Annotated in this window: 44 protein-coding genes and 3 pseudogenes (2 of these 47 running past the window's edge); 27 read left to right on the plus strand and 20 right to left on the minus strand. The window is 71.7% G+C overall.

Annotation, left to right across the window (positions count from 1 at the left end; all coding sequences use genetic code 11):
- The 3 genes from MQP27_RS51835 to MQP27_RS45315 form a co-directional block, all read left to right on the plus strand.
- A protein-coding gene (locus MQP27_RS51835; protein ID WP_372511448.1) for a glycosyltransferase crosses the window boundary here: on the plus strand, positions 1-3,218 show its 3' portion. The gene continues 70 nt to the left of window position 1, outside the view; 3,218 of the gene's 3,288 nt are visible here — the last part of the coding sequence; the start codon falls outside the window, past its left edge; the stop codon is at positions 3,216-3,218.
- Positions 3,219-3,384: 166 nt separating this feature from the next.
- Entirely contained in the window at positions 3,385-6,267 is a 2,883-nt protein-coding gene (locus tag MQP27_RS45310) for an ATP-binding protein (protein WP_242776821.1), read from the plus strand.
- Between the two features lie 93 nt (positions 6,268-6,360).
- Positions 6,361-6,858, plus strand: a complete 498-nt coding sequence (locus MQP27_RS45315; RefSeq protein WP_142149023.1) for a hypothetical protein — start codon at positions 6,361-6,363, stop codon at positions 6,856-6,858.
- Positions 6,859-6,879: 21 nt separating this feature from the next.
- Here the strand turns inward: MQP27_RS45315 and MQP27_RS45320 are convergent, their stop codons facing one another.
- Together MQP27_RS45320 and MQP27_RS45325 are read right to left on the minus strand one after the other, a co-directional pair.
- The gene (locus MQP27_RS45320) at positions 6,880-8,856 is read right to left on the minus strand and encodes an N-acetylmuramoyl-L-alanine amidase (protein ID WP_242776824.1); all 1,977 of its coding nucleotides are present in this window, start codon (positions 8,854-8,856) and stop codon (positions 6,880-6,882) included.
- 249 nt (positions 8,857-9,105) lie between these two features.
- Positions 9,106-10,248 (minus strand): aminoglycoside phosphotransferase family protein, encoded by a 1,143-nt coding sequence (locus MQP27_RS45325; protein WP_242776826.1) that lies wholly within the window; start codon positions 10,246-10,248, stop codon positions 9,106-9,108.
- 247 nt (positions 10,249-10,495) lie between these two features.
- Between MQP27_RS45325 and MQP27_RS45330 the strand changes: the two genes are divergently transcribed.
- Complete coding sequence (locus MQP27_RS45330) at positions 10,496-11,992, plus strand: DNA-binding protein NsdB (protein WP_242776828.1); 1,497 nt, start codon at positions 10,496-10,498, stop codon at positions 11,990-11,992.
- A gap of 54 nt (positions 11,993-12,046) precedes the next feature.
- On the opposite strand, the gene MQP27_RS45335 is transcribed toward MQP27_RS45330, so the two are convergent.
- A complete protein-coding gene (locus tag MQP27_RS45335) occupies positions 12,047-13,474 on the minus strand; it encodes a PP2C family protein-serine/threonine phosphatase (protein ID WP_242776830.1) in 1,428 nt (475 codons plus the stop codon).
- Between the two features lie 392 nt (positions 13,475-13,866).
- Between MQP27_RS45335 and MQP27_RS45340 the strand changes: the two genes are divergently transcribed.
- Positions 13,867-14,280, plus strand: a complete 414-nt coding sequence (locus tag MQP27_RS45340) for an SsgA family sporulation/cell division regulator (RefSeq protein ID WP_242776832.1) — start codon at positions 13,867-13,869, stop codon at positions 14,278-14,280.
- Positions 14,281-14,419: 139 nt separating this feature from the next.
- On the plus strand, positions 14,420-16,444 hold the full coding sequence (locus MQP27_RS45345) for a phosphocholine-specific phospholipase C (protein WP_242776834.1): 2,025 nt from the start codon (positions 14,420-14,422) through the stop codon (positions 16,442-16,444).
- An 18-nt stretch (positions 16,445-16,462) separates the two neighbouring features.
- Here MQP27_RS45345 and MQP27_RS45350 read toward each other — a convergent pair whose 3' ends face one another.
- On the minus strand, positions 16,463-17,560 hold the full coding sequence (locus MQP27_RS45350; RefSeq protein WP_242776836.1) for a baeRF3 domain-containing protein: 1,098 nt from the start codon (positions 17,558-17,560) through the stop codon (positions 16,463-16,465).
- An 87-nt stretch (positions 17,561-17,647) separates the two neighbouring features.
- Between MQP27_RS45350 and MQP27_RS45355 the strand changes: the two genes are divergently transcribed.
- Positions 17,648-19,066: a basic amino acid/polyamine antiporter gene (locus MQP27_RS45355; RefSeq protein WP_242776838.1), complete on the plus strand. Its 1,419-nt coding sequence runs from the start codon at positions 17,648-17,650 to the stop codon at positions 19,064-19,066.
- 27 nt (positions 19,067-19,093) lie between these two features.
- Positions 19,094-20,350, plus strand: a complete 1,257-nt coding sequence (locus MQP27_RS45360) for an arginine deiminase (protein WP_242776840.1) — start codon at positions 19,094-19,096, stop codon at positions 20,348-20,350.
- On the opposite strand, the gene MQP27_RS45365 is transcribed toward MQP27_RS45360, so the two are convergent.
- Positions 20,347-20,769, minus strand: coding sequence for a PaaI family thioesterase (locus MQP27_RS45365; protein ID WP_242776914.1), 423 nt, complete (start codon positions 20,767-20,769; stop codon positions 20,347-20,349). The genes MQP27_RS45360 and MQP27_RS45365 overlap by 4 nt on opposite strands.
- A gap of 79 nt (positions 20,770-20,848) precedes the next feature.
- Here MQP27_RS45365 and MQP27_RS45370 point away from each other — a divergent pair, with 79 nt between their 5' ends.
- Positions 20,849-21,274, plus strand: a complete 426-nt coding sequence (locus tag MQP27_RS45370) for a MarR family winged helix-turn-helix transcriptional regulator (protein WP_242776842.1) — start codon at positions 20,849-20,851, stop codon at positions 21,272-21,274.
- Positions 21,275-21,294: 20 nt separating this feature from the next.
- On the opposite strand, the gene MQP27_RS45375 is transcribed toward MQP27_RS45370, so the two are convergent.
- Complete coding sequence (locus MQP27_RS45375; protein WP_242776844.1) at positions 21,295-22,869, minus strand: alpha/beta hydrolase; 1,575 nt, start codon at positions 22,867-22,869, stop codon at positions 21,295-21,297.
- Positions 22,870-23,145: 276 nt separating this feature from the next.
- Here MQP27_RS45375 and MQP27_RS45380 point away from each other — a divergent pair, with 276 nt between their 5' ends.
- Positions 23,146-23,802 carry a chaplin gene (locus tag MQP27_RS45380; RefSeq protein ID WP_242776846.1) on the plus strand — a complete coding sequence of 219 codons (657 nt, stop codon included), beginning with the start codon at positions 23,146-23,148 and terminating at the stop codon, positions 23,800-23,802.
- Between the two features lie 256 nt (positions 23,803-24,058).
- Here MQP27_RS45380 and MQP27_RS45385 read toward each other — a convergent pair whose 3' ends face one another.
- The 4 genes from MQP27_RS45385 to MQP27_RS45400 all read right to left on the minus strand — a co-directional run bounded on the left by MQP27_RS45385 (position 24,059) and on the right by MQP27_RS45400 (position 30,969).
- On the minus strand, positions 24,059-24,787 hold the full coding sequence (locus MQP27_RS45385) for an NNMT/PNMT/TEMT family class I SAM-dependent methyltransferase (protein WP_242776848.1): 729 nt from the start codon (positions 24,785-24,787) through the stop codon (positions 24,059-24,061).
- 7 nt (positions 24,788-24,794) lie between these two features.
- Entirely contained in the window at positions 24,795-29,084 is a 4,290-nt protein-coding gene (locus MQP27_RS45390; RefSeq protein WP_242776850.1) for an aminotransferase class I/II-fold pyridoxal phosphate-dependent enzyme, read from the minus strand.
- 153 nt (positions 29,085-29,237) lie between these two features.
- Positions 29,238-29,723 (minus strand): nucleoside deaminase, encoded by a 486-nt coding sequence (locus MQP27_RS45395; RefSeq protein ID WP_242776852.1) that lies wholly within the window; start codon positions 29,721-29,723, stop codon positions 29,238-29,240.
- A 46-nt stretch (positions 29,724-29,769) separates the two neighbouring features.
- Complete coding sequence (locus tag MQP27_RS45400; protein ID WP_242776854.1) at positions 29,770-30,969, minus strand: MFS transporter; 1,200 nt, start codon at positions 30,967-30,969, stop codon at positions 29,770-29,772.
- Between the two features lie 59 nt (positions 30,970-31,028).
- Between MQP27_RS45400 and MQP27_RS45405 the strand changes: the two genes are divergently transcribed.
- Genes MQP27_RS45405 through MQP27_RS45415 form a run of 3 tightly spaced genes read left to right on the plus strand, consistent with a single transcriptional unit; the run spans position 31,029 to position 33,198 of the window.
- Positions 31,029-31,403: a MerR family transcriptional regulator gene (locus MQP27_RS45405; protein WP_242776856.1), complete on the plus strand. Its 375-nt coding sequence runs from the start codon at positions 31,029-31,031 to the stop codon at positions 31,401-31,403.
- 41 nt (positions 31,404-31,444) lie between these two features.
- Positions 31,445-32,221, plus strand: coding sequence for a GNAT family N-acetyltransferase (locus MQP27_RS45410; protein ID WP_242776858.1), 777 nt, complete (start codon positions 31,445-31,447; stop codon positions 32,219-32,221).
- A gap of 53 nt (positions 32,222-32,274) precedes the next feature.
- Positions 32,275-33,198, plus strand: a complete 924-nt coding sequence (locus MQP27_RS45415; protein ID WP_242776860.1) for an NAD-dependent epimerase/dehydratase family protein — start codon at positions 32,275-32,277, stop codon at positions 33,196-33,198.
- A gap of 375 nt (positions 33,199-33,573) precedes the next feature.
- On the opposite strand, the gene MQP27_RS45420 is transcribed toward MQP27_RS45415, so the two are convergent.
- A complete protein-coding gene (locus tag MQP27_RS45420) occupies positions 33,574-33,837 on the minus strand; it encodes a GlsB/YeaQ/YmgE family stress response membrane protein (RefSeq protein WP_242776862.1) in 264 nt (87 codons plus the stop codon).
- Between the two features lie 285 nt (positions 33,838-34,122).
- Here MQP27_RS45420 and MQP27_RS45425 point away from each other — a divergent pair, with 285 nt between their 5' ends.
- The gene (locus MQP27_RS45425; RefSeq protein ID WP_242776864.1) at positions 34,123-35,553 is read left to right on the plus strand and encodes a hydrolase; all 1,431 of its coding nucleotides are present in this window, start codon (positions 34,123-34,125) and stop codon (positions 35,551-35,553) included.
- Here MQP27_RS45425 and MQP27_RS45430 read toward each other — a convergent pair.
- Together MQP27_RS45430 and MQP27_RS45435 are read right to left on the minus strand one after the other, a co-directional pair.
- Complete coding sequence (locus tag MQP27_RS45430) at positions 35,540-38,275, minus strand: glycoside hydrolase family 2 protein (protein ID WP_242776866.1); 2,736 nt, start codon at positions 38,273-38,275, stop codon at positions 35,540-35,542. The two genes, MQP27_RS45425 and MQP27_RS45430, sit on opposite strands and share 14 nt — an antisense overlap.
- 104 nt (positions 38,276-38,379) lie before the next feature.
- On the minus strand, positions 38,380-39,564 hold the full coding sequence (locus MQP27_RS45435; protein ID WP_242776916.1) for an ROK family protein: 1,185 nt from the start codon (positions 39,562-39,564) through the stop codon (positions 38,380-38,382).
- Positions 39,565-39,717: 153 nt separating this feature from the next.
- On the opposite strand from MQP27_RS45435, the gene MQP27_RS45440 reads away from it, so the two are divergent.
- From MQP27_RS45440 to MQP27_RS45450, 3 genes and pseudogenes are all read left to right on the plus strand, one after another.
- Entirely contained in the window at positions 39,718-41,172 is a 1,455-nt protein-coding gene (locus MQP27_RS45440) for an APC family permease (RefSeq protein WP_242776868.1), read from the plus strand.
- 131 nt (positions 41,173-41,303) lie between these two features.
- A pseudogene (locus tag MQP27_RS45445) lies at positions 41,304-41,792 on the plus strand (GNAT family N-acetyltransferase); the annotation flags it as partial.
- A gap of 198 nt (positions 41,793-41,990) precedes the next feature.
- A pseudogene (locus tag MQP27_RS45450) lies at positions 41,991-42,539 on the plus strand (phosphotransferase family protein); the annotation flags it as partial.
- A 57-nt stretch (positions 42,540-42,596) separates the two neighbouring features.
- Here MQP27_RS45450 and MQP27_RS45455 read toward each other — a convergent pair.
- Positions 42,597-43,271, minus strand: coding sequence for a hypothetical protein (locus MQP27_RS45455; protein WP_242776870.1), 675 nt, complete (start codon positions 43,269-43,271; stop codon positions 42,597-42,599).
- A gap of 180 nt (positions 43,272-43,451) precedes the next feature.
- Between MQP27_RS45455 and MQP27_RS45460 the strand changes: the two genes are divergently transcribed.
- Entirely contained in the window at positions 43,452-44,219 is a 768-nt protein-coding gene (locus MQP27_RS45460) for an ArsR/SmtB family transcription factor (protein WP_242776920.1), read from the plus strand.
- Positions 44,220-44,291: 72 nt separating this feature from the next.
- Here the strand turns inward: MQP27_RS45460 and MQP27_RS45465 are convergent, their stop codons facing one another.
- Together MQP27_RS45465 and MQP27_RS45470 are read right to left on the minus strand one after the other, a co-directional pair.
- Positions 44,292-44,732, minus strand: coding sequence for an SPW repeat protein (locus MQP27_RS45465; RefSeq protein ID WP_242776872.1), 441 nt, complete (start codon positions 44,730-44,732; stop codon positions 44,292-44,294).
- Between the two features lie 88 nt (positions 44,733-44,820).
- Positions 44,821-45,396 (minus strand): RNA polymerase sigma factor, encoded by a 576-nt coding sequence (locus MQP27_RS45470; protein WP_242776874.1) that lies wholly within the window; start codon positions 45,394-45,396, stop codon positions 44,821-44,823.
- 69 nt (positions 45,397-45,465) lie between these two features.
- Between MQP27_RS45470 and MQP27_RS45475 the strand changes: the two genes are divergently transcribed.
- Entirely contained in the window at positions 45,466-46,404 is a 939-nt protein-coding gene (locus MQP27_RS45475; protein WP_242776876.1) for a MerR family transcriptional regulator, read from the plus strand.
- Positions 46,405-46,410: 6 nt separating this feature from the next.
- On the opposite strand, the gene MQP27_RS45480 is transcribed toward MQP27_RS45475, so the two are convergent.
- Positions 46,411-47,784, minus strand: a complete 1,374-nt coding sequence (locus MQP27_RS45480) for a cryptochrome/photolyase family protein (protein ID WP_242776878.1) — start codon at positions 47,782-47,784, stop codon at positions 46,411-46,413.
- A gap of 156 nt (positions 47,785-47,940) precedes the next feature.
- On the opposite strand from MQP27_RS45480, the gene MQP27_RS45485 reads away from it, so the two are divergent.
- The gene (locus MQP27_RS45485; protein ID WP_242776880.1) at positions 47,941-48,105 is read left to right on the plus strand and encodes a DUF8839 family protein; all 165 of its coding nucleotides are present in this window, start codon (positions 47,941-47,943) and stop codon (positions 48,103-48,105) included.
- 4 nt (positions 48,106-48,109) lie between these two features.
- Here MQP27_RS45485 and MQP27_RS45490 read toward each other — a convergent pair whose 3' ends face one another.
- Positions 48,110-49,027, minus strand: coding sequence for a LysR family transcriptional regulator (locus MQP27_RS45490; RefSeq protein ID WP_242776882.1), 918 nt, complete (start codon positions 49,025-49,027; stop codon positions 48,110-48,112).
- Positions 49,028-49,170: 143 nt separating this feature from the next.
- Between MQP27_RS45490 and MQP27_RS51840 the strand changes: the two genes are divergently transcribed.
- The 7 genes and pseudogenes from MQP27_RS51840 (at position 49,171) to MQP27_RS45520 (ending at position 55,699) form a co-directional block, all read left to right on the plus strand.
- On the plus strand, positions 49,171-49,248 hold the full coding sequence (locus MQP27_RS51840) for a putative leader peptide (protein WP_353962852.1): 78 nt from the start codon (positions 49,171-49,173) through the stop codon (positions 49,246-49,248).
- Positions 49,249-49,377: 129 nt separating this feature from the next.
- Positions 49,378-50,498 (plus strand): annotated as a pseudogene (sfnG, locus tag MQP27_RS45495) (dimethylsulfone monooxygenase SfnG).
- 32 nt (positions 50,499-50,530) lie between these two features.
- Positions 50,531-51,802, plus strand: coding sequence for an acyl-CoA dehydrogenase family protein (locus MQP27_RS45500; protein WP_242776884.1), 1,272 nt, complete (start codon positions 50,531-50,533; stop codon positions 51,800-51,802).
- Between the two features lie 64 nt (positions 51,803-51,866).
- Positions 51,867-52,430, plus strand: a complete 564-nt coding sequence (ssuE, locus tag MQP27_RS45505) for an NADPH-dependent FMN reductase (RefSeq protein WP_242776886.1) — start codon at positions 51,867-51,869, stop codon at positions 52,428-52,430.
- Positions 52,427-53,611, plus strand: coding sequence for an SfnB family sulfur acquisition oxidoreductase (locus MQP27_RS45510; RefSeq protein WP_242776888.1), 1,185 nt, complete (start codon positions 52,427-52,429; stop codon positions 53,609-53,611). Before ssuE ends, MQP27_RS45510 begins: the two co-directional genes overlap by 4 nt.
- 34 nt (positions 53,612-53,645) lie before the next feature.
- A complete protein-coding gene (locus MQP27_RS45515; RefSeq protein WP_242776890.1) occupies positions 53,646-54,791 on the plus strand; it encodes an LLM class flavin-dependent oxidoreductase in 1,146 nt (381 codons plus the stop codon).
- A 77-nt stretch (positions 54,792-54,868) separates the two neighbouring features.
- Positions 54,869-55,699, plus strand: a complete 831-nt coding sequence (locus MQP27_RS45520; protein ID WP_242776892.1) for an alpha/beta fold hydrolase — start codon at positions 54,869-54,871, stop codon at positions 55,697-55,699.
- A 7-nt stretch (positions 55,700-55,706) separates the two neighbouring features.
- Here MQP27_RS45520 and MQP27_RS45525 read toward each other — a convergent pair whose 3' ends face one another.
- On the minus strand, positions 55,707-56,621 hold the full coding sequence (locus MQP27_RS45525; protein WP_242776894.1) for a class I SAM-dependent methyltransferase: 915 nt from the start codon (positions 56,619-56,621) through the stop codon (positions 55,707-55,709).
- A 73-nt stretch (positions 56,622-56,694) separates the two neighbouring features.
- Positions 56,695-57,671, minus strand: the 3' portion of a protein-coding gene (locus MQP27_RS45530; RefSeq protein WP_242776896.1) for an acyl-CoA dehydrogenase family protein. It continues 67 nt past the right edge of the window; only the last 977 of its 1,044 coding nucleotides appear in the window; its start codon lies beyond the right edge, outside the window; it ends in the stop codon at positions 56,695-56,697.

The raw sequence follows: 57,671 nt of genomic DNA on the forward strand, positions 1-57,671 counted from the left end.
GGATCTTCTCCCTGCTGCTCGTCCTCGCCCTGACCGCGGGGATTCTGCTGCTCCACGGCTACACGCACGGGGAGTTCGCCGCCGACCGCCGGGTACACCCACCCGTGGCATCCGACCGGGTACCGCGGGCGGTGCTGCACGGCGGCCCGGTGATCGAGACCGACGGAACCCGCACGCGCGGCCACCGACTGCCGGACCGTACCGTCGCCCTGACCTTCGACGACGGCCCGGATCCCGTCTGGACCCCGCGGATCCTCGACGCCCTCGACCGGCACCACGCCAAGGGCACGTTCTTCGTGACCGGCGCGGCGGCGGCCCGGCAGCCGGGTCTGGTACGGCGGACCGTCGACGCCGGGCACGAGATCGGCGTGCACACCTTCACCCATCCCGACCTGGTGTATCAGTCGGCGTCCCGGACGGACCGCGAACTGGCCCAGACCCAGCTCGCGTTGGCCGGTGCGGCAGGCATCCACAGTTCGCTGGTGCGGCCGCCGTACTCCTCGCACGCCGCCGATCTGGACGACCTGTCCTGGCCGGTGATCCAGCGGCTCGGGCGGAAGGGGTACATCACCGCGCTCGTCGACATCGACACCGAGGACTGGCGGCGACCGGGCGCGTCCGCCATCGCGGCGCGGGTGACCGGACGACTGACCGGTCAGGGAGCCGTGGTGCTGCTCCACGACTCCGGCGGTGACCGCTCCCAGACCGTGCGGGCGCTGAACCTCCTCATCCCCGAACTCCAGGCCCGCGGCTACCGCTTCACCACGGTCACCGCGGCGTTCGGCGCCGGCGGCGCCCATCATCCGGTCGCCGGGGCGGAGTTGTGGAGCGGACGCGTCTTCGTGGCCGCGGTGACCGTGGGCGATCGGCTCGTACCCGCCCTCGCCGTGCTGATGACCGCGGTCGGCGGGCTGATGCTGCTCCGCTTCGCGGCCGTGGTCCCGCTGGCCCGCCACCACGCCCGGCGCCGCCGGGCCCCGGGCTTCTCCTGGGGAGCGGAGATCACCGAACCGGTCAGCGTGGTGATCCCGGCCTACAACGAGCGCAAGTGCATCGCCCAGACCGTGCTCTCCGTGGTCAGGAGCGAGCACCCGGTCGAGATCCTCGTGGTGGACGACGGATCCACCGACGGCACGGCCGGGGTCGTGGAGTCGCTCGCCCTGCCGGGCGTCACCGTCCTGCGGCAGCCCAACCGGGGCAAGGCCGCCGCCCTGGACAACGGTGTCGCGCACGCCTCGCACCGACTGGTCGTGACGATGGACGGCGACACCGTCTTCGAGCCGGGCACCGTGCACCACCTGGTGCAGCCGTTCGCCGACCGACGCGTCGGAGCGGTGGCCGGCAACACCAAGGTGGGCAACCGCGGCCGTCTGCTGGGCACCTGGCAGCATCTCGAGTACGTGATGGGCCTCAATCTCGACCGCCGTATGTACGACGTCCTCGGCTGCATACCCACCGTGCCCGGAGCCGTCGGCGCCTACCGTCGCACCGCGCTCCGGCACGTCGGCGGTCTCAGCGACGACACCCTCGCCGAGGACACCGACCTCACCATGGCGCTGCACCGAGCGGGCTGGCAGGTGGTGTACGAGGAACGCGCGCGTGCCTGGACCGAGGCGCCCGCCACCGTCGGACAGCTGTGGCGGCAGCGCTACCGCTGGAGTTACGGCACCCTGCAGGCGATGTGGAAGCACCGCCACGCCGTCGTGGAACGAGGTCACGCGGGCCACTTCGGCCGCTACGGCCTGGCCCTGGTGGTGCTGTTCACCGTGCTCACCCCGCTGCTGGCCCCGCTCATCGACCTCTTCCTGCTGTACGGGCTGCTGTTCCAGGACCCCGCGCGCACCGCGCTCGCCTGGGGCGCCCTGATCGTCGTACAACTGCTGTGCGCCTCCTACGCGTTGTGGCTGGACGGCGAGAAGCAGCGTGCTCTGTGGGCGCTGCCGCTGCAGCAGCTGTTCTACCGTCAGCTCCTGTACGCAGTGCTGCTCCAGTCCTGCACCACAGCGCTCACCGGCTCCCGGCTGCGCTGGCACAAACTGCGCCGCACGGGCCGGGTGAGCGCGCCCGCGTCGCCCGTTCCGCAGCCGGTGCCGGTGCCGGTGCCGGTGGCCGGGCAGCCCCCGGCGCCGACGTCCGCCAGGGGCCGACGCAACCTCTACCTGGACTTCCTGCGCGCCGTGGCGCTGGTGCGTGTGGTCACGTACCACACCTTCGACTGGGCCTGGCTCACCCTCGCGTTTCCCGCGATGGGCGTGATGTTCGCGCTGGCCGGCTCGCTCATGGCGGGCTCGCTCGACCGGGGCGACCGCTCCGCCGCCGCGGTGGTGCGTGCCCGCATGCGGCGGCTGCTGCCACCGGTGTGGCTGTTCGGTCTGGCCGTCGTCATCGCGATGCTCATGACCGGCTGGCGCCCGGACGAGAACGGCGGTTCGAAGGCGGCCGCGTGGGCGCGGATGGCGCTGTGGGTCGTGCCGGTCGGCGAGCCGCCGTACGCCGACACCGACTGGGCCTGGCAGATCGTCGCACCGCTCTGGTACATCCGCGCGTATCTGCTGTTCGTGATCCTTTCGCCGCTGCTGCTGCGTGCGTTCCGCCGGGCGCCGTGGCCCGCGGTGGCTTCCTTCCTCCTCCTGGCCGCTGTGGCGCAGAGCGAACTGCTGCCGCTGCCAGGCCGCGTGGCGGAGCCCTTCACCGACCTCGCCACCTTCGGAGCCTGCTGGCTGCTGGGGTTCGCGCACCGCGACGGGCTCGTACGGCGCCTGCCGACGGCCCGGGTGGCGACGGCGGCACTGACCCTCATGGTCATGGGCGGGGCATTCGCCCTCACACACCGGACCGAGGAGGGGTACGACCTCGGGGCGATCCCGCTCGGCCAGGCACTGTGGTCGTTCGGCTTCGTCCTTCTGCTGCTGCGACTCGGGCCGACCGGTGACCGTTGGGTGAGGCGCTACCGGCCCGTGCACGCCACCGTGGTCCTGCTCAACTCCCGTGCCGTGACCGTGTATCTCTGGCACGAGGTGGCGCTGGTACTCGGCGTGTTGCTCATCGATCAGATGTGGCGGGTGCCCGCACTGGAGAACACCTTGCCACTGGGCGCCACCTGGTTCCTGTACCTGCTGGTCTGGCCGCTCATCGCGCTCGCGGTGGTCATGGCCGGCTGGTGCGAGGACCGGGCGGCCCGGCGCCCGGTACGGCTGTGGCCGGGGCCCGGTCCGTAGCGGACCGTCGCGCGGCCGGCCGCGACCCTGTGAGTGCTGGGCGTGGGAGTGCCGCAACCGGCGGAACCGGGTCGCGAGGCCCCCGCGAGGCGTACGCTGAGGTGCCTGTAGGTCACGGTGCGCGCTCGCTCCCCGCGCGGGTGTACCACCGCGGCAGGGGGTACACATGGTGCAGCGCATCGTACGGAGCAGAAGGACTCTCTTCGAGCGCGAGAGCGAACTCGCCGCCGTCGACGAGGCGTTGGGGGAGCTCACCGGTCTGCGCATGGACGGGGCCGAGCCGTCCGACCGCCCTCGTGGCGCCCTGCTCGCCTTCGCGGGACGCGCCGGCATCGGCAAGACCACCCTCCTCGCCGAGGTCCGCCGCCGCGCCGCGGCCAGGGGCTGCACCGTGCTGTCCGCCCGCGGCGGCGACCAGGAACAGCGCGTCGCCTTCCACGTCGCCCGCCAACTGCTGCAACCCCAGTTCGCCGGTGCCGCCGAAACGGATCTGCGTGCCTCGCTGGGCAGTTGGTACGACATCGTCGGCCCCGCCCTCGGCCTGTGCGCGCCGACCGCGGGCGCCCCGCCCGACCAACAGGGCCTGCGCGACGGCCTGGACTGGGTGCTCACCCACCTCGCTGCGCTGCGTTCCCCGATGGTGCTGGTGCTGGACGACGCTCACTGGGCCGATCCCGAATCCCTGCGCTGGCTGGCCGCGTTCGCGCCGCGCGCCGAACAACTGCCGCTGCTGGTCGTCGTGGCCTACCGGCCCGACGAACTCCCGGACCACGCCGAGTCGTTCAGGGGCCTGCCCGGCCGGGCGGGCGGACGTCCCCTCGACCTGGAACCGCTCAGCGCCACCGCCGTCGCCCGGCTCGTGCGCGAGGCGCTCGGCGCGCAGGCCGACGACGCGTTCTGTCGCGAGTGCTGGGCCGTCACCGCCGGAAGCCCCTTCGAAACCGTCGAGTTGATCGCCAAGGTGCGCGACCGCGGGGTCACCCCGACCGAGGCGGGAGCCCATCTGCTGCGCGACCTGGCCGCCGCCGTCAAGGGCAGCGGCCTCATCGCCCGCCTCGAACGCCTCGGCACCTCCACCGTCCGCTTCGCCTGGGCCTGCGCCGTCCTCGGCACCGAGATCCACCCCCTGCTGGCCGCCGCGGTCGCCGGCCTCGGCCACGAGGAGGCCGCCGACGCGGCCGACGCCCTGCGCGGCGCCCGTATCCTCACCGGCGCCGACACCCTGGAGTTCGTCCACCCGCTGATCGCCACCGCCGTCTACCGGGCCATCCCGCCCGCCACCCGGGTCGCCCTGCACGGCCAGGCCGCCTGGTGCGTGATCAACGACGGGCAGGGCCCGGCCGCGGCTGCCCGCCACCTCCTGGAGACCCACCCCGACGGCGACAACTGGGTCGTGCAGCAACTGCGCGCCGCCGCCGAGGAGACCCTCCGCGCCGGCGCCCCCGACGCGGCCCGCCGCTACCTCGCCCGCGCCCTGCGCGAACCCCCGCCCTTCGAGGACCGCGCCGCCGTCCTCTACGAGCTCGGCTCGGCCTCCCTGCTCACCGAACCGGCGACCACGGTCAACCACCTCCGCGCCGCCCTGGAGGAACCCATCGCCGACCCCGGACTGCGCCAGCACATCGTCTACCGGCTCTCCCAGGTCCTCGCCCACAGCGACCGCCTCGCCGAGGCCTCCGACACCCTCGCCCGCGAGATCCCCGTGACCGAGGACGCCCGGGTCAGGCTGCGCATGGTCGCCGAGCAGTTCATGTGGGACGCCTTCCGCGCCGACGAACCCGACCACCCGGCCCGCTCCCGCCGCCTTGCCCGGCTCGCCGACCGCCTCAAGGGCCGCGACCTCACCGAGCGCTACATCATCGGCCTGCGCACCTGGGACGCCGTCCTGCGCGGCGAGCCCGCGCACATCGCACTCCACCACGCCGAACGCGCCCTCGCCGGCGGCCTCGGCTGGGCTGAGCCCGACCGGGGCTTCGAGGTGCCCGTCCTGGTCGCACTCGCCTTCATGTACGCCGACCGTCCTGGCCGTACCGAGGAGCTCTTCGCGGCCGGCACAGCCGACTTCGAGCGCCAGGGCTGGCGCGGCGCCCACCTCTCCTTCGCCTACACGCTCCTCGCCTACGTCCGCTACCGCCGCGGCCGCCTCGCCGAGGCCGAGGACTTCGTCCGGGCCGGACTACGGCTCGCCGAGCGCGTCGGCCCCGGCACCCCCGCCCACTGGTACGCCGTGGGCATCCTCATCGAGATCCTGCTCGCCCGCGGCCGCGTCAGCGAGGCCGCGCAGACCGCCGAGGACTACTCCTTCTGCGCGCCCTTCCCGGCCGCCGTCGTCTTCCCCGACGCCCAGACCGTGCACGGCGAGCTCCTGCTGGCCCGCGGCCTCACCAAGGAGGCGGCAGAGGAACTCTCCGCCGCGGGCCGCCGCCTCGACCCACGCGGTATCCGCAATCCCGCGTGGTGCCCCTGGCAGCTCCACCTGGCCCGCGCCGAGGCCCACGAAACCCCCGAACGCGCGGTCACCACAGCCCTCGAAGCCCTCTCCCGGGCCCGCCAGTTCGGCACCCCGTCAGCGGTGGGCCAGGCCCTGCGCACAGCAGCCGAGGTCTCCTCGGGCTCGGCCCGCACCAAGTTCCTGGAGGAGTCGGTAACCCACCTGGAACGCTCCCCGGCTGCTTATGAGCTGGCCTGCTCCCTCATCGCCCTGGGCACCGAGCTCCGCCGCATGGGCCGACCCAGGGAGGCCGCCGAACACCTGTACCGGGGCCTGGACGCGGCGGTGCAGTGCGGCGCGGACGGCTTGGTAGAGGCGGCCCGAGACGAACTGGCCGCGGCAGGCCTGCGCCCACGCCGCCTCCACAGCACGGAGACGGATACGTTGACGGCGCGCGAACGAGCGGCGGCCCACCTGGTCACTGAGGGCCTGACCGAGCCGGAGATCGCGAGGGAACTGCGCATCGAAGAGTCGGCGGTCGTACGCTTGCTCTCCGCGGTCTACCGGAAGGTGGGCACGGAGAGCACTGGTCTGGCAGCTGCTCTGAAGCCGACGTAAGGTCTGCCAACCCAAGGGGCGCGGGGAACTGCGCGACCAGCCCCCACTCACCCGCACCGGCAACACAACCCTCGGGCCCCGTACCATTGCCGCATGTCGTTCCTCCGCCGCCGCAGCGCAACCCCCGCCGGTCCAGACTTCGACGTCCTGGCCATGGACCCGGGCGACTGGCCCGGCAACCTCGGCGCCGGCCTGCTGCCCGCCCCCGACGGCTCCTGCCAGGGCGTCTTCCTGCGCTACGACCTCTTCGGCGGCCGCGGCCCCGCGATGATCATCGGCAACCTCCCCGAGGGCTCCCCGGCCCGCGAGGTCGCCGAGGGCGAGATCCCCTTCGAGGTCGCCCAGCTGCTGCTCGCGCTGGAGAACGAGGAGGAGGTGACCGTGGTCGGCGTCGAGGACATGCCCGTGATGCAGGGCGACAACCTCCTGATCGTGCGCCGCCTCAAGCTCTCCGAGAGCCGGATCTCCTGCGTCCAGTTCGACCGCAGCGACAACGTCCTGGTCACCATCGCCGCCTGGGACCGCCCCATCACCGACGACCTGTACGCCCTGCTGAAACCGCTCCCGGCGGAGCTGTTCCAGCAGGGCTGATCCGGTCGACGACACCGACGTCTACGACACCGACGACAGCACCCGCACGTCGGCGGCGCGCACGAACTCCACCCGGTGTCCGAACTGGATCTCGTAGTACAGGTCCTTGCCGACGACGACCTTGTGCGAGTCGGTGGTGAAGGTGACCGCGTAGTAGTACTCGCCGGGCACCTCGCCACCGACCACGTACCGCTGCCCCGCCGGCAGGGTGTACGGCAGCGGCGACACCGCCTGCACGGGCACTCCCGCCGGGTACGCCGAGGCCTCCGGGTAGGCGCGCCCGTACACCGGAACGCTGTCCAGACCATTCTTAGGCGTCACGACCAGGCCCTTGGCGGAGACCGCCGTCGGCGCCTTCCTCGGGTTGCGGAACCAGGCCTTCTGGCCCAGGTACCAGATCGCCGTCCAGTCCTTGTACGTGCCGGCGACCGCGTACTGCTGGCCGGTCGAGGCACGCGAGCCCACGTCGTTGACGTCGATCGTCGAGTCGGCGCCCTTGTGCAGGCCGACGTCCTTGATCAGGGCCGAGTTCTCGTCGTGGTCGGAGTACAGCCGCACCTCGCTCGAACCGTGGGCCGCGCACGGCTGACCCGCGGTGACGCAGCCCGTGTAGGCCGGCTGGTTCGTGGCGTAGTCCGGCAGGATCGTCACCAGCCCGCCCTTCTTGCCCGCGGTGCGCTCGAAGGGGTGGCCCAGCAGCTCGAAGTAGTGCCGCCAGTCCCAGTAGGGGCCGGGGTCGGTGTGCATGCCCGGGATGGTCGACGTCGTGGGGCCCGGCACGTTGTCGTGGCCCAGGATGTGCTGCCGGTCCAGCGGGATGCGGTACTTCGCGGCAAGGTAGCGCACCAGCCGCGCCGACGACCGGTACATCGCCTCCGTGTACCAGGCGTCCGGCGCCGCGAGGAAGCCCTCGTGCTCCAGGCCGATCGACTTGGCGTTGACGTACCAGTTCCCCGCGTGCCAGGCCACGTCCTTGGCCTTCACATGCTGGGCGATCAGACCGTCCGTGGAGCGCAGGGTGTAGTTCCACGACACATAGGTCGGGTCCTGGATCAGGTTCAGTACGCCGTCCCAGGCACCCTCGGTGTCATGGATGACGATGTACTTGATGCTCTGCGAGGCCGGGCGGTCGCCCAGGTCGTGGTTGCCGTAGTCGTTGTCCCCGAACTCCTCGTACGGCGCCGGGATCCACTCGCAGGACACCGACTTCGGGCACTCGGTGCCGTCGGCGGACACCGTGCGCAGACCGGTCCTCGCGAGCTGCGCGGTGTCCGGCGCCAGACCGGGCTGCGCGGCCAGTGCGACCAGCTGTCCGGCGTCGGTGGTGCGCTCCTCACCGGTGCGCAGGACGTTGTAGACATCGTTGGCATACACCGCCGCCGTGGCGGTGTCGTCCGCGCCCGAGAAGCGCGCCACCGCCCCGTACCAGTCCGCCGGGTCGTCGCTCAGCGGCTCGCCCAGCTCCTTCTGCGCGGCGGCGAGCAGCGCGGCACCGCCCGCCACATTGGCGGCTTCGTCGGTACGCAGCTGCCCCGCCGGGATCCCGGTCAGCCGGGCCGCCCTCGGTAGCGTCTTGAGGCGGGCGGGGAGCTGGGAGCTCGCCGGCACCTTCGTGTCGGGGTGCAGGGCGGCCCGGGCGCCGTCCCCGCGGGCGTCCTCCGTGCCCTCGCTGTGGTGCGAGGCGGTGGCCAGCGCGGTGCGGGCGTCGGTGAGGTGCATGGGCCCGTAGCCGCCGGTCACGCTCGGCGCCCCCGCGTGCCCGTCCCAGCGGGACTGCAGATAGGAGACGCCGAGGAGGACGCTCTGCGGCACGTGGTACTCGGCGGACGCGGCGGCGAACGCCCGCTGCAGTGAGCTCGCGGACGACCCGGCGGTGCTCGCGGCCGGGGCCGCGCCGAGCAGCGGAAGCAGCAGGGCCGCGGAGGCGAGGGCGCCGGCGGTACGGCGGGCGCGTCTGTGGCCGGGGACGGATGTGGGGTCGGTGGCGGATCCTCGCAATGCAGCCTCCAGGGACGGACGAGCGTGGCGGGGCGTGCAGGGCCGTGCGGTGGGTCAGTGGTACCGGCTGGCCGACGATCCGTCAATCATGCCCAGAGGAGGGTGATTTCCCATGTCAACACGAGGGTGGAGGAGTTTCGTGGCGGCGGCTTTCGGGCCTGCGGGGCGTCAGTGGCTTACACCAATGGCCCCTGCATACGAAGGTCCGCGGTGCGCCGCCGTTCTGGCGCACCGCGGACCTTCGCCCCCTCAGCGAGTGCCGACCGCCGCGCGTACGGCCCGGCGGGCCAGCTGGCAGTCGTCGTGCAGCCGCCGCAGCAGCAGCCGCTGTTCCTCGCCGGACGGCGCAGCACCCTGGTGGGCCACTCCCGGTGCCGCCGGGGCCGAGTCGTGCATCGAACGCTGCACGGCCGTCTCGTAGGTACGGATCTCACGGGTCAGTACGAGCATCAGGTTCACCAGGAACGCGTCCCGGGAGGCGGGCCCCGCCGACTGCGCGATCTGGCTGATCTGACGGCGGGCCACCGGGGCGTCGCCGAGGACCGACCACAGCGTCGCCAGGTCGTAGCCCGGCAGGTACCAGCCCGCGTGCTCCCAGTCCACCAGCACTGGACCGGCCGGGGACAACAGGATGTTCGAGAGCAGCGCGTCGCCGTGGCAGAACTGGCCCATGCCGTGCCGGCCCGAGGTCGCCGCGATGCCGTGCAGCAGCTTCTGCAGGTCGCCCATGTCCCGGTCGGTGAGCAGCCCGAGCTCGTGGTACCGGGAGATGCGGGCCGCGTAGTCGAGCGGGGCGTCGAACGTGCCCGCCGGCGGCCGCCAGGCGTTCAGCCGGCAGACCGCGCCCAGCGCCGCCCTGATGTCGGCGCGCGGCGGGGCCTCGGCCGGGTGCCGCTGGAGCGCCGCCACCCGTCCCGGCATCCGCTCGATGACCAGGGTGCAGTTGTCCGGATCCGCCGCGATCAGCCTCGGCACCCGCACCGGAGGGCGGTGCCGGACGAACGAGCGGTAGGCCGCTATTTCATGGCGGATCCGCTCGGACCACACCGGGGAGTGGTCCAGTAAACACTTGGCGACGGCCGTGCTGCGCCCGGTCGTTCCGACCAGGAGCACGGACCGTCCGCTGCGGCGCAGCACCTGGACCGGAGCGAACTCCGGGCAGATCCGGTGCACCGACGCGATGGCCGTACGCAGCTGGGCGCCCTGGGGGCCGGACAAGTCGAGTCTCCCGCTGAGCGGTTGGGTGCCGAGCCCCGGAACGCGCCGTGTCCTGCCCGCACCGAGCACGGGGGCGGCCGCGGGACGCGCGGGGTCGAGGTACGGGCCGCTGCCTCCCGGGCGGGGGTGCAGAGACCGGGGCGGGGCGGACACGGAGGACGATGCTGCGTACATGGGCGAAACAGATCCCTTCGTGTGCCTGCGACGTCGATGCGCTACCCGGCCCGGTCCCCTCGGGAGCACCCTGGGGAATGCACCCGCTTGTTTCCGAAAGGCGACCGGGTCGGGGTGGCGCGTTCCTACCTGACACCCGATGACCAGTGGCACACCATGTGGCGCACCCTGGCGAAGCCTGGCGAATAGTCCCGCGGCAACTCGCCCGGGGCTACTGTCAACTCAGCCGAGAACCTGGGGGCTTGACGTGAGCGGACAACCCAACACCCGCCTTTCGGACCTGTTCGGCATGGCCGGCTGGTCCAAGGGTGAACTCGCGAGGCTGGTCAACCGGCAGGCGGCGGCCATGGGCCACCCCCAGCTGTCGACCGACACCTCCCGGGTGCGGCGTTGGATCGACATGGGGGAGATCCCCCGCGATCCGGTGCCGCGGGTGCTGGCGGCTCTGTTCACCGAGCGTCTCGGCCGTGTCGTGACCATCGAGGACCTCGGTCTGGTCCGGCACGGGCGTGCGGGGAAACGGCAGGACGCCGCCGGGAGTGTGGAACATCCCGACGGTGTGCCGTGGGCGCCCGAGCGGACGGCTGCGGTCCTCACCGAATTCACGGGAATGGACCTCATGCTCAACCGACGCGGCTTGGTGGGCGCGGGTGCCGCGCTCGCCGCGGGATCCGCACTCAGCAGCGCCATGTACGACTGGCTGCACACCGACCCGACTCTCTCCGCCGACGCCCCCCAGTTCGAAGACCCCCTGCACGCCGACCCCGCTGGGTTCGACCGCTATGAGGCCGCCCCCATCGGGTCGCAGGAGATCGAGGAACTGGAGCGCTCGGTGGAGGTGTTCCGGGCCTGGGACGCGGCCCGCGGCGGCGGGCTGCAGCGCAAGGCGGTCGTAGGCCAGCTCAACGAAGTGGGCGGCATGCTCGCCTACCGACACCCCGACCATCTGCAGCGGCGCCTGTGGGGCGTCGCCGCCAACCTCGCCGTACTCGCGGGCTGGATGTCGCACGACGTCGGCCTCGAACCCACGGCCCAGAAGTACTTCGTCATCGCCGCCCACGCGGCCAGAGAAGGCGGCGACCGGCCCCGTGCGGGAGAGGCCCTCTCCCGGGCGGCCCGCCAGATGGTGCACCTCGGCCGGCCCGACGACGCACTCGACCTGATGAAGCTCGCCCAGTCCGGCTCCGGCGACGAGGTGCTGCCACGCACCCGCGCCATGCTCTACACCATCGAGGCCTGGGCACAGGCCTCGATGGGCAAGGGCCAGGCCATGCGCCGCACCCTCGGCCAGGCGGAGGACCTCTTCGTCTCCGACCGGGGCGACGTGCCGCCGCCGAGCTGGATGCAGATGTTCAAGGAGGAGGATCTGTACGGCATGCAGGCCCTGGCCTACCGCACGCTGGCCGAGCACGAGCCCGGCGCGGCCGTGCACGCCCAGCACTACGCGGAGAAGGCCCTGGCCCTGCGGGTCGACGGACGCCAGCGGTCGAAGATCTTCGACTTCCTGTCCATGGCCTCCGCCTGCTTCATCGCCGACGACCCCGAACAGGCGGACCGGTACGCCCGCCTGGCCCTGATGTCGATGGGATCCAACTCCTCCCACCGCACCTGGGACCGGCTGCGCCAGATGTACCGGCTCACCGCGGAGTACTCCAGCTACCCGAAGATCCACGAGTTGCGGGAGGAGATCAAACTGGCACTGCCCAGGCCGGCGTCGAGGGGCGGCAACAGCGCACGGGCATAGGGGGCCTGTGGGGCTGTCGCCGCAACCAGGGTTACGTCACCTGGTGTTGCCCGCTCACACCACCCTGGCGACGAGCACGCAGGCGTCGTCCTCGCGCTCGGCCTCGCCGAACTCCTCCACGACCGTCCGCACGCAGTCCTGTGCGGTGCGCGCCGCGCCGAAGCGCGGGGCCAGGTCGAGGAGCCGGTTCGCCGCCTCCGTGCGGCCACGCCTGGGCACCAGCCCGTCCGTGTGCAGCAGGAGCAGGTCGCCCGCCTCGAGGGTCTCGTGGACCTCCTCGTAGGTGGCGCCCGAGGTCGCGCCCAGCAGGACGCCGTCCGGTGCGTGCAGCCTGCGCCCCGTCCCGTCGCGGAACAGCAGCGGGGCGGGGTGTCCGGCCTGCGCCCAGGTCAGGGTGCGGGTCTCGGGCCGGTAGCGGCAGCAGACGGCGCTGCCGAGGGCCGGTTGCACGGTGGCGTCGAGTAACTGGTTGAGCAGCGACAGCAGTTGACCCGGCCGGGTGCCGGCCATCGCCATGCCGCGCAGGGCGCCGAGCAGCATCGCCATGCCCGAGGTGACGGCGACGCCGTGCCCGGTCAGGTCACCGACGCTCAACAGGGTCTGCCCGTCGGAGAGTTCGAGGGCGTCGTACCAGTCGCCGCCGATCAGCGCGCTCGTCGACGACGGCAGGTAGTGGGCGGCGAGGTCCAGGGTCTCGGGGCCCTGGTGCGGGAGCCGCAGGGAGCCACGCCACGGCGGCAGCACGGCCTCCTGCAGCTCGACCGCGAGCCGGTGCTCGGTCTGCGCGCGGTGCTGGTGGCGCTGCAGCGAGTCACGGGTCTCGCTCACCGCCCTCTGGCTGCGGCGCAGTTCGCTGACGTCCCGCAGTACGGCCCACATGGAGGCGGTGCTGCCGTCGGCGTCGAGCACGGGCTCGCCCATCATGTGCACGGTCCGCACTTCGCCGTCCGGGCGCACGATGCGGAACTCGCCGTCGATGGGCCTGGCGTCGACGAGGCAGTCCGTGACCATCGTCGTCAGCTTCGTCCGGTCCTCGTCCAGGACCAGGGACGGGAGTTCGTCGAGGGTGAGCGGGGGAGCGGCGGGGTCGCGGCCCAGTATCTGGTACAGCTCGCCGGACCAACTCGCCTCGTCCGTGAGGAGGTTCCACTCCGCGCTGCCGACCCTGCTGAGCAGTGAGCCGCGCCGGGGTGCGGGGAGCGCGCCCTGGGTGACCGGCACCGCCTCGGCGGCCTCCGGCGCGGGCGGCGGACCGTCCCGCAGCTGGGCCAAGTGGGCGTCCAGGTCGTTGAGTTGATGCAGTGCCAGGTCGCACAGCGCGCGCTGCCAGCGCTCCTGCGGGTCCGAACCGTCACCGTGCGCGTCCCGCCGTACGGCGTCCACGTCACCCTTGAGCCGCCGCGCCTGCGATATCAGCGCGTCGACCGAGCCGCGGCCCGGCGGCTGGGCGGCTGGGTGATCCGCGGAGAGGTGGGACGGCATGACGCACTCCGATGCGGGGACGGTACGACCAAGGCGGACGGAGGGACCGTTACGACTGTTGCACAGCCCGCGACGCCCTGTAAGGGATTTGGCAACACACGATCCGGTGGTGCTTCTGGCATATGCCACCGTCTTCACGGAGCGTTCCGACTGCGCGCGTCGCCTACGCGACCTGGTGGTCAAGTCGTAGGCGCCGTACGTGACTTGACGCATCGTAGCCGAGGCGAGGCGCGTGTTCACCCGTGTGTTCGACGGGCGTCTGTTCGGCTTCCTTCGTGGGTGACGCAGGTCACACAAACTTGAAAGCGCTTCCGCGTAATGCGAACGGGGTCTGCGGGGTCGTAACAGCATCGGCAATCACGCCGACGTCCGACCAAACGGGGAGAACGACCATGGACATCACCCTCGAGCAGCCCGCGCGGGGCCGCCTGATCACCGCCGACGAGCAGGAGCTGCCCGTCCCGGCCACCCTGCGCTACACCTCCGCGGACCCGCTCGCCGTGCACATCGACTTCCCGCCCGACGTCTCCCTCGACGGCACGGGCGTCACCTGGACCTTCGGCCGCGCCCTGCTCCAGGAGGGCCTGCGCGGTCCGGCCGGCGGCGGCGACGTGCACATATGGCCCTGCGGCCGCGCCCGCACGGTCCTGGAGTTCCACTCGCCCTACGGCCTGGCCCTGCTCCAGTTCGACACGCCGACCCTCCGCCGCTTCCTGCTGCGCACCCTCGCGGTGGTGGCGGCGGGGGAGGAGGAGCTGGGCGACGCCGTCGACCGCGGCCTGAGCGCCCTGTTCGGCAGCGTCTGAGCGCAAGGCGCCCCGCCGGGACCGGCTTTGACTTTTGTTCACCTCGGGGTCGTCCCGCGGGTATGGACCTTGACGATCACCCCGTGCAGCCTTGCGCGCGGTGTGCCGCTGGGGCACTCCTGTGACGAGGACGGGGCGAATGACACCGATCAGCCGAAGAGGCTTCGTGGGGCTCGGCGCCACCGTGGCGGCGGGCATGGCAGTGGGCGCCGGTACTCGAACGGCGGCCGCTGCCCAGAGCGCGGCGACCGGCACGATCTCCGACGTGAAGCACGTGGTGATCCTCATGCAGGAGAACCGCAGCTTCGACCACTACTTCGGGCGCCTCAAGGGCGTCCGGGGCTTCGACGACCGCAGCGGCATCACCCTCGGCGGCGGGTACTCGGTCTTCAACCAGCCGAACGGCTCGGGCCGGCAGTACCCGTGGAAGCTCAGCGCCACCCCGGCCGCGGGCGGCGAGGACGGCGAGACCCTCGCCCAGTGCAACGGCGACCTGCCGCACTCCTGGTCCTCGCAGCACTCCGCGTGGAACAAGGGCCGCCTGGACAACTGGGTCTCCGGCGTGGGCAATGTGCGCTCCCTCGGCTACCTGGACCGCTCCGACATCCCCTTCCACTACGCGCTCGCCGACAACTACACGATCTGCGACGCGTACTTCTGCTCCACGCTCAGCGCGACCGGCCCCAACCGCACCTACCTGTGGAGCGGAAAGGTCGACGCCGGCAGCTACGACGGCGGCGACGAATCCGGCCTGACCTGGCAGAACTACGCCGAGGCCCTGCAGAACGCCGGGGTGACCTGGAAGGTCTATCAGAACGCGGCCGACAACTACGGCGACAACGGCTGCGCCTACTTCAAGACCTTCGCCAATGCCAAGGCCGGGAATCCGCTCTACGACCGGGGCATGTCCTCCGTCCCGAAGGTGACGGGCTCGACCCCTGACGACATCGCCGCCGCCATCAAGGCCGACGTCCTGGCCGGCACCCTCCCGCAGGTCTCCTGGATCGTCCCCAACCAGGCCTTCTCCGAGCACCCCTACGCCCCGCCCGGCGACGGCGCCCACTTCGTCAGCCTCGTCTACCAGGCCCTGGCCGCCGACCCGGACGTCTTCGACTCCACCGTCCTGTTCCTCAACTACGACGAGAACGACGGCTGCTTCGACCACGTCCCGCCCCCGGCCCCGCCCGCCGGAACAGCGGGGGAGTTCCTCAACGGAGTCCCGTACGGCTTCGGCTTCCGCGTCCCGATGATCGTCATCTCGCCCTGGACACGCGGCGGTTGGGTCTCCTCGGAGGTCTTCGAGCACACCTCGGTGCTGCGCTTCCTGGAGACCTGGACGACGGCGCTCGGCAAGCCCGCGAGCTGCCCCAACATCAGTGCCTGGCGCCGCAAGGTCAGCGGCGACCTGACCGGCGTCTTCGACTTCGCCAACCCGGTCCACGGCGCGGTGTCGCTGCCCGCGACGAGCGTCATCGGCTACGCCACCTGCGGGCCGCTGCCCAACCCGGTCCCCACGAACAACGCCCTGCCCGCCCAGGAGCCCGGCACCCGGCCCGCACGCTCACTGCCGTACCAGCCCAACGGCTACCTGGACCGGCTGGAGTTCGGCGGCTCCGGCAAGATCCTCGCCTGGTTCGCCATGGCCAACCAGGGCGGGGCCGCCCAGCGCGCCGCGCACCTCTCCATCCACCCGAACGCCTACCGCGACACCACGCCGTGGCAGTACACGGTCGACCCGGGCGCCACGGCCTCCGACTACTTCAACATCGGCTCCGGGTACGGCGACGGCAAGTACGACCTCACCATGGTCGGCCCCAACCGCTTCCTGCGCCGCTTCCAGGGCGACGCCACGAAGGCCGGCAAGTCGGCCGAGGTGAGCACTCGTTACGCCGTCGAGCCGGGGACCGGCAAGCTCGCGATCTACTTCAGGATGACCAACTCGGGCTCCGCGTCGGTGAAGTTCACCATCACCTCCAACCACTACCGCGGCGACGGGCCGTGGACGTACACCGTCGCCGCGGGCGCTTCGACGGAGGACTTCTTCAACGCGGTGGCGTACCAGAGCGGTTGGTACGACTTCACGGTCACCGTCGACTCCGACGCCACCTGGTCTCGCCGCTTCACCGGGCACCTGGAGACGGGCGCGGCGAGCGTCAGCGGCTGACCTCGGCGCGGACGGCCGTCAGTACCGCAGCACCCCGGCGATCCCGCTCGCGTCGCCGAGCATGCCGTCGGGTACGAAGCGGACGTCCGCGCCGGTCTCCAGGCACTGTTCGACGATCTCGTCCACGATGTCCTGGCGGGAGTCGAGGTCGTCGCTCTCGGCCGGGATCAGATGGCCGTCGAGGACGTCACGCACCGTGACGCGGTAGTTCTCCTCGACGGCCAGCAGCCGGACCCGGCCCTCGCGGGCGCTCTGCCAGACCTCGTCGACACCGGCCGCGAAGGCCTTGCGCCCCCGGGCCGATTCGAGCTCCCGGGCGACCGCGTCGGTGCTTCTGCGGGCCTCGGCCGCGACCATCGGACGTACCGCGTGCCACACCGCCTCGGGCGTGCCGTGCGACAGGCCGCCGTGCGGTACGTGCACGGCCTCCTTGGTGACGCTGCCGACCTCGTCCAGCAGGGACAGCGCCGCCGGCTCACCGGTGACGTACAGCGGCCGCGGCTGTTCGCGCAGCACCATGCCCATCGCGGCGTCGGCGTCCCGCAGGAAGTGCCGGGTGCCCTCGTCGCGGAAGGTGCTCGGCATGTCGCCGATGCGCTCCTGCCGCTCGGCGTCGAAGTTGTCGAGGGTTCTCGTCAGCGGGAAGCCGCCGGAGCGGTCCTCGACGACCCGGTCGGTGCCGCCGCTCCACAGGGTGACCCGGTCCGGGGAGACCGAGAGCACCCAGAACGGCCGCTCGGCGGCCTGCGCGGAGACGAGGTTGCGGGTCAGGAAGGTGTCCGAGAGCACCACGCGCTCCGGCACACTGCGGGCGAGCGACCAGACCTGGTGCTCACCCGGAGCGGCGAAGATCACCAGACCGTCCTCGGCATGCGCCAGATCCACCTCTGCGAGGGCCTGGTCGAGCTGACGGACTACGTCGGAGCGCCGTTCGCGGGTGACCGCGGGATCGGACTCCAGTTGCTTCTTGGCCTCGGCCACGACATTGCGCAGCCGGACCGGATCCTGGGCGTTCTCGGGCTCTCGGCGGTGCGTCGGCGTCAGTACGGACACGGCGGGATAGGGCCGCGGGCGCCGGAGCTCGGACAGGGTTGAGGGACTCAGGTCGTGCTCCATACCAAGCACGATAGGACTGATTCGCCGATCAGGCATTCGGGGCAATCTCGCCAGGAAATCGGGACAAAACGTTGTTAATGTCGCCGCGTGACGCAGGTCGAGAAGGAAACCCGGGCGCCCGAGGCGGCCAAGCTCTCCCTGCCGACGCTCACCACCATGGTGGTCGGCTCGATGGTGGGAGCGGGCGTCTTCTCCCTGCCGCGCCGGTTCGCCGAGGAGACGGGTGTGGCAGGCGCGCTCATCGCCTGGGCCGTCGCCGGCACCGGCATGCTGATGCTGGCCTTCGTCTTCCAGACCCTCGCGGTGCGCAGACCCGACCTCGACGCCGGTGTGTACGCCTACGCCAAGGCCGGCTTCGGCGAATACCTGGGCTTCTTCGCGGCGTTCGGCTACTGGGCCAGCGCCTGCGTCGGCAACGTGACGTACTGGGTGCTCATCATGTCGACGATCGGCGCGATCGCACCCGCGCTGGGCGACGGCGACACCGTGCTCGCGGTGGTGCTCTCCTCGGTGGGCCTGTGGCTGTTCTTCGCGCTCATCAGCCGCGGCGTCAAGGAGGCGGCGGCGATCAACCGGATCGTCACGGTCGCCAAGGTCGTACCGATCCTGGTCTTCGTCGTCCTCGCGCTCTTCTACCTCAAACCCCATGTCTTCGCCGAGAACTTCGGCGGCGCCGACTACGCGGGCTCCCTGTTCAGCCAGGTCCGGGGCACGATGCTGGCCACCGTCTTCGTGTTCCTGGGCGTCGAGGGCGCCAGCGTCTACTCCCGGCACGCCAGACGCCGCGAGGACGTCGGACGGGCCACGATCCTCGGCTTCCTCAGCGTCTTCGCGGTCTTCGCCTCGGTGACGATCGTGTCGTACGGCCTGATGCCGATGGCCGAGATCGCCAAGCTGCGCCAGCCGTCCATGGCCGGCGTTTTGGAGCACGCGGTCGGCACCTGGAGCAAGGTCTTCGTCAGCGTCGGCCTGATCGTGTCCGTGCTCGGCGCCTACCTCGCCTGGACGCTGATGGCCGCCGAGGTGCTGTTCGTCGCCGCCAAGGACGACGACATGCCGCGCTTCCTGAAGCGCTCCACGGCCGCCGACGTACCCCTGCCCGCGCTGGTGATGACGACCCTGCTCAGCCAGATCGTCCTCGTCGTCACGATGTTCTCGGACGACGCCTTCAACTTCGCCCTGGACCTCACGAGCGCGCTGACCCTGATCCCCTTCTTCCTGGCGGCCGCCTTCGCCGTGCGCATCGCCCTGCGCGGCCGGCGCGGCGAGCTGGCCGTCGCCGTCCTCGCCACCGTCTACACCGCGTTCCTCGTCTACGCGGCCGGCCTCAAGTTCGTCCTCGTCTCCTTCATCGTCTACGCCCCCGCCACCGTCCTGTTCGTGATGGCCCGCCGGGAACAGGGCAGACGGCCGTTCTCCCCGCCTGAACTCGTGATCCTGGCCGTCTCGGTGGCCGGCGCCGTGCTGGGGATCCTCGCCCTGGCGCTGGGCTGGATCAGCCTCTGACCCCCTCGGCCTCCGGAAAGGTGCACCGTGACCAATCAAGACCCCCCTCCCGCGTACGGCGTCCACTCCGAGGTCGGCAGGCTGCGCAAGGTACTGGTCTGCGCGCCCGGGCTCGCCCACCGCAGGCTCACCCCGACCAACTCCGACGACCTGCTCTTCGACGACGTCATGTGGGTGGAGAACGCCCAGCGCGACCACGCCGACTTCGTCAACAAGCTGCGCGAACGCGACGTCGAGGTGGTCGAGCTGCACGACCTGCTCGCCCGGACCCTGACCGTGCCGGGCGCCCGGGACTGGCTCCTGGACCGGAAGATCGTCGCCAACGAGGTCGGCATCGGCCTCATCGACCCCACCCGCGCCTATCTGGAGTCCCTGGAGCCCGAGCGGCTCGCCAAGTACCTGATCGGCGGCCTCGCCACCGGGGACCTGCCCGAGGAGTACCGCACCGGATACCTCGCGCTGGCCCGCGAGTCGACCGGGGTGCGCGAGTACCTGATGCCGCCGCTGCCCAACACCCTCTACACCCGCGACACGACCTGCTGGCTCTATGGCGGAGTCACCCTCAACCCGCTGTACTGGCCCGCCCGGCACGACGAGACCCTCCTCATGAAGGCGATCTACAGCTTCCACCCCGACTACACCGGCTCCACCGTGTGGTGGGGGGACCCCGAACTCGACTGGGGACAGGCGACGTTCGAGGGCGGCGACATCATGCCCGTAGGGAACGGCGTCGTCCTCATGGGCATGAGCGAGCGCACCTCGCGGCAGGCCATCACCCAGGTCGCCAAGGCGCTCTTCGAGGGCGGCGCCGCCCAGCACGTCGTGGTCGCCGGCATGCCCAAGCTGCGGTCCGCGATGCACCTCGACACCGTGTTCACCTTCGCCGACCGCGACCTGGTGACGCTCTACCCGACCATCATGGACGGCGTGCACACCTTCTCCCTGCGGCCGAGCGACAAGGCGCCGGGCATCGAACTCACCGACGAGGGCTCGACCCCGTTCGTCGACGTGGTCGCCAAGGCACTCGGCCTGCCGGAGCTGCGGGTCGTGGAGACCGGCGGGGACGTGTACGCCTCCGAGCGCCAGCAGTGGGACAGCGGCAACAACGCGGTCGCCCTGGAGCCCGGGGTGGTCTTCACCTACGACCGCAACACCCAGACCAACACCCTGCTGCGCAAGGCGGGCATCGAGGTCGTCACCATCACGGGCGCCGAACTGGGCCGGGGCCGCGGCGGCGGCCACTGCATGACCTGCCCGATCGTGCGCGACCCCGTCGAGTTCTAGCCCTTCCCGGCCACCGGCTCGATCACCGCGATGTTCCCCTGCGCGACGGCGCACAGGGTCTCCGTGCCCTCCCCGTCGACCGTGACCACGTCGCAGCGGCTCACCACCCGCGTGCGGCCCGCCCGCACCACCTCGCCGTGCGCGCGCAGCAGCCGGCCCGTGGCCGGGCGCAGGTAGTCGATGGTGAAACCGGACGTGATCAGACCCGACCCCACGACGGTGCCCGCAGCCAGCGTCAGCGTGTTGTCCGCCGCGTACGAGAGCACCCCGCCGTGCACGAAGCCGTACTGCTGGAGCAGCTCCTCGCGGACGTCCAGTTCGAGGCTGGCCGTGCCCTCCCCGAACGCCGTGATCCGGGCGCCCAGCAGCCTGCTGAAGGGCTGCTCCGCCAGGATCTTCCGGGCGAGCTCCAGATCCATCGTCCCGCTCACGCCCTCACCTCACTTCACTGGTGAAGTGAGGGTGGCGCGGCCGGGTGTCCTCTGTCAAGATCGGCCCATGTCCGAGCCCGACCAGCGCCTCTACTTCCTGTTGCAGCGGGCGGCACACCGGCTGCGCACGACCCAGGACCGCCGCTGCCTGGCCGCCGCCGGAGTCACCACCGCGCAGCTCGGCGCGCTGTTCGCCGTCAAGGACCAGCCGAGCATCACCCAGCAGGAACTGGCCCGCACCCTCGGACTGCGGGAATCCGCGGTCACCGCGCTCGTCGCCCGGCTCACCGCCGCGCGGCTGCTCACGAAGGAACCGCACCCGCTCCAGCACCGGGCCGTGGTCCTGGAGCTGACGGACGCCGGAGCCGAGGCCCTGCGGGCCGCGCAGCCGGAGATCGACCGCTTCAACGCCGAACTGCGCGCCCTGCTCGGCGACGAGGGCTTCGTACGGACGGCGGGCGCCCTGCACCGCCTCGCCCACTGGGAGGCGTGAGCTCGCTGGGAGGCGTGAACTCACTCCTCGTCCGGCCCGCAGGAACTTCCCGTCGGCGGCAGCGAGCCGTACAGCAGGAAGTCGTCGACCTTGCCGTGCACGCACTTCGAGGAGGCGTAACCGGTGTGGCCCTCGCCCTTGTTGTCGAGGACCACGGCCGAGGAGCCGAGCCGCTTCGCGGTCTCCACCGTCCAGCGGTACGGCGTCGCCGGGTCGCCGCGCGTGCCGACCAGGAGCATCTTCGCGGAGTGGACGTCCCGCACCTTGTCGCGGATGAAGTCGGTGCCCTTCGGGCGGCCGTAGCACATCAGCACCTCGGTGAGCCGGTAGCGGCCGAAGACGGGGGAGGCCTGCTCGTACTCGGCGCGCAGCCGGCCGAGGCTCCTGGTGATCCGGTCGGCGGAGGGGCGGTCGGGGTCGTCCGCGCAGTTGATCGCCATCAGCGCGGCGGGGAGGTTGTCCAGCGGGACGTCGTTCGCGTCGACCAGGCCGCCGCCGTCGGCCTTCCCCCGGCCGGCCGGTGCCATCCCGCCGGTGGCGAAGCCCATGATCCCGCGGGTGTCGCCGTCCTCGACGAGTTGGGCGAGGGCGCGCTCCAGCGAGGGCCACAAGTCCTGGCTGTACAGGGCCTGTCCGATGGCGCCCACCAGGTCCTGCCCGGTGAACTGCTGCCCGAGGTCGGTCGGTACGGGGTCCTCGTCGAGCGAGTGGACCAGCTGGACGACCTGGTCCCGGCCGTCGCGCGCGTCCTGGCCGAACGGGCAGGCGATGTCCTTGGCGCACCAGTCGACGAAGTCGTCCAGCGCCGTCTGCTGCCCCTCGGCACCCGCGATGCCCTGCTCGGACATCGGCTCGGTCAGGGTGTCCACCCCGTCGAGCACCAGCCGGCCCACCTTCTTGGGGAACTGGGCGGCATACACCGCGCCGAGCCGTGTCCCGTAGGAGAAACCGAGGTAGTTGAGCTTCTTGTCGCCGAGGGCCTGCCGCATCACGTCCATGTCGCGCGAGGCGTTCACCGTGCCGATGTACGGAAGGACCGGCCCCGAATGCTTGGCGCACTGGTCGGCCGCCTGCTTCAACTGCCGCAGCACGGCCTGCGGATCGCTCACGTCGGCGTCCTCGTCGGTCGCCGCCGAGGCCTCGTCGGAGCCGTCGCCGCAGCTGACCGGCGAGGACCGGCCGACGCCGCGCGGATCGAAGGTCACCACGTCGTAGCCGTTGGTGAGGCCCATGAAGTCCTTGCCGCCGGCGGCGAGTTCGGGCACACCGGCGCCGCCCGGACCGCCGAAGTTCAGCAGCACCGAGCCCCGCTTCTTGCCGGTGGCGCGATAACGGGCGAGCGCCAGGTCGAGCGTCCCCGTCCGCGGCCTGGCGTAGTCGAGGGGCACCGTGACCTTGCCGCACTGCAGGTCCGCGGGCATGCCGTCGCCCTTGCACCTCGACCACGTGATCTTCTGCCGGTAGAAGCGTGACAGGTCGGGTCCGGTGCCGTCCGAGGCCACCGCCGGCAGTCCCGCCGCCAGCAGCGCCAGAGCGGCGGTACCGGTCACCGCGCAGCGCCGGGCGGCGGACCGCGTTGACAGCTTGGCCAGCATCGATGCCTCCAGGGACGGCGTCCTCGATCACGATAGGCGGACCCCGCGGGCCCCGCCTCCGGGCGAGCGGGACCGCGAGAGGTGCCCTATCCTGTGCGCCCTTCCGGGTGAACAGTGCGGTTTTGCTGCTAGTTCGATAACCGGGCCGCTCGATGGGGTGAAAGGCCGATAAGCCATAACTCGGATGGTTCGCCCGCGTTTTAAGCGGTGCGGGCCGATGCCCGCCTCCCCGGTGCGGGCAGCCGCCCGCGACCATGTCTGGAAGGCAGGGAACCTATGCGAAGGGTTACCCGGAACGGTGTGCTCGCCGTCGCCGCGGCCTCGGGCGCGATGGCCCTGACGGCGCCGGCCCAGGCCGACTCCTCGGCGGACGGCGCGACGGCCGGATCGCCCGGTCCGATCTCCGGCAACACCGTCCAGCTCCCGGTCCACGTGCCGGTGAACGTGTGCGGGAACACCGTGAACGTGGCGGGGCTCCTCGACCCCGCCGCGGGCAACAGCTGCGCCGACGAGGGCGGCCACAAGGCACCGGACGGGCCCGCGTCGCACGGCGGCGAGGCGTCCGGCAGCGAAGCACACGGCAGCGGAAAGGATTCGCCCGGTGTGCTCTCCGGCAACGGCGTCCAGCTCCCGGTCCACCTCCCGGTGAACGTCAGCGGCAACACGGTCAGCGTCGTCGGCGCGGGCAACGCCTCGGTCGGCAACGAGTCCGTGAACACGCCCGGTGACCACCCCACCGGGCACACGCCGGAACCGTCCACCCCGCCCAGGTCCCACCCGCGACCGGGCCCGGGCGACCGGTCCGTCCCCGAACACCCGGTGGCCTCCCTGGCCCACACCGGCACCGACGAGGCGCTGCCCACCGCGGTCACCGGCGCCGCGCTGGTGCTGGGCGGATTCGCGCTCCGCCGGCGTTTCCGCGCCGCGCGCTGACGGCTCGTACCGACCATCCGAAAGGCCCCGCCGTGCCGACGGCAGGCGGGGCCCGAGCCGTCCAGGCCCGACCGGTGGGGCCCGTCGCCCGTGAACGGACTTCGGCGTCGCCGCGGCGGAGCTCCGGCCGAGGGGTCCTGGGAAGTCGGCTGCGGTAGGGCAGTGCTGCCAATCTGCGGATCCGCCACGGGACGCGGGCAGCCACGACGGCGCCGCAGTCGACCCACGACCCCATCGCCGCCCCCGCGCGGAGCGCTCAGCGGGCCCTCGCGGTCAGCAGGACCATTCCGGAGTCGCCGTAGTCGGGCAGGGTCGGATCCGTGTCGATGCGGGTGACGGTCAGGTCGCGGGTCAGCGGGGCGAAGACCTCGGTGACCGTCCGCGGATCCACCGGGCAGCCCGGCCAGCGCGAGGCCGGGCCGATCCGGTAGGTCGGCATGTTCTCCATGAACGCGGCCACCAGCCACCCGCCCGGCACCACGCACCGCACGAACGCACGGCAGAAGTCGGCGAACTCCGCGAAGTCCTCGGTGGCGCCCTCGGCGACGAAGTGCATGGACGCCAACTCGTAGCCACCGGGGGCGAGTTCGCGGACGTCGGCATGCATGACACGGACGTGCGCGAGTGCCCCGGCGAGCGTGGCCGGCAGGTCGGGGTTGAGGCGTCGGCACAGGGCGTGGAACGGCAGCCAGCTGGACTCCGGCCCGCACACGAGCTGCCGTTCCAGATAGGCGACGTTGCCGGCGCCCGCGTCGACGGCGTCGATCCGGCGGCTCACCGCGGCCGCGAGGATGAGCGGATAGAGGTTGGGGCCCGCGCCGAACTCGACGGAACGGCCGACGGAGCCGGGTGCGAGGCGGCGGTAGAACGCCGAGTGGTGGGCGATGACCGCGGCGTCGGACGGGTGCAGGTCCCGGTAGTTCTCCGCCAGGTAGTCCACGATCGGCCAGCGGTCCCAGTCCACGTCGTCGTTGTGCGTCGTCATGGCAGGCTCAGCCCTTCGGCTTCAGCGGGAACCGCGCGGCCAGCCGGGTCAGCGTGCCGTTCAACCGGTCGATGTCCTCGTCGGAGTTGAGCGCCGTGATCTGCACCCGGAAACCGACCCGGTCGCGCGGTACGAGGGGATAGGCGGCCAGCGTCACGTAGATGCCCTCCTCCCACAGGAACGCGGCGACCGCGTCCAGGTCCTCCGGATCGGCGAGGGGGATCTCGATGATCGGCAGCCGGTCCCGGTTGAGCGTGCCGACGTCCAGCCCGTCGAGATGGTCGAGCACGGCGACCGTCCTGCGGTACAGGTCGGCACGCAGGGCGTCGCCGCGCCGCTCGTTGACGTCGAGACCGGCCAGCGTGGTGGCGAGGGACGCGGTGGGGGACGGACCCGAGTACAGATACGGTGCCGCGGCCGTCTTCAGCCGGTCCTTCAGCCCGGTCGGCAGCGCGAGGAAGGCGAGCAGCGAGGAGTACGCCTTGGAGAAGCCGGCGGCGAGCACGATCCCGTCGTACGACTCGCCGGTGTGCCGCACCACCCCGTTGCCGCGCGAACCGTACGGGCAGGGCTCGCGCGGGCCGCGCTCGCCGATCACGCCGAAGCCGTGGGCGTCGTCGACGTACAGCGTCGCGCCCGAGGCACGGCAGACCGAGGCAAGGGCGGGCAGGTCCGGGATGTTGCCGCTCATGCTGTTGACGCCGTCCAGGCACACCAGTCGGGGCAGGCCCGCGGGCACCGAGGCGAGCAGGGCCGCCAGTTCGTCGGGCCGTTCGGCGTGGAAGCGGTGCAGGGTGGCGCCCTGCCCGCGGGCCACCACGCAGCCGTCGTACACCGTGCGGTGCGCGGTCGCCTCGACGAAGACATGGCCGCCCTCGGCGAGGACCGGTATCACCGAGGAGTGGATCAGGGTGAGCGTCGGCAGCAGCAGCGTGTCCGGCGCGCCCAGCAGCGCGGCCAGCCGGGCCTCGATCTCCGGGTACAGGCGCGGGCTGCCCAGCAGACGGGACCAGCTGGGGTGGGTGCCCCAGCGCCGTACCGCGGGATCCACGGCCGCGATGATCTCCGGGTCCCAGTCGAAGCCGAGGTAGTTGCAGGACGCGAAGTCGATCAGCCAGTGGCCACGGCTGCGGATCCGGCGGCCGCGCACCTCGTCCAGGACCGCGTCGCTCATCGGGCTGGTGCGCCGCAGATGCTCCAGGTCGGTGCGGAGCGCGGCCTGCCGCTCGCGCAGCCCGGGCCGCCCGTCGGGGGAGCGGGCCGGCTTCGTGTCGGCCTCCCGGGAGAGAAGCCCCTCGCGCCGCCGTAGCACCCGCTCGCTCTGTTCCACCGTCATCGGCTTGGCGAAGAGGAAGCCCTGCCCGAACCGGCAGCCCATGCTCGCCAGCAGATCCCGCTGCGCCGTGTCCTCGATCCCCTCGGCGATCACCTGCAGCCCCAGCGTGTCGGCGATCCGCACGATGCCCTCGACCAGCGCGACCTGCTGGGTGTCCCGGGTGATGTCGTCGATGAACGTCTTGTCGATCTTCAGTACGTCGATCGGGAAGTCGCGCAGATAGCGCAGCGAGGAGAAGCCGGTCCCGAAGTCGTCGACCGCGATGTGCACGCCCAGCTCCTTCAGGGCCCGCAGCACCGCCTGGATCTGGGCGTCACGGCGCAGCAGCACCGTCTCGGTGAGCTCCAGTTGCAGGGAACCGGGCGCGAGACCGGGCGTGCGCAGCGCCGCGCCGACCTGGTCCACGAACCCGCTGTCGCGGAACTGCCGCGCCGACACGTTCACGCTCACGTACGGCGGCGCGCCCGCCCCGGGCAGCTGTTGCAGCCCGGCGATGTCGCTCACCGCGTTCTCCAGCACCCAGGCCCCGAGCGGCGCGATGTGCCCGGTCTCCTCGGCCAGCGAGATGAACTGTTCCGGCATGACCGGCTGGTGCGGCGCGTGCGGCCAGCGCACCAGCGCCTCGAAGCCGACCACCTCGCCGACCGCGATGTCGACGACCGGCTGGTAGCGCAGCGCGAACTCCTTGTCGGCGACGGCCTGGGCGAGCCGGCTCTGCAGATCGTGCCGCTCGACCATGCGGGTGTGCAGCAGCGGCTGGAAGCGGCGCCACTGCCGCTTGCCGGCCGCCTTCGCCGCGTACAGCGCGAGGTCGGCGTGGCTGAGCAGCTCGTCCGCGTCCGTGCTGTCGCGGGCGGTGGCCACGCCCACGCTGGCGGAGACGGTCACCGACTCCTCCGCGAGGTCGAAGGGCCTGGTCAGCGTCTGGATGACCTGGGCCGCCAGCAGCTCGGCGTCCAGCGGTTCGCGGGCGTCCTCCATGAGTACGGCGAACTCGTCGCCGCCGAGTCGGGCTGCGGTGTCGGTGCGCCGGAGCGTCTTGGAGAGCCGGTTGCCGACGGAGATCAGGAGGTGGTCGCCGGCCGAGTGCCCGAGGGTGTCGTTGACCTCCTTGAAGTCGTCCAGGTCGATGAAGAGGAGGCAGGTGAGCGAGGACTCGCGGCGGCCGCGCAGCAGGGCGCGTTCCAGCCGCTCCAGGAGCAGGGTCCGGTTGGGCAGGCCGGTCAGCGAGTCGTGGAAGGCCCGTTGGGTGAGCTCGTGCGCCAGCCGTCGCTGCTCGGTCACGTCGCGCAGGGTGACGACCAGGCCGGCCACGGTCCGCTCGTCCCGGAAGTCGCTGCACCGCACCTCCACCTCGACGCGGCCGGCCCGGTGCCGTATCCACCAGTGGTCGTGGGTGGCCCGCGGCCCGGTGTCGCGCACCGCGGTCAGCTCGCGTGCCGCACGGCTGCGGTCCCGCGGGTCGACGAGGTCCGGCAGCTTGGCGCCGACGAGTTCGGCGGTACCGAAGACGGCCGCCGCCGACGGGCTGGCGTACCGGATGGTGTCGTCGTCCTCCAGGATGAGGATCACGTCCGAGGCGTTGCGCACCAGGGTGCGGAAGTACGCCTCGCTCTCCCGCATGACGATCTCCTGGCGCAGGGCGATCCGTTCCAGGGCCAGGCCCGCGTGTGAGGCCAGGATCTCCATGGAGCGCCGGGTCTCGGTGAGCGGCCCGGCCGGCGCGGCGACCAGGAGCACGCCGGGGACCTCGCCGGAGGGGCGCTCGGGCGGGGTCATCAGGCACACCAGGACGGTCTCCGGTGCGCCCGGCTGGGCGGGTATGCCGGCGCCCAGGTCGCGGAAGTCCACCAACTGCCCGTGGTGGGGCGCCAGGTCCACGGCCCGCTCGGCGGGCAGCAGCAGCGTGCGATGGTCGACGACGGTGCCCAGCAGCCGGTCGACGGCCGTCTCGCACGATCTCGCGACCTCCTGCTGGCGCACCGCGGAGACCAGTGAGGCGGCGGCCCGGCGCAGCGCCAGCTCCCGGGCCACCGCCTTGCGGTGGGCCACGACCATGCCCGACAGACGCAGGATGACCAGCAGGAACAGCAGCCCGGAGAAGGCGGCGATGACGGCCGCGTCGTGGGCGGAGCGGGTCAGCCCCTCGTAGAGCAGGATGCCCGGCGCGATCAGCGTGGCCACGGCCAGCATCAGCAGCCGGCGCGGGCGCGGCAGCAGGGACTCCCGCTGCGAACCGGCGGCGGTCAGCTCCACCATCGCCGGGTGCAGGGCCGCCTGCCCCCAGGCCGTGTAGAAGACGATCCACCCGGCGTCGAGCACCGTGCCCGCCTGCCACATCGAGTTCAGCTGGAGAATCCCGTACGCGATGTCGAAGCCGAGCAGCGTGAGCGTGCCGACGACCAGGAGCTGCACCGACCGGTTGTGGCCGTCGGCCGGGCTCGGGGTGAGCAGCCGGGCGAGGAGGGCCAGCACGAGCACGTCGCCGAGCGGATAGGCGATGCTGATCGCCCGCTCCTGCCAGGTCAGCCCCTCCAGATGCGTCAGCGGCTGCACCAGGTACACCCACACGGGCAGCGCGAGACCCGCCGTGAAGATCAGCGCGTCCAGCAGGCTCGGCAGGTCGTGGCCCGTCCAGCGGTAGCGGACCAGACCGGACAGCCCCACGGCGAACAGCACGTAGTTGGCGAGGTAGAGGGCGTCCGAGGGGGAGGGGAACGGGTTGGAGGCGTGGAAGTACTGCTCCACCACGTTGTAGTACGTGTCGCCCGCGACGAACGTGACCAGGCCGGCGGCCAGCACCCACCAGGGCCAGCTGTGCGCGGGCCGGTTCACCCGGCAGCCGGCCACCACGGCCGCGGCACCGGACAGCCCGATGACCGCCCACGCGGGTGCGCGCGCACCGGGAACCGTCAGATAGACAACCGTGGCGACGACCACCAGCGTGCCGTGAGCGGCCATCAGCCGATGTGCCGGCAACAAGGACAAACGCCTCCCCCCGCTGGACCGGAGGAGACCGGGACGTCCACCGGGTCTGGTACTTCCTAGAGCCTAGGCATACGACCAAATGGGTGCATCTCGGGAGAAATGGGTGACACCTCGAATCGTCGACAGTCAGATTGACCGCAGATGGAAGCGCCGGTGCAGCGCCCGCACCTCCTCCACGAGTTCCGGCACCGGCCCCTCCACCGCCACGCCCGGCGCCACCTCGTGCACCGGCAGCGTCCGCACCGGCGGTGCCGGCACGCCGAGCTCGGTCAGCCACTGGGACAGCTGCTCCGAGGAGGCCACGTACACGATCCGTCCCAGGCCCACCCAGGCATGGGCGGCCGCGCACATCGGGCAGTGCTCGCCGGACGTGTACACCGTCGCGGCGGCCCGCTCCTCGGGCGTGAGGCGGGCGGCGGACCAGCGGGCCAGCTCGAACTCGGGATGCCGGGTGCGGTCACCGGAGGCGACCCGGTTGTGGTCCTCGGCGAGCACCGCTCCGTCCGCGCCCACGAGCACGGACCCGAACGGCTCGTCCCCCGCTTCCAGCGCCTCGGCCGCCAGCTCGACGCAGCGGCGCAGATACGGAAGTTCGGCCTCCCGCAGTGCCATGGCGTACACCGTCCTCGCTCGGGACTCGTGATCTTCGCAGCGCAGCCTACGGCTCCCGGCGCACGGCCGGAAAGGCGTGCCGTCGCGCCGCCGTCACCGTGACCAGGGCGCCCACGACGAGCGGCAGCGCGGTCCAGGGCAGTGCCCCGGCGCCCAGGCCGTCCAGCACGAGCCCGCCGGTCAGCGAACCCCCGGCGATGCCCGCGTTGTACACGGTCGTCTGCAGCGAGGTCGCCAGATCCGCGTGGGCCGGGCCGGAGGCGTCGACCAGCGCGGTCTGGATCAGCGTGGGCGCACCTCCGAAGGCCAGGCCCCACAGGGCGACCGCACCGAGCAGCACGGCGGGCGATCCGGCGTACGGACCGAGCGCGAGCATCACGGCGGCGCACAGCGCGAGCGCGGCGAGCAGCGTGGCCCGCGGATGCCGGTCGACGAGCACGCCGGTGATCCAGATCCCGGCGACCGTGGCCACCCCGAACACCAGCAGCACCACGCCGGTACGGCCGTAACCCGCGTGCGCCGTGAACGGGGCGACGTACGTGTACATCACCTGGTGGCCCAGGAGCAGGAACAGCGTGACGGACAGGATCGCCCGCACCCCCGGCAGCGCGGCCACCCGGGCGAGCGGCACGCGCGCGTGCGGCGGTTCACCGGGAAACCCTGGCACCCGCCACCGCACCCAGCCCACCAGCAGCAGCGCCAGCCCGGCCAGCACCCCGAAGGCCGGCCGCCAGCCCAGCGCCCCCGCCAGCGCGGTCCCCGCGGGCACGCCGAGCGACAGGGCCACAGTGATCCCGGCGAGCACCACGGCGATCGCCCGCCCGCGCCGCTCGGCCGGCACCATCCGGGCCGCGTAACCGGCGAGCATCGCCCACAGCAGGCCGCCCACGCAGCCCGCCAGCAGCCGCGCCGCGAAGGTGAGGGCGTACGAGGACGACACCGCGACCACCGCGTCGGCGACCGCGAATCCCAGCAGCGCCCCGATCAGCACCCGGCGCCGCGGCAGCCCGCGCAGCAGCGCGGTCAGCGGGATCGCGGCGACGAAGGAAGCGGCCGCGTACCCGCTGACCAGGAACCCGACCCGCGCCTCGGACACCCCCAGCGCCGGAGCGATCCGGGGCAGCAGCCCGGCCGGGAGGAGTTCCGTCAGTACGGCGGTGAAGGCGGCCGTGGACAGGGCCAGCAGCCCGGACCAGGGGAGGGACGCGGGCACGGCGGTGCCCTTGACCATGGATGCGGTGGACATGCGACCATGCTCGAACCTTCACATCAGTGTGAAGGCAAGAGCGCTCCCGGGAGGCGGGCATGAGGATCGGCGAACTCTCCCGCCGCACCGGCGTCCCCACCAGGCTGCTGCGCTACTACGAGGAGCAGCGGCTGCTCAGCCCGGAGCGCGCCGACAACGGCTACCGCGACTACGGCGAGGCGGCGGTCCGGGACGTCCAGCAGATCCGCGGGCTGCTCGACTCCGGGCTGACCACGGAGATGATCCGCGCGATCCTGCCGTATCTCTCCGGCCCCGACGAGATCCTGCTTCCGGCCGACCGCCTCACCGACGAGACGGCCGCCCTCCTGCAGGCCCACGTCGACCGCATCCAGTCCCGCATCGACTGCCTGGCCCGCAACCGGGACCGCCTCACGGCGTACCTGGCGGCGGTCCGGCCCGGCGGGGCGCCGTAAAGCTGTTGCCCTCCGTCGGCGCCGGATGCTGGAGTGAGCGCATGGATCATGTCGGCGTGCTCGCCCTCTTCGACCGTGACATGCGCGAAGGCGCCCAGCCGGAGGGCTCCGACGCGCGTGTCGAGCGGGTCGGTGGCGTGGTGCGGCACGTGTCGTCCGAGCGGGGCTGGAACGCCGTCCTGTGGTCGGACCTGGACGAGACGGGCGCGGACGCGGCGATCGCCGAGCAGATCGCGTACTTCTCCGGCCTCGGCCGGGAGTTCGAGTGGAAGCTGTACGGCCACGACCTCCCGGCCGACCTCGGTGAACGCCTCCGCGGCGCCGGTTTCACGGCCGAGCCCGAGGAGACGCTGATGATCGCCGAGGCCGCCGCCCTCGACCTCGACGCCGAGCCGCCCGAGGGCATCCGCCTCCGGTCCGTCACCGACGCCGCGGGCGTCGACCTCGTGGCCGACGTGCACGAGAAGGCCTTCGGCACCGACTCCTCCCGGCTGCGCCACCAACTGCTGGCCCGGCTCTCCGGTGAGCCCGACACCGTCGTCGCCGTGGTCGCCCTCGCCGGCGACGAACCGGTCAGCGCGGCCCGCATGGAACTCGTGCCCGGCACCCGTTTCGCCGGGCTGTGGGGTGGCGGCACCGTCGAGGGCTGGCGCGGCCGGGGGATCTACCGGGCCCTGGTCGCCCACCGGGCCCGCGCCGCCCAGGAGCGCGGCTACCGCTACCTCCAGGTCGACGCGTCCAGCCAGAGCCGCCCCATCCTGGAACGCCTCGGCTTCCACCCGCTGACCACGACGACCCCGTACACGTACGCCCCCTGAACAGCGTCCCGCGGCGATGTCACATCCGCGGCCGCCCGATCCGTCGCATGGTCATGACGACGAACCGGAAGAACCAGAGCATCCTCCTCGCGGGCGCCAGCGGCGTCCTCGGCGGACACATCACCCGCGCGCTCACCGAGGCCGGCCACAAGGTCACCGGACTCGGCCGCGGCAGGGCCAACGGCGTCAGCGCCGACCTCATGGACCGCGACGCGCTGCTGCGTGCCGTCGACGGACAGCACTTCGACACCGTCATCCACGCCGCGACCGCCCTGCGCAAGGCGCCCATGCGCCACAAGGACATGCACGCCACCGACGCGCTGCGCATCGACGGCACCGCCCACCTCATCGAGGCCGCACAGGCCACCGGCGCCCGCCGCTTCGTCAGCGAGTCCATGGTCTTCGGCTACGGCTACGGGGACTTCGGCGACCACGTGATCACCGAGGACGCGGACCGCTTCGGCCCGCGCGGCACCACGGCCGAACTCGAACGCCACGTCGAGGGCATGCGCGTGAAGGAGCAACTGACCCTCGGCACAAGCGGACTGGAGGGCATCGCCCTGCGCTTCGGGCTGTTCTACGGCCCCGGCGGCACCGAGGCCATCCTCCCCATGCTGCGCAAGCGCCAGTTGCCCGCCCCCGACGACCACGGCCGGGTCCTGCCCTGGATCAACCTGCTCGACGCGGCCGCCGCGGTGGTCGCCGCCGTCGAACGCGGCCGCCCCGGCCAGGCGTACAACGTCACGGACCGCACCCCGCTCGGCTTCCGCGCCCATGTCCTGTGCGTGGCAGAGGAGTTCGGGGTGCCGAAGCCGATGACCGTACCGCGCTGGCTCACCCGGCCGATGTCGTACGCGTACACGATGATGTCGACGAGCATGCGCGTGTCCTCGGCCAAGGCCGAGCGGGAGCTGGGCTGGACGCCCCGCTACGCGTCCAGCCGCGAGGGGCTCGCCGCGCTGGCGGGCCGGGGTTGAAAGGGCAACCGGGGCCGTTCGGGCCGGAGTCGAAGGCCGAACGACCCCGAGCCACGGCCCGCCGCCGCTGCCACCCTCATCAGTGGAACCGTGCCGCCCGGGAACGGCCTCCCGCAGCACCCGACTCTCCCGCTCAAGGTGCTCGGTCGAGGCGGCAGGCCCGCCGATTGCCGAGGGGAGCCGCGTCGGCGGGCCTGACTCAGGATCCTCCCGCTGCCGGACACGCTAGTGCGGCGCAGCCCCGTGCGGAACGCGGAATTCGGCTACCGCGCACAGGGCGCCGAGCAGCGGCGACCGCGCCCGGGCGAGGCACACACCGGCCTCGCCCAGGCCCGAAACGGTCGCCGGGTCGGCGTCGTCAGGACCGCCGCCGGGTCAGTGGCGCACCCTGCTGCGGTCCAGTGCCGCGATGCCGAGTGCGGCGAGACCGATCTGAATGAGCCACTCGATCCAGTCGACGCCCTTGGTGTCGGCGACGTCGAACGCGTTGGCGATGGCCGCGCCGATCAGTGCGGCCACGATGCCGACGACGATCGTCAGCAGGATCCCGATGCGCTGCCGGCCGGGCACTACCAGTCGGCCGAGCACACCGATGACGATACCGATCACGATGGCACTGATGATGCCCGTAATCTCCATCTCCGCCCCTCTTCGTCAGGACCCCCGCACTAACCGGATGCCCCCTGGAGAGGGGGACAGTCCGCTCCGTTTCAACCAAGGGTCAACGCCGGGCAATGCCGGGCCCGGTGGGCTTGGTGATGCCTGTTCAGTCATTGTTCTGCCATGTACGGTTCAACCGTTCGGTCGCACGAGTATGGTGCGACCGAATGTCTACGCGCGCAGACGTGCCGTTTGTCTACGCGCGTAGGTCTGGTTCCGCACCCGCACCGCTTCGTTCCTCAACCCCACTCGGAGGTACGCCGGATGCTCACCCGCTCCAGACCCCGTCACCGACTCACCACGGCCTTCGCCGCACTCGCCCTGCTCACCACCGGCGGTGCGCTCCAGGCCAGTGTCGGCGCCACGTCGGCCCACGCGGCCACCACCTACAACATCCTGTTCGACGACGGCCACGCCGAGGAGGCCGGCAACGCGGACTGGATCATCTCCACCAGCAAGCCCGACCCGCTCTCCGAGGACTCCTCTCCGTCCTCCGAGACGGACTGGACCGGCGCACTGTCGTCCTGGGGCGTGGCACTGCAGAAGACCGGCAACTACAGCATGAAGACCGCCACGAGCGCCCTCACCTACGGCGGCAGCTCCACCACGGACCTCTCGAAGTTCAACGCCCTCGTCCTGCCCGAGCCCAACACGCTGTTCACCACCGCCGAGAAGACGGCGATCATGAACTTCGTGAAGGCCGGCGGCGGTCTGTTCATGATCTCCGACCACACCGGCGCCGACCGCAACAACGACGGCTACGACGCGGTCGAGATCTTCAACGACCTGATGACCAACAACAGCGTCGACTCGACCGACCCGTTCGGCTTCTCCGTCGACACCCTGGACATCAGCTCCGGCTACCCCGCGGCGATCAGCGACAGCACCGATCCGGTGCTGCACGGCTCCTTCGGCACCGTCACCAAGAGCCTGATCGCCGACGGCACCACCGCCACCCTCAAGCCCGCCGACAACTCCAGCGTCAAGGGCCTGCTGTACCGCAGCGGTTACTCGGGCAACACCGGCGCCTTCTTCGCGACCTCCACCTTCGGCAGCGGGCGCGTCGCCTTCTGGGGCGACACCTCGCCCGTCGACGACGGCACCGGCCAGTCCGGCAACACGCTCTACGACGGCTGGAACGACACCGGCGCCACCAACGCTCCCCTCGCCCTGAACGCCACCGAGTGGCTGGCCGGGGCGAGCGGCAGCAGTGGCGGTGGCGGGGGTGGCGGAGGAGGCACCTGCACCGCCGCCCAGCTCCTCGGCAACCCCGGCTTCGAGTCCGGCAACACCACCTGGACCGCCAGCAGCGGCGTCATCACCAACTCCAGCAGCGAGGCCGCCCGCACCGGGTCCTACAAGGCCTGGCTCGACGGCTACGGATCGGCCCACACCGACACCCTGTCCCAGTCGGTGACCATCCCGTCCGGCTGCTCCGCGACCCTCAGCTTCTATCTGCACGTGGACACCGCGGAGACCAGCACCAGCACCGCTTACGACAAGCTGACGGTAACCGCCGGATCCACCACCCTGGCCACGTACTCGAACCTCAACGCGGCCTCCGGATACGTCCTCAAGTCCTTCGACGTCTCCTCCCTGGCCGGCACCACCGCCACCATCAAGTTCACCGGCGTCGAGGGGTCGACCCTCCAGACGTCCTTCGTCCTCGACGACACCGCGCTCAATGTGAGCTGAGCCGGCCGGACGGTTCCGGCGCACCCGCCGGGACCGTCCGCTCCGCCGTGTTCCAGCCGGAGACCCTGATGGACGGCGCGGAACCGTGCAGATCCGCCGTCCGGTAGGCGACGGTCAGCGTCACCGACTCGCCCGGCCACAGGCTCACCTCGTTGTCCGACCACCGGACCGGCAGCACCGGCCGCCCCTTCGCGTCCACGAGATGGACGTCGGTGAGCAGCGACGGCGTCTTCCCGCTCCCGGTGTTGCGCAGGGTCACGGTCGTGGTGGAGGTGCCGCCCGAGGAGGTGGTCGACGCCGTGGCCGAGACCGGCACCCGGGCCATCGAGGCCAGCCCCTTCAGATCGGCGTAGCTGGTCGTCGGCGTGTAGTACCAGTCGGTGTGGTCCCAGTCGAGGGTGTCCGGCTCGGTCGACAGCCAGTAGACGTTCCGGCTGACCTCCTTGCCGGAGTCGTCGGTCAGCGTGAGGCGCACCAGATACGTGGTCGACAGTCCGCTAACCGAGGCGGGCAGCGTGAGTGCGGTGCCGTGCGTGCCGTCGCCGTTCACCTTGAGGCCGGTGACCGTCCTGTCGTACTTCTGGGTGCCGTCGGGGTTGAACAGGGTTGCCCTGACGGTCAGTCGGGACGCCGCTGGGTGCCGGTTGTTGACGACGACCACCGAGCGGTTGTCGTAGGAGTACTGGACGTGCAGCGGCTCGTTCGCCTTCTTCGCCCCGAAGTAGGCGCCGCCCTGGTCGAGGTAACGGTCCATCAGCTGCCAGTGCAGTGAGGTCCAGCCGCTGTTGAACATCCAGTGGATGACGCCGGTCGAGGGCTTGGCGGAGTCGGTGGCGTTGCGCCCGTACGCCTCGAACTGGGCGCGGACGTTCTCGTACTGGGCGAGCTGGGCCTTGCGGACGTAGTCGGTGAGGCTCGTCGGAGCGCCGTAGCGGCCGGTCAGGGCGTTGTCGTAGAGCTTGAGGGTGCCGAAGGTCGAGGACGGGGAGCGGTGGTACTGCTTGGCGTTCGGGTCCTTCCAGAGGGTGTGGAGCTCGGCCGGGCTCATCATGCGGCGCAGGGTGTCGAGGGTGGGGATGTCCGGGCCCGCGCTGGTCTCGGAGTTGAAGCCGGTGGCGCCGCCCTCGCGCTTGGCGTACCAGTAGTTCGGCGGGATCCAGTCGTACGGGCCCGTCATCTTCATGCCCGAACTGCCGGACTGCGGCGAGGAGTTGTCGGAGGCGGCGGCTACGACGGGGGTGTTCCAGTCGGCGGCCTTCAGGGCGTCGAGGTAGTTCTTCTCGATCGTCGCGTCCGGTGCGAAGTCGCTGCCGATGAGGAAGGAGACGACGCTCGGGTGGTCGCGCAGCCGGGCGGCCTCGGCGGCCATGGAGGCCTTGGCGACGGGGTAGTCGGCGGCGGTCCACTTGTCGCCGGACTCGCCGCCGTTGACCTGGCCCTCCCACTTGTCGCAGCACTCCCAGCCGGGGAGCGTGAGGATGCCGTAGCGGTCGGCGAGGTCGAAGAACTCGTCCGGTTCCAGGTGGCCTTCGAGGCGGATGGTGTTGAGGCCCAGATCGAGGGCGTACTTCAGGCGGTCCTCGACGTAGGTCCTGTCCCAGCGCAGGAACTCGTCCGGGGACCAGCCGCCGCCCTTGATGAGCAGCTTGCGGCCGTTGATCCGGTACTGGCGGGCGCCGTCGGAGTTGAGCGGCGCCTGGACGTCACGGACGCCGAAGGTCTCGTGCGCGGTGTCCGAGGCGGTGCCGGAGACGGTGGCGGCGAGGTCCAGGCCGTAGAGGGGCTGGCCGCCCATGCCGGCGGGCCACCACACCTTCGGTGACGTGAGGTGGAGGCCGGGGGTGTCGGACGGGGTGAAGGTGACGGTCCTCGTCTCGTGCGCGGCGAGGGTGACCGGCTTCGCGAAGGCCGTCTTGCCGATGCTGCCGGAGACCGTGGCGGTGACCGGTGCGTCGGAGTCGTTGCGGGCCTGCGCCTTCACCGTCAGGTCGGCCGAGGCGAGGGAGGGCACGTCCAGTTTGGTGATCACGTGGGCGTCGCGCAGGGCGACCGGGCCGCCGCGGCGGACCACGACGTCACGGACGATGCCCATGTTCTCGTCCGGCGGGGGCTGGAGCCAGTCGATCCAGCCCATGGTGAGGTTCTTGTCCGGGTCGTTGGGCTGGATCCGGAAGGCGACGGTGTTGGTGCCGGAGCGGACCAGTGACGTGACGTCGAGTTCGTGCGCGGTGTAGGCGCCGGTGACGTCCTTGGCCGTGGCGACCTGCTTGCCGTTGACGTAGACGTCGGCCGCCGAGATCACCCCGCTGAAGTCGAGGTAGGTGCGCTCGGCGGTGTCGGCGACCGTGAAGTCCGAGCGGTACCACCAGGGGACCTGGAAGTCGGCCTTCGGGATCTTCTGCTGGTTCGTGGAGCGGAAGGGGTCGGCGTAGACGCCGTTCGCGAGCAGTGCGGCCAGCACGGTCGAGCGGGAACCGGTCGGATACCAGCCGCTTGCCGGATAGCCGGGGGCGGAGACCTCGGACGCCGGGTCGGAGACCTTGGCCGTCGACTGGACGGCGAAGCCGGTCAGGGCGGTCGCGCTGCCCGGCGCAGAGGAGACCCGGGTCGGCCGCTCGCGCGGAGCGGTCCGGTCGTCGTGGTCTCCGGCCCAGGAGCCGGCGGTCAGGGAACCCAGCAGACCGAGGACTGCCGCGGCCGTGGCGAGACGCTGTCCGTTCACGGAGACTCCAGCCCCTTCGTAAAGTTAGGAAACTTTACTAACGGCGGTCACGCTAAGGGTGCCGGTGGGACATGTCAATCACCGCGGCCCGTGCGCGAGTTGGTTCAGGACGCGGCCGACCGGCGCTCGAACACCACGTCACGGGCTGTCCCGAGCGCCGTCGCCACCGCCCCCAGCAGCACCGCGTCCTCGCCGAGCCGGCTGGGCACGACCTTCGGCCGCAGCGGCGTGAGCGCCCGGAGGTTGTCGCGCACCGGCTTCAGCAGCAGGTCCACGCTGTGGCCGACCCCGCCGCCCAGGACGACCAGATCCGGGTCGAGCACGGCGGCGGCCGCCGCGACCGTGTGCGCGATCCGCTCGCCCTCCAGCTGTACGGCCTTGACCGCGGCCTCGTTGCCCTGCCGGGCCGCGTCGAACACAGCCTTCGCGGTGAGCTGCCCGCTCATGCCGAACCGGCGCGCCGCCTCCACCACGGCCACCCCCGACACCGCGTCCTCCAGCCGCTCCGGCTTCTGCTGCCCCGGCCACGGCAGGAACCCGATCTCCCCGGCCAGGCCGTGCGCCCCGGTGAACAGCCGGCCTTCGCTGACCACGCCCATGCCCAGCCCGGTGCCGATCAGGATGTAGGCGAACAGCCGGCTGCCCGCCCCGACGCCGTACGTGTACTCGCCGAGCGCCGCCAGATTGGCGTCGTTGTGCACCTCCAGCGGAACGCCCAGCTCCTCCCGCATCCGGTCGAAGAGCCCGGCACGCCCCCAGCCCGGCAGATGCATCGCGTACCGCACCCGGCGCTGCTTCTCGTCGTACACGCCCGGCGTGCCCACCACCGCGTGCACCACCTCCCGCGGCGCCACCCCCGAACCGGCGACCACCTGCCGGGCCGTGGACACCACCAGGTCGGCCATCGCACCCGAGCTGCGCGCCCGGTTGCGCACGTCGGAGCGGGCGACGACGGCGCCGTCCAGGTCGGCAACCGCGACCCGCAGCCAGCCGCGGCCCACGTCGACGCCGAGGACGTGACCGGCCGCCGGGTCCGGTGCGTACAGGACGGCCGTGCGACCCCGCTCGGGGGCGTGCGTGCCGACCTCGTGGACCAGCCCCGCCGCCTCCAGCGCGGCGAGCGCGCTGGACACCGTCGGCTTGGACAGCCCCGTCTCGCGGGCCAGTTGGGCGCGCGAGGCGGCGCCCGCGGCCCGCAGCCGGTCGAGGAGCAGGCGCTCGTTGGTGCTGCGCAGCCGCTGACGGTTCCAGGGCCGGCCCTGCTGCTCTGCGGCGTCGGCGGCGGTCATCGCACCATTCTCACCCACGCGGGCTCCCCTCTTGACGCATCAAGTAAGGCTCCTTAACTTTATCGGCCAGTCAGCCACCGGATACCGGCCCGCACGCCGTACGTCGCCCTCTCCGCCCTCCTCGCACCACCGCACCCACCTCCAGGAGCCCCCATGTCCGGTAGCCCGCCGCCCACCGGCGGCTTCGTCCGCCGCGTCGGCCTGTTCCAGGCCACCGCCATCAACATGAGCCAGATGTGCGGCATCGGCCCGTTCGTCACGATCCCGCTGATGGTCGCCGCCTTCGGCGGTCCGCAGGCCGTGATCGGCTTCGTCGCGGGCGCGGTCCTCGCCCTCGCGGACGGCCTTGTCTGGGCCGAGCTGGGCGCGGCGATGCCCGGCTCCGGCGGCAGTTACGTCTATCTGCGCCAGGCCTTCCAGTACCGCACCGGCCGGCTGATGCCGTTCCTCTTCGTGTGGACGGCGATGCTGTTCATCCCGCTGATCATGTCGACCGGCGTGGTCGGCTTCGTCCAGTACCTGGGCTATCTGGCCCCTGACCTGACACAGACCCAGGGCGACCTGATCGGCCTGGGCATCGTCGCCCTGGTCGTCCTGCTGCTGTGGCGGGGCATCGAGAACATCGCCCGGATCACGGCCGTCATGTGGGCCGTCATGATCACCTCGGTGGTGCTGGTGATCCTGGCCTCGGCCACCGACTTCAGCGCCGACCTCGCCTTCACCTACCCGGCGCACGCCTTCGACCTCGGCTCGAACCACTTCTGGCTGGGCTTCGCCGCGGGCCTGACCATCGGCATCTACGACTACCTCGGCTACAACACCACGGCCTACATGGGCGCCGAGATCAAGGACCCCGGGCGCGTCCTGCCGCGCTCGATCATCTTCTCCATCCTCGGCATCATGACGATCTACCTGCTGCTGCAGGTCGGCACGCTGGGCGTCATCGACTGGCACCGCATGACGGACGCCAAGGACATCGCCTCCACCTCGGTCGCGTCGGCGGTCCTGGAGAAGACCTGGGGCAAGGGTGCCGCCGACACCGTCACCGTCCTCATCCTGATCACCGCCTTCGCCTCGGTCTTCACCGGCCTGCTCGGCGGCTCCCGGGTGCCCTACGACGCGGCCCGCGAGCGCGTCTTCTTCCGCCCCTACGCCAAGCTCCACCCCAGGCACCGCTTCCCGATGCTGGGCCTGGCGACCATGGGCGTGATCACGGCGATCGGCTTCCTGATCGGCCGCCACACGGACCTGGCGACCCTCATCCAGCTCCTGACGACCGTGATGGTGATCGTCCAGGCGCTGTCCCAGATCGTGGCCCTGACGGTGCTGCGGCGGCGACAGTCGACGCTGAAACGGCCGTACCGGATGTGGCTCTACCCGCTGCCGAGCATCGTCGCCTTCGTCGGCTGGTGCGTGATCTACGGCTACGCGGACAAGAACTCGCCGGGCCGCCATCCCATCGAGTGGTCGCTGGCCTGGCTGGCCCTCGGCTGTGTCGCCTACATCCTCTGGGCCCGCTTCGAAAAGGTGTGGCCGTTCGGACCGAAGGAGATCACGGAGGAGTACCTGACACCGGCCGGGGCGGACGCGGAACCCGCCGACGCGTGAACGCGGCGCCACAACTGCCGTATCTGCGCTAGAGTTTCGACATCCTTGGGCCTCCCCGGCCGGACCGCACGTCCGCCGGGGAGGCTTTTCGCGTTTCCGCAATCCGGTCGAATCTCTCGCAGGGGAGCCCGATGCCCGCCGTCTCCGTCCGCCGCGCAACCGCCGAAGACCGCCCGACCGTCGAGCGATTGTGGCTGATGTTCCGCCACGACATGTCCGGATTCATGGGCGTACTGCCCAACCCCGACGGCACGTTCCGCAGCGAGCGCGTCGACGCGGCCTTCACGGACCCCGGCTGGGCGCCGTATCTCTTCGTCCGGGAGGGACGGCCGGTGGGCTTCGCCTTCGTCCGCGGACTCGACGGTCCGACACGCGTACTGAACAGCTTCTTCGTGGTGAGCGGCGCGCGCCGGCAGGGCATCGGGCTCGACGCGGTCCACGAGGTAGTGGTCCGCCACCCGGGCCCCTGGGAGGTCGCCTTCCAGTACGCCAACGAGCCGGCGGTCCGCTTCTGGCGCCGGGTCGCCGCCGAACTCGCCCCCGGCGCCTGGTCGGAAGAGCCCCGACCGGTACCGGACCGGCCCGACCTGCCGCCGGACGTGTGGATCTCCTTCCACGTCGGCTCCGTCCCGGGGGAGCAGGTCCTGTACGGCGGTGCCATGAGCGATGTCGTGCGGGTGCGCGGGACCGTGCGGCGGGTGCCGCCGCGGCGGGCGGCGTTCGTTCGCGAACTGCTCGGGCTGTTCGAGCGGAGCGGGTGGAAGGGGGCGCCGTGCCACCTCGGGACCGACGAACAGGGCCGGGACGTCCTCGACTTCATCGAGGGACAGGCCGCGGCGACGGCCGGGGAACGGGCCGCCGCGTGCACCGACGAGAGTCTCGTCCGGGTCGCCCAACTGGTCCGTGAGTTCCACGACCTGACCCACGGCACACCCCTGGCCGGCGGTCAGGACGTTGTGTGCCACAACGACCTCGCGCCGAAGAACACCGTGTACACGGTGGCGGGTGGTGCCTGGCTGCCGCAGGCCTTCATCGACTGGGACCTCGCCGCCCCGGGGGAACGCATCCACGACGTCGCCCATGTGTGCTGGCAGTACCTGGACCTGGGGCCGGGACTGACGGACATCCCGGAGGCGGCCCGCCGGATCCGGCTCGTCTGCGACGCCTACGGCCTCGGGGAACGGGGAGCACTCATCGACACGATCCTGTGGTGGCAGGACCGTTGCCGGCGCGGCATCCAGGCCGGCGCGCAGCGAGGCGAGCCCGCGATGGTCGGGCTGCGTGAGCGTGGGGTCGTCGAGGAAGTGTCGGCCGCCTGGGAGTTCGTCGGCCGCAACCGGCGCGAACTGGGCGCGTTCCTGGGCTGAGCCGGGAGGGTCGGACCGGTGCGCGCCGCAGAGCGTCTGCGGCGCGCACGGCAGGCGTCATCCGACGGGGGCGACGGCCGGCGTGTCGGGCGTGACGGGGTCGATCGGCTCCGGCTGGTCGGTGTCGTCGGGCTGCGGGGTCGGGTCCGGGGACGGGACGTCCTCGGTCCAGGAGGTGATCCGGCCGTCCGGCCGCAGGGCGATGTGCAGGCCGTTGTTCTCGCCGTACGCCGCGCGGCCGTCGGCGACGAGGGTGCCGATCTTCACGCCGTTCGCGTAGATGTCGGCCTCGTGGTGGTTCGCCGTCAGCTTGTAGATCTTCGCCGTCGACGTGCCGTCCGCCAGCGTCGCCGAGGCGATCAGGACCCGCTTGACGACCGGCTTCGGCCTGGGCTTCGCCCGCTCCACCCAGGACGTGACCTTGCCGTTCGGGTGCAGGGCGACATGCAGGCCGTTGAGGTTCGCGTACGCCGTCCTGCCCTTGGTGCTCAAGGTGCCGTACTTGACGCCCTTGGCCCGGATCTCCGCCTGGTAGCGGTGCTTGCCGGTCGTGAAGACCTTCGCCCTGGAGACCTTGTCCGCGAGCTTCACCGTCCTGACGTGCACGCGCTTGGTCTGGTGCTGCGCCACCGCGACGGCCGGCTCGGCGAACGCGGCGGTGGCCGAGAGACCCACCGCGGCGGTGAGTCCGGCGGCGACGAGGGCGGTACGGAGGGCGTGGGGAGCACGCATCGGGGAGCTGTCCTTCGGTCGGTGGTTCGTTTCGACCCGTTCGAAGGTACGGACCGTTCATGTAGGGGGCCCATATGTCGTGTAACAGGCATGTAGCGCATATGGTCCAAATCGCACACCCTTGACATGCAAGTAATTGCCTGCATAACGTTGAGTGTGCGATCAGAGAGCGACTCCGGGATGGACAAGGTCTTCAAGGCGCTGGCCGACGAGACGCGACGGCGGCTGCTGGACCGGCTGCACGAGCACAACGGCCAGACGCTGGGTGAACTGTGCGAGCACATCGACATGACACGTCAGTCGGTGACCCAGCACCTGGCCGTCCTGGAGGCCGCCAACCTGGTCGGCACGGTGCGGCGGGGGCGGGAGAAGCTGCACTACCTCAATCCGGTCCCGCTCCACGAGATCCAGGAGCGGTGGATCGACAAGTTCGAGCGCCCGCGCCTGAGCGCGCTGAGCGCCCTGAAACGACGAGCCGAGGAAGCCATGACCGACAAGCCCACGTTCGTGTACGTCACCTACATCCGCAGCACACCCGAGAAGGTCTGGGAGGCGCTCACCGACGCCGAGCTGACCGGCGCCTACTGGGGCCATCGCAACGTCTCGGACTGGAAGCAGGGCTCACGCTGGGAACACGTCCGCACGGACGGCTCCGGCATCGCCGACGTGGTCGGCGGCGTCGTGGAGAGCGAGCCCCCGACCCGGCTGGTCACCACCTGGGTCGACCCGCAGAACGAGGGCCAGGAGGACAAGTACTCCCGGGTCACCTTCGACATCACGCCGCACGAGGACATCGTCCGGCTCACCGTCACCCACGAGGACCTCTGGGACGAGGGCGCCCTGTCCGACGTCTCGAGCGGCTGGCCCGCGGTGCTGTCCAACCTCAAGTCGCTCCTGGAGACCGGCAGCCCGCTGCCGCAGGAGCCCTGGCTGGTCCCGGGCCACTGAGCGGTGCGGCGCCGGCCGGTCCGCGGAGGGCGCGGACCGGCCGGCGTGTCGTCCTTTCGCGAGGGCGGTTCCCTACGGCTTCGGAGCGCTCCGCGCCGCCGTGCCCGCGCACATCAGCCCCAGGATCACGGCCAGGGCGCCGATGATGACGTTGTTCAGTACGACGCCCGTGTCCGGGCTGTCGCCGACGACCCAGGGAGCGATGATCATCCAGACGCCCACCGCGCAGAAGGCCCAGCTCAGGCCGTACATGCGCTCCGGGGCGCGGGTGAATCCGAGGGCCAGCAGACCGATCGCGATGCCGACGATCAGGTTGTGCGTCACGAGGGCCGGCTGGCTCGTCGTGTAGTGGAGTATCCACGGGGACACGGCGCAGTACAGACCGAGCAGGAACACCGGTCCGTCAACGAGCGCCACATCACGACCACCGAGCATGCGGGCGTACCGGGCCCGCATTTCGGAAACATCGGGGTGGCTGGTTATGTCACCTCTGGTGGGCGAGACGTTCGCCATGACTCGTCTCCTTAGACTCACAGCCTGACCGTGGCTGGTGCGGTACGCGGCAAGAGCCGCTTATCTGCATTCTGCGCTTATTTTTTCTTTATGTGTAGAGATCGTGTGATTCCAGCCGGTCGCGCAGCCGGTGCAGGCCGCGGCGCGCATGGCTCTTGACGGTGCCGAGCGGCCAGCCGGTGCGTTCCGCGATCTGGGTCTGGGTCAGGTCCTCGTAGAACGCCAGGCGCAGGACCCGCTGTTGGGGCGCGGGCAGCCCGGCCAGTTCCTGCCGGAGGAGGACGCGTTCGAGGGCCGCTTCGGGGCGGTCCGGTTCGGGATCGGTGAGGAGGAGGGCGGCTCCGGCGGCGCCCAGCAGCTCGCGGCGGCGGGTGCGTGCGGACAGGGTGTCGGCGACCTTGCGCCGGGTGATGCCCACGAGCCACCCCGCGAACGAACCCCGATCTGCCTGGTATCCCGCACGCCCGCGCCACACCCCGAGGAACACCTGCTGCGTGACGTCCTCGGCGTCCTGAGTGTCGCCCAGGGAGCGCCGGGCGACCGTGTGGACCAGCCCCGACCAGCGGCGATAGGCGAGGGCGAGGCACTCCTCGTCGCCCGCCACCACTCCCCGGGCCAGTTCCTCGTCGCCGAGGGATTCCTCGACCGGGTGCAGCGGGCTCATGACGGTCATGGTTCGCGTCGGGCACCCGAGACGCCAACTTGCATCGATTCTGCGTCGTACAGTCGACGTATGACCAGGCAGCCGCCCGGCGCGGCCCTCACGACCGGCGCGCTGGCCCGCCGGCTCGGCGTGTCGCCCACCACCCTCCGCTCCTGGGACCGCAGATACGGCCTCGGCCCCGCCGTCCGCACCGACGGACGGCACCGCCGCTGGACGCCCGAGGACGTGGCCGTACTGGAGCGGATGTGCCGGCTGACCTCGACCGGAGTGCCGCCCGCCGAGGCGGCCCGGGCCGCGCGAGCCGGAACCGGTGCGCGGGTCTCCCGCCCGCCGTCCCGGGCGGCCGGACCGCTGCCCCTCGGCGATGTGCGCCAGGAGTGCCGCGGCCTCGCCCGTGCCGCCGTACGCCTCGACGCTCCCGCCGTGGAGGCGCGGCTGTCCGAGGCCGTCGAGCGGTACGGGGTGGCCGTCGCCTGGCAGGAGGTGATGGTGCCGGCGCTGCACGCGGTGGGCCGCAAGTGGGCCTCGTCCGGGGACCGTTACGTGGAGGTCGAGCACCTCCTGTCCTGGCACGTCTCCACCGTCCTGCGCCGCCGCAGCCGGCCGCCCCTGCCCATGGACGCCACCGCCCGGGGCCCGGTGCTGCTGGCCTGCGTACCCGATGAGCAGCACACGCTGGCCCTGGAGGCGGTCAACGCCGAACTGGGCCAACTCCGTGTCCCTGCACGCATGTTCGGCGCCGCAGTCCCCGCCGAGGCGCTCACCGCGGCGGTACGGCGCCTGGGCCCGGCGGCCGTCGTGCTGTGGTCGCAGGCCCGCTCCACGGCGAGCCCGGCCCTGGCCCGGCACATCGCGGCCACCGAGTGGGGCCCGAAAGGCGCCCGCGGACGCCCGCTGGTCCTGCTGGGCGGACCCGGCTGGGCCGGCCGTTCCCTGCCCGGCGTGTCGCGGCCGACGGGGCTGCGGGAGGCGCTCGACACGCTGGCCGGCCTGCACGAACGGAGCTGACCGACCTCAGTCGAGCCCGCGCGCTCGCCGGAACCGGGCGAGACCCTCGGCCAGGTCGACGATCGGATCGGGGTAGTCGACGGCGGCCCGGTCCAGGCCCCGCAGCCTCCACGGCTCGTGCACGAACGGCCCCTCCAGTCCCGCGAGTTCGGGGACCCAGCGGCGGACGTACACGCCGTCCGGGTCGTAGCGCTTCGCCTGGGCGACCGGGTTGAGCACGCGGTTGGGGCGGGTGTCGGTGCCGGTTCCGGCCGTCCACTGCCAGTTGAGCTGGTTGTTGGCGAGGTCGCCGTCGACCAGCAGGTCGAGGAAGTGCCGGGCGCCGACCCGCCAGTCCACGTACAGCGTCTTGGTGAGGAAGCTCGCGGTCAGCATGCGCGCGCGGTTGTGCATCCAGCCCTCGTGCCGCAGCTGCCGCATCGCCGCGTCGACCAGGGGGTAGCCGGTTTGGCCCGCCCGCCAGGCCTCGACGTCCTCGCGGGCCTCGGCCTCCGAGCGCCAACTGTCGTGCCGTGTGCGGTAGTCGGCGCCGCCCGCCGCCGGACGCGCGGCGAGCACCTGGCGGTGGAAGTCACGCCAGGCGAGCTGCCGTACGAACGCCTCCGCGCCCGGACCGCCCGCCTTGCGCGCCCGATGCACCAGCTCGACGGGGGACAGGGTCCCGAAGTGCAGGTGCGGCGAGAGCCGGGAGGTCGCGTCGCCCGCCAGGTCGTCGTGTCCGGTGTCGTACGAGGTGATGCCGTCCCTCAGCCAGGACGCGAGCCGCGCCCTGCCCTCCCGCTCGCCGCCGCGCGCCAGCCCCTCCGACAGCCCGGACAGGCCCTCGCGGCCGGGAAGCTCCTCGGAGCCGATGCCGTCGGGCACGCGCACCGTGCGGGGTGCGGCGAGGACTTTGCGCAGGGGGTGGTCCGACCAGCGGCGGAAGTACGGAGTGAAGACGGCGAAGTGGTCCGAGGCCGCCGGCGTGAGCGCGCCGGGCGGGGCAGCGGTCGTCACCGTGTCGTGGACGTGCAGCCGGCGCCCGTCCGCCTCCAGGGCCCGGCGCAGCCGGTCCTCGCGCGCACGGGCGTAGGCGCTGACGTCCGCCGCCAGGTGGACCTCGTCCGCGTCGGCCGCGCCCGCCACCCGGCACACCTGCTCGACCACCTCACCGGAGCGAAAGACCAGCCGGCCGCCCCGGTCGTGCAGGCCCGCGTCCAGGTCCCGCAGACAGTCGGCGAGGAACGCCAGCCGGTTGGGGCAGGCGAAGCCGGTGTCCAGCACGGCCCGGTCCCGTACGAACAGCGGCACCACCTGACGTGCGCCGTCGAGGGCGGCCCGAAGCGGTGGATGGTCGTGCAGGCGCAGGTCGGACGTGAACAGGACGACCGAGACGTTCATGGTGCTACTCCCGGGAGCGGAAACAGGGGGTTCTCCGGTGCTTCCGGTCCCGGCGGGGCGGCGGATGCGGCTCTCCCGGACATGTTTCGGCCGGTTGGGGGCAGGCGAACCCTGATGAGACCCTGACCGGAACTGGGCTGTGGAGGTGCTGCCGCTATGGGCGCGAAGGTGTTGGAGCGGTTTCCTGCGGGAGCTCCGCGCGGATCGTGGCCGGCGGAGGAGTACGCGGCGCGCTGCCGCGCGGAGGGACGAAAGGCGACCGTGGTGATGGACCTCAAGTCGGACGCCTTCCTCGTGGTCGTCCCGGCCGACGAGGACTGAACCGTCAGCCGGGCGTGGACCCCAGTTCCCGCCCCCGGCGCACGAACACCTCGTACAGGTCCTGCGCCGCCCGGGGCACGGACTCGGCCCGGCGGCGCTGGAGCATCAGCAGCACCTCGGTGGTGTCGTCGGAGATCGGCCGGTAGGTGATCGCGCCGCTTCGCTCCAGCGGATCGCCGATGACGCTGAATTCGGGCAGGAGCGTCGCCCCCAGTCCCTCGGCGACCATCAGCTTGCCCATCTCGGCGCCGTCGGTGGAGAACGAGAAATCGGGGGTGCGGCCGCGCAGCAGCCGGTGCGCGTAGCGGTGCATGACGTAGCCGGAGCGCATCGCGATCACCGGCTCCGGGCCGTTCAGCACGTCGTCGACCGTCACGGCCGGCAGCGCGGCGAGCGGACTGTCCGGGCGCAGGCACAACACCGGTCGGCCGCGCAGGAGTTCGGTGCTCTCGAAGTCGGCGGGCAGGTCGTCGCCGTCGAGATGGTTGACCAGACCCAGGTCGAACCCGCCCTCCAGCAGCGCCCGGTGGATGTCCGACTGCTGCGCGCCCACCACCTCGACCTGCGTCATCGGATGGGCCGCGCGGAAGGCCTGCACCGACGGGATGAGCAGCGGCACCGTCGCCGCGTTCACCGTGCCGACCCGCACCATGCGGCTGATCCGGTGCTGCTCCCCGGCCGCGCCGCGCAGCCGGTCCACCGCGTCCAGCACGTCGATGATGTGCGGCAGCAGCTCCCGGCCCTCGGCACTCATCCGCGCCCCGGACCGCTTGCGCTCCAGCAGGTCCACACCCAGCTCGCGCTCCAGATTGCGCACGGTCTCGCTCAGCGCGGGCTGCGAAAGGCGCAGTTCCTCGGCTGCCCGGCGCAGCGAACCGAGCCGGGTGACGGCCGCGATGTATTCCAGCTGCTCTATTCGCACCCTCGGACAATGCGGCGTTCCACGGGTCCGGTTCAAGGGTTTCCCTGTCACATGTTCGTGAAATTCAATGGTCCGGGATACGAGACCGGTCGGGTTTACCTTGACGGCTCTCGCCGCCGGCTGCCACGATCGACGGCATGAAGATGCGACTGGACCTCACGCGGCGACGCCATGTCGACCTCGCGCGCGTCTCCAGCGCCTCCTGTTGCCCCGCGGCCTGATCAACCCTCCGAGATCCGCCGCGCGTTCCTTGTTTCCGCACCGAATTCACCGTGCCCGCGCCTTTGTCCGCGCTCGCGCCCATTCCTGAATTCGGCGTGCCGCAAAACATTCCGCAACAGGAGTTCCGCATGCCCGCAGCGCCCGTGAAATTCGCCTACTGGGTCCCCAACGTCAGCGGGGGACTCGTCACCAGCAAGATCGAGCAGCGCACCGACTGGGGATACGAGTACAACCGCGAACTCGCCGTCCTCGCCGAGGACAACGGCTTCGACTACGCCCTCAGCCAGGTCCGCTACATGGCCAGCTACGGCGCCGAGTACCAGCACGAGTCGACCAGCTTCAGTCTCGCCCTGCTGCTCGCCACCCAGCGCCTGAAGGTCATCGCCGCCGTCCACCCCGGACTGTGGCACCCCGGCGTCCTCGCCAAGCTCGGCGCCACCGCCGACCACCTCTCGGGCGGCCGCTTCGCGGTGAACGTCGTATCGGGCTGGTTCAAGGCGAGTTCACCGCCCTGGGCGAGCCGTGGCTGGAGCACGACGAACGCTACCGCCGCTCCGAGGAGTTCATCCGCGCCCTGCGCCAGATCTGGACCGAGGACCACACCGAACTCGCCGGTGACTTCTACCGGTTGCGCGACTTCTCCCTCAAGCCCAAGCCCCTCAACACCCCCGAACGCCCCCACCCCGAGATCTTCCAGGGCGGCAACTCCACCGCCGCCCGCGCCATGGCCGGCCGGGTCTCTGACTGGTACTTCTCCAACGGCAAGGACTTCGACGGAGTCACCGAGCAGATCAACGACGTCCGCAAGTCCGCGGCCGAAGCCGGCCGCACCGCACCGAAGTTCGGCCTCAACGGCTTCCTCATCGCCCGTGACACCGAGGCCGAGGCCCGCGACACCCTCCGTGAGATCGTCGCGAAGGCCGACACCGAGGCCGTCGAGGGCTTCGGCGCGGCGGTGAAGCAGGCCGGGCAGTCCACCGCCGACAAGAAGGGCATGTGGCAGGACTCGTCCTTCGAGGACCTGGTCCAGTACAACGACGGCTTCCGTACGGGGCTCATCGGCACCCCGGAACAGATCGCCGAACGCATCGTCGCCTACAAGCGGCTGGGCGTGGACCTCCTGCTGCTCGGCTTCCTGCACTACCACGAGGAGGTCGAGTACTTCGGCAGGCGTGTGCTGCCGCTCGTGCGCGAACTGGAGGCCGGGCTCCCCGACACGGAGCCCGAGTCCGTCCCCGTTCACGCCTGATCGTCCCCCCACCGCGAGAGAGGTCAACGAGCATGAGCACCGTCACGCCCACCGACTGGACCACCCGCCCGGCCCCTCGGACCGCCGACGGCTGGATCGCCCGCGCCGCCGAGGTCGCCGCCGTCCTCGCCACCGACGCCGCCGAACGCGACCGGGCCGGCGCCACCCCGTACGCCGAGGTGCAACTCCTCAAGGACGCCGGCCTGGTCACGCTGCTCGGACCCACCGAGCACGGCGGCGCCGGGCAGGACTGGCCCACCGCCTACCGCGTCGTCCGCGAGGTCGCCAAGGCCGACGGCTCCATCGGGCAGCTCCTCGGCTACCACTACCTGTGGTTCTGGGCGGCCCGCCTGGTCGGCACCCGCGAACAGTGGGAGCAGGTGGAGGCCGAGGCGAGCCGGGGCCGCTGGTTCTTCGGCGGGGCCGTCAACCCGCGCGACAAGGACGTCGTGGTCACCGAGGACGGGGACGACCTCGTCTTCACCGGCCGCAAGTCCTTCTCCACCGGCAGCAAGGTCTCCGACGTCACCGTCCTCGAAGGCGTCCTGGAGGGCACCGACGACCACGTCTTCGCCATCGTCCCCTCCGACAGCGCCGGCCTGACCTTCCACGACGACTGGGACAACATCGGCCAGCGCCTCACCGAGAGCGGCGGCGTCACCCTCGACGGCGTCCGCACCCCGTGGGCCTCGGCCGCCGGCTACGTCGACAAGGTCTTCCGGCCGCGCGTCTACAACACCCTCAACGTCCCCACCATCCAACTGGTCTTCGTCAACTTCTACCTGGGCATCGCCGGCGGCGCCCTGGAGACGGCGGCCACCTACACCCGCACCAAGTCGCGGTCCTGGCTGCACGGAGGCTCCGAGCGGGCGGTCGACGAGCCGTACGTCATCGACACCTACGGCGACCTCACCGCCAAGCTCTGGGCGGCCGAAGCCCTCGCCGACGCCGTCGCCGCCGAGGGACAGAAGCTGCACGACGACCCGGACGCGGTCACGCCCGAGGCGCGCGGCGCCTTCGAGGTGCGGGTCGCGGCGATCAAGTCCCGGGCGACGGACGTGGCGCCGGAGATCGGCAACCGCATCTTCGAGGTCACCGGCGCCCGCGCCACCGCCACCTCTGAGGGCCTCGACCGGTTCTGGCGCAACGTACGCACCCGCCCACCCGTCACCCGGCCACCACCCCTCAACGAGGCGCTTTGCGCCGCCCCTTCTGGATTGCACGACCCCGTCGCCTACAAGCGCCGCGAGGTCGGCCGCTGGGTCCTGGAGGGCGAACTGCCCGAACCCACCTGGTACTCCTGACCGCTTCCCCCGGGGGCGCCCCCTCCTGAGCAGGGGGCGCCCCTCCTCCCCGAAAGAGGACCGCATGGCCACCGTCCTGTCCGTCTCCGGCAGCCCCTCCGCCTCCTCCCGCACCAACCGCCTGCTGCGCCACCTGGACACCCGGCTGGCCGCCCAGGGCCACCAGGTGATCCCGCTCGACATCCGCACGATCCCCGCCGAAGCCCTGCTCGGCGCGGACTTCAAGCACCCCGCCATCGTCGAGGCCACCGAACTATTCGCGCGGGCCGACGGAGTCGTCGTCGGCACCCCCGTCTACAAGGCCTCGTACTCCGGAGTCCTCAAGGCACTCCTCGACCTGCTGCCGCAGTACGCGCTGGCCGGCAAGACGGTGCTGCCGCTGGCCACCGGCGGCACCACCGCCCACGTCCTCGCCATCGACTACGCCCTGCGCCCGGTCCTGTCCTCGATGGGCGCGGCGCACATCGTGCAGGGCTGGTTCACCCTCGACAAGGACATCACCGTGCAGGAGGACGGCGCGCTGACGGTCGCACCGGCCGCGAGCGAGGCGCTGGCCCAGGTGGTGGACCAGTTCTCGACGGCGCTGGGCCGCACCCCGCTGCCGGCCGCGGCGAGCCGAGCGGCATGACCGCCCACGTCATCGCCGACGACGCGGAGGCCCTCGCGGTCGCGGCAGCCCTGGCCGAGGAGTTCCGCGCCGGCGCCTCCGCCCGCGACGTCGAACGCAGGCTTCCGCGCGCGGAGTTGGACCGCCTCTCCGCCTCGGGACTCCTCGCCGTCACCGTCCCCGCCGAGCACGGCGGCGCGGACGTGGGCGCGACAACCCTCGCGGAGGTCTTCCGGCTGCTCGCCTCGGCCGACGCCAGCCTCGCCCAGATCCCGCAGAGCCACTTCGCGTACGTCAATGTGATCCGCCGTCAGGGCACTGAGGAGCAGCGGAAGTTCTTCTTCGCCGAACTGCTCGCCGGCCGCCGTTTCGGCAACGCCCAGTCCGAGGCGGGCACCAAGCACGTCCAGGACATCCGCACCCGCCTGGAACCACAACCCAACGGCTCCTACGTCCTCACCGGCGTCAAGCACTACTCCACCGGCGCCCTCTTCGCCGACTGGATCCCCGTCCTCGCCCGCGCCGAGGAGGACCGGCTCCATGTCGCCTACGTGCCCCGGGACGCCCCCGGCCTCACGGTGGTCGACGACTGGGACGGCCTCGGCCAGCGTACGACGGCCAGCGGCACCGTCCGCCTCGACGGCGTCGAGGTCCCGGCCGACCGGGTCCTGCCCCACCACCTCACCTTCGAGGGTCCCCAACTCCACGGCGCCGTGGCCCAGTTGCTGCACGCGGCCATCGACGCCGGGATCGCCTCGGGCGCACTCGCCGAAGCGGCGGAGTTCGTCCGGACGAAGAGCCGCCCCTGGTTCGAGAGCGGCGTCGACACGGCCGCCGAGGACCCGCTGCTGATCCAGCGCTTCGGTGAACTCGCCCTCCAGGTGAGGGCTTCGGAGGCCCTGCTGCGGGAGGCGGCCCGAGCGGTGGACTCGGCACAGGCCGACCTCACCGACGACTCGGCCGCCGAGGCCTCCATCGCCGTGGCCACCGCCAAGGTGCAGGCCGCCCGGGCCGCCGTCGAGGTGGCGAGCGCCCTCTTCGAGGTCTCCGGCACCCGCTCGGCCCTCAACTCCCTCAACCTGCACCGCCATTGGCGCGACGCCCGCACCCACACCCTGCACGACCCGACGCGCTGGAAGGTCCAGCACATCGGCCGGTACGCGCTGAACGGCACCCGCCCACCCCGCCACGGCCTCCTCTAGCTCCACCCGCGACACCTCTGATCGGAGACCCCACGTGTCCCTCACCTTCCACTGGTTCCTGCCCACCAACGGCGACAGCCGCCACGTGGTCGGCGGCGGCCACGGCACGCCCGCCACCGCCTCCGGCCGGGACCGGCCGCCGACGGTCGCCTACCTGAGCCAGATCGCCAGGGCCGCCGAGGACCTGGGGTTCGTCGGCGCGCTCACCCCGACGGGAGCCTGGTGCGAGGACGCGTGGCTGACCACGGCCATGGTCAGCCAGAACACCGAACGCCTGAAGTTCCTGGTCGCCTTCCGCCCCGGCTTCGTCTCACCGACCCTCGCGGCGCAGATGGCGTCCACCTTCCAGCGGCAGTCCGGCGGACGGCTCCTCCTCAACGTCGTCACGGGCGGCGAGAGCCACGAGCAGCGGGCCTACGGCGACTTCCTGGACAAGGACGCCCGGTACCGCCGTACCGGCGAATTCCTGGAGATCGTACGGGGGTTGTGGCAGGGCCGGACGGTCGACCTGAACGGCGAGTACCTCCAGGTCGAGGACGCCAGGCTGGCCCGGGTGCCGGACCCGGTGCCCGAGGTGTACTTCGGCGGGTCCTCGCCCGTCGCCGGAGAGGTCGCCGCCAAGTACGTCGACTCCTACCTCACCTGGGGCGAGCCGCCCGCGCAGGTCGCGGAGAAGATCGCCTGGATCCGGGGGCTCGCCGCCGAGCAGGGCCGCACCCTGCGGTTCGGTATCCGGCTGCACGTCATCACCCGCGACACCTCCGAGCAGGCCTGGGCCGAGGCCGACCGTCTCCTCGCCGGGTTCGACCCGGAGACCGTGAAGTCCGTGCAGGCGGGGCTGGCCCGCAGCGAGTCCGAGGGCCAGCAGCGGATGCTCGCCCTGCACGGCGGCGGCCACCGCGACGGCCTGGAGATCCACCCCAACCTCTGGGCCGGCATCGGTCTGGTGCGGGGCGGCGCGGGCACCGCCCTGGTCGGCAGCCACGAGGAGGTCGCCGAGCGGATCAAGGAGTACCACGCCCTCGGCATCGACGAGTTCGTGCTCTCCGGCTACCCGCACCTGGAGGAGGCGTACTGGTTCGGCGAGGGCGTACTGCCGCGCCTGGCCGCGGAGGGCCTGTGGCAGCACCCGTTCGCCCGGCAGGCCGCGGTGCCCGCGCAGGTGCCGTTCGCGAGCTAGCGCGTGCTCTGCCGGCCTGTGCGCGCTTGGATACGGGGGAGCCCGAGCGTGCCGCGTCGGCAGAGAGGAACAGCTCCGTGAGTGATTGGCCGCTGACCAGGACCTTCCGCAGTTCGTCCGGAGCCGTCCGCTGGGACAGCCTCGGCGACCCCGGCCGGGACCCGGTCGTCCTCCTGCACGGCACCCCTTTCTCCTCGTACGTCTGGCGCGCCGTTGCCCGCTCCCTGGCCCGCCGTCACCAGGTGTACGTGTGGGACATGCCGGGCTATGGGACCTCGGAGAAATTCGCGGGACAGGACGTCTCCCTGGCGGCACAGGCCAAGGTCTTCACCGAGCTGCTGGCGCACTGGGGTGTGGACCAACCCCTCGTGGTGGCCCACGACTTCGGCGGTGCCGTCTCCCTGCGCGCCCATCTGCTGCACGGAGCGCGCTACACCGCCCTCGCTCTCGTCGACCCGGTCGCCCTCGCGCCCTGGGGCTCCCCGTTCTTCCGGCTGGTCGGCACACACGCCGACGTCTTCGAGCAGCTGCCGCCCGCACTGCACGGGGCCCTGGTGCGCGAGTACATCGGCTCCGCCAGCAGCGCCGGTCTGCACCCCGCCGTCCTGGACCGGCTCGTCGAGCCCTGGCTGGGCGCCCCCGGCCAGGCGGCCTTCTACCGGCAGATCGCCCAGGCCGACCAGCGGTACACCGACGAGATCCAGGACCGCTACGGCGAGATCGGCGTCCCGACCCTGGTCTGCTGGGGCCAGGACGACACCTGGATCCCCGCCGCCAAGGGACACGAACTCGTCGCCCGCATCCCGGGAGCACACCTCGAACCCATCGCGGGCGCCGGCCATCTGGTCCAGGAGGACGCCCCGGCGGAACTCACCGCCGCACTCATCACCTTCCTGGACACGCCCTAGGTGTGCCCTAGGCCCGGGCGGCGAGTGCCCTGCGTACCGCGCGGGTGATGATCGGTGGGAGCAGGTCCCGGCCGAGGCGGCGGGCTCGGGAGGGGCGGTGGCGGGGTGTGGGTGTGGGTGTCGGCGGGGCCGGGGGTGCGACCGGTTCGGGTTCCGTGTAGTGGCGGGAGTGCGGGAAGGGCGGCGGTTGGAGCTCCTTGTGGGCGCGGGTGCGGACCAGGCGGTGGCCCGCGGCCTCCTGGACGCTCAGGCCGACGTCCGTGCGGTCCCTGAGCATGGCGAGGAGCTCCTCCTGGACCGGCTCCGGATCGCCCCAAGTGCCGTACAGCTTCTGTGTGCTGAGGCAGATCGGACGCAGTCCGCGGTTGAGCACGGCCTCCCAGGTGGCGACCGAGACGCCGGGGGTGTGCTCGGAGCGGAAGTCGTCGAGGACGACGATGCCGTCGGGCAGCAGCAGGTCGCGGGCCGCGCCGATGTCGTCGCGGACGTGCTCGTACAGGTGCGAGGCGTCGATGTGCACGAACCGGCAGGTGCCCGGCGCCACCTCCCGCGGGATCACGGAGGTGGGGGCCTCTATGACCCTGGGCAGTTCGTCGTGGAAGGAGAGGTAGTTCCGTTCGAAGGCCCGGCGGGTGAGGGAGGAGTACGACTTCGCCGTCTCGGCCCGGTTGGCCCCGTCCGGCGCCTCGCCGCCGAACAGGTCGCAGACCGTGAACTCCTCGCCGTCCTGCAGGTGTTGGCCGAGCAGGATGGCGCTCTTGCCCATGTACGCGCCGAGCTCCAGCAGGTCGCCCCGCCGGCCACCGGTCTCCTGCCGTGCGAGGAACCAGGTGAACAGGAGCTGGTCCAGCGGTGGGAACCAGCCGGGTACGTCCTTCAGCTCGCCGGGCTGCTTCATGTCGGTTGCCTGTGCGGTCGCCATGAGGCGAGTCTGCTCACTGGGCGGGACCCAAACTGACCCTCCGCTGAACGTCCGGTGAACAGCCAGGTCGGTCCTAGAAGTCCGCCAGCGCGTCCAGGTGCGCCCGCCGCACCTCGGCCGTCTGCCCCTGCACCAGCAGGAACAGGCCCTCGCGCGCGAGCCGTTGGGCCGGGCTGCCGAGGTCCATCGCGCGTCCGCCCTGGGCGACGACCGCCGCGGAAGTGGCCGCGCGCATCAGCTCGTACGACCGTGTCTTGAGCGCCAGCCGCTCCTCGACGCGCTCGTGCGGTACGGGGTGCTCGGCCAGGGCGTACACCTGCCGCCGCACCTCGTCGAGCCGCCCGCGCAGCACCCGCGCCGGCCCCGTCTCCCCGGCCTGCTCCAGCAGCCCGAGCGCGGCGTACGCGACGCCGAACACGGCGGGGGAGGCGTTGGTGTTGCGCGGCCGGTCCACCAGGGCGAACTTGTCCTGCGGAGCGCGCAGTACCACCGACTCCTCCGGCAGCCGGAGCCCGTCCAGGTCCAGCGAGACGGTGCGGGCCGCGGTGAGCGCCGCCAGCCGCATCGGCGGCGAGGGCCGCAGCCCCGGCTGCTCGCGCGCCTCGGTGAAGGCGAACACCACCTCGTCCGCGTCGGTCACCCCGGCCAGCAGCATCACGTCGTTCAGGCCCCAGCCCGTGTACCAGGGCACCCTCCCGTCGAAGCGCCACCCCTCGCCCTCGGCCGTCGCCCGCACCGGCACCCGCGGAAAGGCGCGCACGTGCGCGAACGCGATGCCGGCCAGCAGCTCACCGGTCGCCAGAGGCCGCAACAGCCGCTCCCGGACCGGGAGTTCGGACTTCGCCAGCATCTTGACCGGCGTGTGGTGCTGCGTCTGCACGAACCAGGTCGAGCAGCAGGCCCCGGCGAGGATCTCCATGATCTCCCGCGCCACCGCGTCGGGGGCGCCGGCACCGCCGTACTCCTTGGGGGCGCTCACCCCGAGCAGCCCCGACCGTCTGATCGCCTCGATGTGGCTCGCGGGCACACCCTCCTGGTCGACCTGCTGCG

The organism is Streptomyces cylindrosporus (assembly GCF_022698165.1).
GTDB lineage: Bacteria > Actinomycetota > Actinomycetes > Streptomycetales > Streptomycetaceae > Streptomyces > Streptomyces cylindrosporus.

Bases quoted from the DNA above. Each gene is read 5' to 3' on its own strand.
- MQP27_RS45415 (WP_242776860.1), top strand. From the start codon at position 32,275: ATGACGACGAACCGGAAGAACCAGAGCATCCTCCTCGCGGGCGCCAGC.
- MQP27_RS45465 (WP_242776872.1), bottom strand. From the start codon at position 44,732: ATGGCGAACGTCTCGCCCACCAGAGGTGACATAACCAGCCACCCCGAT.
- MQP27_RS45405 (WP_242776856.1), top strand. From the start codon at position 31,029: ATGAGGATCGGCGAACTCTCCCGCCGCACCGGCGTCCCCACCAGGCTG.
- MQP27_RS45480 (WP_242776878.1), bottom strand. From the start codon at position 47,784: ATGAACGTCTCGGTCGTCCTGTTCACGTCCGACCTGCGCCTGCACGAC.
- MQP27_RS45385 (WP_242776848.1), bottom strand. From the start codon at position 24,787: ATGACGACGCACAACGACGACGTGGACTGGGACCGCTGGCCGATCGTG.
- MQP27_RS45370 (WP_242776842.1), top strand. From the start codon at position 20,849: ATGTCCGAGCCCGACCAGCGCCTCTACTTCCTGTTGCAGCGGGCGGCA.
- MQP27_RS45395 (WP_242776852.1), bottom strand. From the start codon at position 29,723: ATGGCACTGCGGGAGGCCGAACTTCCGTATCTGCGCCGCTGCGTCGAG.
- MQP27_RS45380 (WP_242776846.1), top strand. From the start codon at position 23,146: ATGCGAAGGGTTACCCGGAACGGTGTGCTCGCCGTCGCCGCGGCCTCG.
- MQP27_RS45525 (WP_242776894.1), bottom strand. From the start codon at position 56,621: ATGGCGACCGCACAGGCAACCGACATGAAGCAGCCCGGCGAGCTGAAG.
- MQP27_RS45310 (WP_242776821.1), top strand. From the start codon at position 3,385: ATGGTGCAGCGCATCGTACGGAGCAGAAGGACTCTCTTCGAGCGCGAG.
- MQP27_RS45375 (WP_242776844.1), bottom strand. From the start codon at position 22,869: ATGCTGGCCAAGCTGTCAACGCGGTCCGCCGCCCGGCGCTGCGCGGTG.
- MQP27_RS45350 (WP_242776836.1), bottom strand. From the start codon at position 17,560: ATGGAGCACGACCTGAGTCCCTCAACCCTGTCCGAGCTCCGGCGCCCG.
- ssuE (WP_242776886.1), top strand. From the start codon at position 51,867: ATGGCCACCGTCCTGTCCGTCTCCGGCAGCCCCTCCGCCTCCTCCCGC.
- MQP27_RS45485 (WP_242776880.1), top strand. From the start codon at position 47,941: ATGGGCGCGAAGGTGTTGGAGCGGTTTCCTGCGGGAGCTCCGCGCGGA.
- MQP27_RS45425 (WP_242776864.1), top strand. From the start codon at position 34,123: ATGCTCACCCGCTCCAGACCCCGTCACCGACTCACCACGGCCTTCGCC.
- MQP27_RS45410 (WP_242776858.1), top strand. From the start codon at position 31,445: ATGGATCATGTCGGCGTGCTCGCCCTCTTCGACCGTGACATGCGCGAA.
- MQP27_RS45365 (WP_242776914.1), bottom strand. From the start codon at position 20,769: ATGGATCTGGAGCTCGCCCGGAAGATCCTGGCGGAGCAGCCCTTCAGC.
- MQP27_RS45510 (WP_242776888.1), top strand. From the start codon at position 52,427: ATGACCGCCCACGTCATCGCCGACGACGCGGAGGCCCTCGCGGTCGCG.
- MQP27_RS45455 (WP_242776870.1), bottom strand. From the start codon at position 43,271: ATGCGTGCTCCCCACGCCCTCCGTACCGCCCTCGTCGCCGCCGGACTC.
- MQP27_RS51840 (WP_353962852.1), top strand. From the start codon at position 49,171: ATGCGACTGGACCTCACGCGGCGACGCCATGTCGACCTCGCGCGCGTC.
- MQP27_RS45440 (WP_242776868.1), top strand. From the start codon at position 39,718: ATGTCCGGTAGCCCGCCGCCCACCGGCGGCTTCGTCCGCCGCGTCGGC.
- MQP27_RS45500 (WP_242776884.1), top strand. From the start codon at position 50,531: ATGAGCACCGTCACGCCCACCGACTGGACCACCCGCCCGGCCCCTCGG.
- MQP27_RS45400 (WP_242776854.1), bottom strand. From the start codon at position 30,969: ATGTCCACCGCATCCATGGTCAAGGGCACCGCCGTGCCCGCGTCCCTC.
- MQP27_RS45420 (WP_242776862.1), bottom strand. From the start codon at position 33,837: ATGGAGATTACGGGCATCATCAGTGCCATCGTGATCGGTATCGTCATC.
- MQP27_RS45470 (WP_242776874.1), bottom strand. From the start codon at position 45,396: ATGAGCCCGCTGCACCCGGTCGAGGAATCCCTCGGCGACGAGGAACTG.
- MQP27_RS45335 (WP_242776830.1), bottom strand. From the start codon at position 13,474: ATGCCGTCCCACCTCTCCGCGGATCACCCAGCCGCCCAGCCGCCGGGC.
- MQP27_RS45340 (WP_242776832.1), top strand. From the start codon at position 13,867: ATGGACATCACCCTCGAGCAGCCCGCGCGGGGCCGCCTGATCACCGCC.
- MQP27_RS45390 (WP_242776850.1), bottom strand. From the start codon at position 29,084: ATGGCCGCTCACGGCACGCTGGTGGTCGTCGCCACGGTTGTCTATCTG.
- MQP27_RS45315 (WP_142149023.1), top strand. From the start codon at position 6,361: ATGTCGTTCCTCCGCCGCCGCAGCGCAACCCCCGCCGGTCCAGACTTC.
- MQP27_RS45325 (WP_242776826.1), bottom strand. From the start codon at position 10,248: ATGTACGCAGCATCGTCCTCCGTGTCCGCCCCGCCCCGGTCTCTGCAC.
- MQP27_RS45435 (WP_242776916.1), bottom strand. From the start codon at position 39,564: ATGACCGCCGCCGACGCCGCAGAGCAGCAGGGCCGGCCCTGGAACCGT.
- MQP27_RS45460 (WP_242776920.1), top strand. From the start codon at position 43,452: ATGGACAAGGTCTTCAAGGCGCTGGCCGACGAGACGCGACGGCGGCTG.
- MQP27_RS45345 (WP_242776834.1), top strand. From the start codon at position 14,420: ATGACACCGATCAGCCGAAGAGGCTTCGTGGGGCTCGGCGCCACCGTG.
- MQP27_RS45475 (WP_242776876.1), top strand. From the start codon at position 45,466: ATGACCAGGCAGCCGCCCGGCGCGGCCCTCACGACCGGCGCGCTGGCC.